Here is a 56,692-nt window from a genome sequence, read left to right as displayed (position 1 = left end):
GACCGCGGCTCGGTGTTCGAGATCCAGCCGACCTACGGCAAGGCGGTGATCACCAGCCTGACGCGCCTGAACGGCAAGGTGGTTGGTGTGGTGGCGAGCAACCCGATGGCCTACGGGGGCGCCATTGATGCTAAGGCGGCGCGCAAGCAGACGCACTTCATCGAACTGTGCGATACCTTCCACATCCCGCTGGTGTTCCTGGTGGATGTGCCGGGCTTCATGGTCGGGCGCGACGCAGAGGCACAGGGCACTTTGCGCGAAGGCATGCGCAGCGTGTTCGTCAGCCTGCAGGCCACCGTGCCCATTGCAACGGTGGTGATCCGCAAGTGCTACGGCATGGCGGGCATGGCGGCCACCGACAAAAACGGCCTGGGGCTCAAGCTCGCATGGCCGACCGCCGAGTGGGGCTCACTGCCGATCGAGGGTGGCGTGGCGGCGGCATTCCGGCGTGAGATCGCCACTGCGCCCGACCCTGTAGCGAAGGAGCGCGAGATCGAGCAGCGCCTGCGCCAGCTTGCATCGCCCTTCCGCACCGCCGAGGCCTTCGGCGTGGAAGACATCATCGACCCGCGCGAGACCCGGCAGACGCTGAGTCGCTTCATCGACGCCGCGCAGATCTCGCTGAAGACCACGCTCGGCCCGAAGCTAAGAGCCGGCGTGCGCCCGTAGCGGCTTCGCTGCATCCCCCCTCTTCCTTCCGGGAGCGGGCGCCGGCCGACGCCATCCGTGACGTACCCACACGCAGCAAGGAGACAAGCATGGGAGCGCCGGCCCTCGGCATGCCCCTGCCCCGGCTCGACAAGGGGCGGATTACCGCCAGCCATGTCGTGCGCTGGTGCGCGGCGCAGGAAAACTGGGACAGGATCCACTATGACCGCGCCTATGCGCGCGAGGTGGCAGGACTGCCCGACGCGGTCATCAACGGCGCGCTTAAGCAGCAGTTCCTCGCCCAACTTGCCACCGCGGCCTTCGGCGAACGATGCTGGCTGTGGCGGCTGGCCTGCCGCTTCCGCAGCCCGGACCTGGTCGGCCAGCACCTGCGCGCCGAAGGCTGCGTGCGCGCCGTGGAGCGCCAGGCGCAGGCAACGGCGGTGCACCTCGACCAGCACCTTTTCAATGTCGACACCGCCCGCGTGACCACCGACGGCACGGCCGTGGTGCTGCTGCCGGTGAACGGAGCCGACGCCCCCGATGCGCTACCTGGGGCGTACCACGATGCCGGGGACGCGGAGGACGCTCCGCCGTCCGCGGCCGCCCCCCTCGACACCTCTGTGCCCGCGCCGATCCGCCGCCGCATCGGCAGCGAGATTGAGCGCATCGTCTCCTTCAGTCCGGTCGAAGCCGGCCGTCTGCGCCTGTTCGCCGAGGCCGTCATGGACCTGCCTCACTGGCATCACGACCCGCAGGCCGCCCGCACGAGCGTGCATCGCGGCCTCGTCGCGCCACCGCTGTTCCCCATACATGCGATGTCATGGCCGGCCGGCGCACACCCACTCGGCACGGCGCCCGACGCACTGGGCCGCGAAGCGGTCTGCGAGGTCGGACGCGACTTCTCCCGACGCTTCGGCCTGCCGCCGCAGGGCCTGCTCAACGGCGGCACGCGCGTGCGCATCCATGCGTTGGCGCGTCCCGACGACACCGTGCAGGCGAGTTGCCGCCTGCGCGATGTGCGTTACCGCGTGGGCACGAGCGGCGCACCCATGCTGATCTTCGAGACGGAAAACCGCTATGACACCACTGACGGCCGGCTACTGCTGCACGAGCGGCAGACCACGCTACAGCGCCTGGCATAGCGCACCCTTCCTTTGCCATGGGCCAGCGCACGGCAAGGGGAAAAACTCCGCGCTGGCCCAGCACACCAGAACACATCAGGAGACAACCGATGAAGAGAAGATCATGGTGTATTACGGCCCTGCTGCTAGCCTGCCTGCCGGCCGGCCAGGCCGTCGCGCACGACTGGCCGGCAAAGCCCATTCGCCTTGTGGTGCCGTACGCTCCGGGCGGCACCAACGACCGGCTCGCGCGAGAGTACGCTGAATTCCTGCGCAAGAAGCTATCGCAGGCCGTATTGGTGGAGAACCGCCCCGGCGCCTCCACCAATATCGGCAGCGAGCTCGTTGCGAAGGCCGAACCCGATGGCTACACCTTCCTGATCGGCATCGACGGCCTCGCCACCAACCCTTACACCGGACCGGTCCCGCCGTTCAATGCGCAGAAGGATCTCCTCCCGATCAGCCTGCTTACGCGCGTGCCCTGCCTGATCGCCGCCAACAACCAGTTCGCGGCTGCGAACGTGGCCGACATGATCTCGCTGGCCCGCACCCACCCCGACCGCTACTCCATCTCCAGCGCGGCGCTGGTGCTGCAGGTGGGCTTGCTCAACTCGGGGTCGAAGATCCGCCTGACCCATGTGCCGTACAAGGGCGGCGCACAGGCGGCCGGCGATGCGATGGGCGGCCAGGTAGACATGGTGATCGCCAACGTGCCGGTGCTGGCGCCGTTCGTGCGCGGCGGCAAGCTGCGGCCATTGGCGGTGACGTCCGCCACGCGCAGTGCGGCCTTCCCCGAAGTGCCGACACTGAAGGAGAGCGGCATGTCCGACGCGGTGTTCTCCAACTGGTACGGCGTGTTCGCGCCGGCCGGCACGCCTGAGCCGGTCATCTCGCGCATGGCAGCTCTGTCGCGCCAGTTTGTGACGGACCCGGCCGTAAGCAAGCAACTCTCCAGCGAGGGCTACCAGCTCGAGGCGTCCACCCCCGCCGAACTCGCGACGCTAATCCATACCGACGCCGCGGCCGCCAGCCGCTTCGTCGCGGCAAACCCCGCACTCTTCAGGAAATGAATCCGGAGGCATGAGAATGGCATTCGAAACACTGATCTCTGAACTGGCCGAGCGCGAGTCGCGTGCGCGGCAGATGGGCGGGCCGGAGAAGCTCGCAAAGCGCAAGGCGGACGGCGTGCTTAACGCACGGGAGCGCATTGACTACCTGGCCGACCCCGGCTCCTTCCTGGAGTCAGGCCTGCTAGCCACCTCCTATCGTCCCGATGACCGCGACCGCTCCCCCGCAGACGGCAAGATCGCCGGCTACGCCCGCATCGATGGGCGCGACGTGGCGCTGGTGTCGAACGACTTCACGGTGCTGGGCGCGTCGAGCAGCACCGTCAACGGCAACAAGATCGGCCACATGAAGACGGTGGCCACCCGGCGCGGCTTGCCCATGGTCTTCCTCGGCGAGTCCACCGGCGCGCGCATGCCAGACACGATGGGTGCGCGCGGCATCGGCTCCGGTGACCGGCCCACGCAATACATGCGCACCCGCGAGACGCCGTGGACGTCGGCTGTGCTCGGGCACTGCTACGGCTCGTCGAGCTGGTACGCCGCGCTCGCCGACTTCGCCGTGATGCGCAAGGGCGCCGTGATGGCAGTGTCGAGCGTTAAGCTGACCTCCATAGCGATCGGCGAAGAGGTCGATCCAGAGGCGCTGGGCGGGTGGGAGACCCTCACCGGCGTCTCGGGCCTGGTAGACATGGCGGTCGATTCTGACGAGGAAGCCCTCGACGCCGTGAAGCGGTTCCTCTCCTACCTGCCCAGCCACCACAACGAGGCGCCGCCGGTGTACCCCGTCCCCCCCGGCTCGGGTGCGCAGGCACACCGCATCCTCGACATCGTGCCCGAATCGCGCACCCGGGTCTACGACGTGCGCAAGGTCATCCCGCTGATCGTCGACCTGGACAGCATGTTCGAGGTCAAGGCGCGCTACGGTAAGTCGGTGGTGACGGCGCTGGCACGCATCGACGGCCGCAGCGTGGGCATCATCGCCAACAACCCTATCGCCAAGGGTGGCGCCATCGACGTGGACGCCTGCAACAAGGCCACCAGCTTCATGGTGATGTGCGACTCGTTCAACATCCCGCTGGTGTTCCTGACCGACCAGCCAGGCTTTCTGATCGGCATCGAAGGCGAGCGGCGTGGCGCGGTGGGCCGGGTGATGAACTGGATGAACGCGCTGTCGCTTGTCACCGTACCCAAGATCGCCATCATCATGCGCAAGACCTACGGGCAGGCGGTGCTGAACATGGGTGGAGCGGGCAACGCCGACGAACTGATCGCGTGGGTGTCGGCGGAAGTCAACTTCATGGATCCGCGCTCGGGCGTCACCATCGTGCACGGCGTGCGGCAGCAGGACGACCCCGAACGCTATGCCACGCTACTGCAAGGCATGGAACGCGACACCTCCGCCTGGGACATGGGCGCCGCCTACGCGGCGCACATGGTCATCAACCCTGTCGACACCCGTGCCACGCTGACGCGCCTGCTGGAGGTGCACCGGATGCGCCTGACCGGCGGTGTTGGGCAGCACCTGATGCGCGCCTGGCCCACCAGCTATTAAGACTTAGGAGATCGTCGTCATGCAAACCGTACTGATTGCGAACCGCGGCGCGGTGGCCGCTCGGGTGCAGCGCACCTTGCGCAGGATGGGCCTGCGCTCGGTAGTGGTCTATTCCGAGGCCGACCGCGATCTGCCCTACGTGGCGGAGGCCGACGCGGCGTACTGCATTGGCCCTTCGCCAGCCGCGCAGAGCTACCTGAACGAAGGCGCGCTGTTCGACGCCATGCGCCGCTCGGGCGCCGACGCGGTGCATCCGGGCTATGGCTTCCTGTCGGAGAACGCCGGCTTCGCCAGCCGCGTGGAAGCGGCCGGCCTGACCTTCATCGGCCCCAGCCCCCGGTGGATCGACGCGATGGGACACAAGACCCGCGCGCGCGATCTGATGGCGAAACACGGTATGCCGATGTGTCGCTCCTCCGGCATCGTCGACGACGATCCGGCCGCCATCCGCGCGGCGGGAGCGGCGGTAGGCTATCCGGTGCTGGTCAAGCCGGCCGGCGGCGGTGGCGGCATCGGGATGATCGCCGCGCACGACGACGCGGAACTGGTGGATGCCGTCGGCCGCGCGCGGGCGCTGGCGCAGCGCAGCTTTGGCAATGGCGACGTGTACCTCGAGCAGTTGTTCCAGCGGCCCCGGCATATCGAGTTCCAGATCGTTGGTGACCGGCACGGCAACGTGCAGCACCTGTTGGAGCGGGACTGCTCGGTGCAGCGGCGCCACCAGAAGGTGATTGAGGAAGCGTGCGCGCCCGGCTTGCCGCCCGGCGAAGCCGACGAGATCGCCGCCCGAGTGGCGCGCCTGCTCGGCAAACTGGGCTACGACGTGATCGGCACCGTCGAGATGCTGCGCAGCGCCGATGGCAGCTATAGCTTTCTGGAAATGAATACGCGCCTGCAGGTCGAGCACGCGGTGACCGAGGCCATCACCGGGCTGGACCTGGTTGAGGCGCAGATTCGCCTGGCCGCGGGCGAAACCCTGCGCGACGTGCTTCCCTCCCCAGTGCGTGCTTCCGGCCACGCCATCGAGCTCCGAATCTATGCCGAAGACCCGGTGCGCTTCTTCCCCTCGCCCGGCACGCTGCAGACCTTCCGTCTGCCGTCGGGTACGGGCATCCGCGTGGAGACCGGCTATGCCGAAGGCAATACGGTGAGCCCCTACTACGATCCGATGATCGCCAAGCTGATCATCAACGCCGCCGACCGGCAGGCCGCCATCGAGATTGCAGAGCGGGCGCTGGCGGTCACTGAGATCATCGGTGTCAAGACTAACATCCCGCTGCTACAGCGCATGCTGGCCTTCCCCGCGTGGCGCGTCGGGGAACTGCATACTGGACTAGTGCAGGACCTGCTCGCCTGCGGCGAGGCGCGCATGTAGTCAGACGCGCAGCGCCGTACGAAGTCTTTTCAACAACGGCGCTGCGCGGCACTACTCTATTAGGCCCGGAATTACTCCCTCCGCCAAAACACCGCAATCGAAACGAATCTGAATTGCAGATATAGGCGCAATCTAATTGGCCTCAGATTGCGCGTTTCCCGGCCGCCCGGCTCGCCGCGACCGACGACCTGGCCACCGTCACCGCCCGGCCCGTGCGCTATGCCGAAAACGCGGCAACGCTACCGACGTACCGCCACGCGGTCGAGCGCCTGATCATATGGGCAGTGCTGCAATTGGGTAAGCCTCGGTCCTCGCTCACCCATGAGGACCTGCTCGCGTACGAGCGCTTCCTGGCCGATCCGCAACCGGCCGCACGTTGGGTTCTGGCCGGCAGCAAAAAGCTCGCGCGCAACCATCCGGACTGGCGCCCCTTTGCCGGGCCGCTGTCGCCCGGCAGCGTGCGCCAGGCGATGGTCATCCTCAACGCCCTCTTCGCCTGGCTCACCGAAGCCGGCTACCTGGCTGGCAACCCGCTCGCGCTGGCCCGCCGCCGGCGCGCGCCCACGAGGCCGCGCATCACGCGCTACCTGAGCCATGACTTGTGGGCGGCCGTGAAAAGCACCGTCGCGGCGATGCCACCCGTGACCGAGCGCGAGCGCCTGCATGCGGCGCGCTGCCGTCGGCTACGTACGGTGCTCATCTGGGTGGGCTGCGGCCGTCGCGGGTCACCGGCACAGCCATGGGGGCATTCTTCTGCCGGCGCGATGCCCAGGGCACTGAGCGCTGGTGGCTGGAGGTGACCGGTAAGGGCAACAAGACCCGGCTGGTGCCGGCCACGGCCGAGCTGGCGCGCTACCGCCGCGCCAACGGGCTGCCGCCCAGCCCAATGCCCGGCGAGACGCGTCCGCTGGTGTTGCCGGTCATCGGCCGTGACAAGGGCAGCGACAAGGCCCTGTCACGCGGGGCGCTGCACTTGATTCTGAAGGAGGTTTTCGGCATGGCGGCCGACCGCCTGCGGGCGCGCGGGCCCGAATGGGAGAAGCCCAGGCCGATGTCCTGGCCAGTGCCTCGGCGCACTGGCTGCGCCACACCGCCGGCTCGCACATGACCGACCAGCAGGTCGACCTGCGTTTTGTGCGCGACAACTTTGGCCATGCCTCGATTGCGACCACCAGCGCTTACCTGCACAGCGAAGAGGATGCGCGGCACGAGGCGACACAGGAGCGGCATCGGATCGGCTGGAGCAGCAAGACCTAGGCGCGCGAGCATGCCAAGCCATGGCCTTTGCACACCTATATGAGCCGCACCTGCGGCTCAGCGCAGGATACGCGGCTGCTAAAATCGCTCCACGCGATTTACCACTAAATACGATGGGCTTCGAACAACTGGCGGCACTCAAAGCACAACTGGCAGCACAGGCAAAGGCTGAAAAGGCCGCAAAGGCTGCCGAGGTTCCGAAGCGGGCCACGCCGCCCCGCGCACGGGACGCTGCGCCGGCCAATTCGGCAAAGCCGGTCGATCCGGTGGTCCACACCATCGCCAGACTGCAACGGCGTTTTCCGCAAGCCTTTCCGAAGAACCCGGCGCCCAAGGTGCCGCTCAAGATCGGCCTCTTCGAGGATCTCCTCCCGCATGCCCAAAAGCTTGCCCTCACGGAGGCCGAATTGCGCGAGGCGATCAAGACCTGGTGCCGCGGCGCCCGCTACTGGGCCTGCCTCATCGAAGGCGCATCACGGATGGATCTGGCCGGCCAGGAGGCGGGGCAGGTTCGCCCGGAGGATGCAAAACGGGCGCAGCAACTGCAAGCGAGGCGTTCGCCGGGGGCACCATCCAAATCGGCGAAGGCGTCGCACCCCGTTGATGCGGCTCGATAGTTTCAAGTTATGGCATGGACAGCCGGCTCAGCGAAGGCGCACAGCAAGCCATCTCCGCGCCACGGCACCTGGGGGCGCGCTTATCCCACGCTGCCAGCTCGCCGGTCTTGGACGCATGGGCCGCAGCCTCTTCGAGCCAAGGTGCATGCGCCTTGGGCACGACCAGCATCGCCAAACCCAGTTCGTCCAGCACACGCAGGGCGTGCTCGAGATTGACGCCCTTGCGGTTCTCTAGCTTGGACAGCATGCCGATGGAGACACCGCAATGCCTCGCCGCCTGGTCTATGGGTATCCCTTCCCCTGCGCGGGTCGCTCCGCCCAGTTGGTGAATGGTCCGAATTGTCGCGCGCATAGGTGGCGTCGGATCAGAAGGCAAGCCAGCGTGGGGGCTGCTGGCCAGATTATTTCATGAAAGTGAAATTATAATCCGAAACGGGGTTGGCTGCCCCGCGGGGGACTACCCATGTCAGCCAGCGATTGATTGTTTCAGGCGAAGCTTGGCGATTAATTGCGTTTTAATCTCTGCTATTGGCGCTAGGTCACAGATGGGCCGGGAAGCTTAGCTCTGCCTCCCGCACCGGTCCGCCCAAGGCACTGGCACGTCGATGGTCGCCTTGTCTGACTCGACCACGATGACCAGTTGGTCGGCCGACACCTTGTCCCTGGCCGCACCGTCTCCTCCACCCTGCCACCATCCCCGATGCCACCATATTTTCCATGCTGAGCGCGCACTCATGGCAAGCACAGATCAGATAGAAGAAGGGGCCTTCTTGGAGACATCGATGTCGTAGCGCGCCAGCGCCTCGGCCACGAGCGAGGTGGGCACCGTGCCCTGTGCCGCAAGCGCCCGCAGCGCCGCCACGCAGACATAGACGCGATCGACCTCGAAGAAGCGGCGCAGCGTTGGCCGGTTGTCGCTACGGCCATAGCCGTCGGTGCCCAGCACCGAATAGGGCGCCTGCACCTAGGGCGCGATCAGCTGCGGATAGGCGCGTACGTAGTCGGTAGGGGCCACCACTGGCGCATTGCCGGCCAGCAGCGTCTCGACGTGAGCTGGCGACACCTCCGCCTGTGGATGATGCAGCCGCTGGCGGACCACCTCGCGCGCGTCACGCTCCAGCTCGGAGAAGCTCGTCACGCTGAATACTTCGCTGTCGACCTGCCAGTGTTCGGCCAGCATCTGCGCCGCAGCCTCCACCTCGCGCAGGATCGCGCCGCTGCCGAGCAGCCGCACTTTGCCCCGCCCGCCGCCTTCCACTTGTGCGAGCCGGTACATGCCGCGCACGATATCTCGCTCCACGCCGGCTGGCATCGACGGCTGGGCATAGTTCTCGTTCATCACGGTCAGGTAATAGAACACGTCCTCCTGCCGCTCCATCATTGCACGCATGCCTTCATCGACGATCACCGCCAACTCGTAGGCGTATGCGGGATCATAGGCACGGCAATTGGGGATGGTGGCGGCAATGACGTGGCCGGTGCCGTCCTGATGCTGCAGGCCCTCGCCGGAAAGCGTGGTGCGTCCCGCCGTGGCGCCGACCAGAAAGCCCCGCGCGCGCTGATCGCCGGCGGCCCAGATCAGGTCGCCAATACGTTGGAAGCCGAACATCGAGTAGTAAATGTAGAGCGGCAGCATGGCCGTGCCGTGCGTGCTGTAGGCGGTGCCCGCCGCAATCCACGACGACATCGCACCGGCCTCGGTAATGCCCTCCTCCAGGATTTGGCCCCTGACGTCCTCGCGGTAATACAGCATCGAGCCGGCGTCTTCGGGCTCGTACAGTTGTCCTTGCGACGAATAGATGCCGACCTGCCGGAACAGGCTGGCCATGCCGAAGGTGCGGGCCTCATCCGCCACGATGGGCACCACGCGTGGGCCAGCGTCTTGTCCTTAAGCAGGCCCGTCAGCATGCGCACCATGGCCATGCGTCGGCAAGATCAGCCGCCAGATAGCCGGTGACATGCATCAGCGCCGCGTTGTTCAGGCCATAGGTCAGCGCAGGCATCCAGGCCATGCTGCCAGACGCGCCCGCGATATTGATGATGCGGCCCGTGCCATCGTGCGGCATCAGCGGCAGGAACTCGCGGATCATGCGCAGTGCACCGACCGACTTGATCTGCACCTGGTTGATCCAGTCGCTGTCGTCCCAGGTGATCTCCCGGTCCTGCCGCTTGATGGCCGCGCCGGCATTGTTGACCAGGATGTGCGCCGCGCCGAAATGCTCGCGCACAGTCTCCGCGGCCGCCCGCACCGATGCCGTATCGGTGACATCGGCCTCAACCGGCAGCGCGTGCACGCTGAACGTCTCCTCGATGTCTTCAGCTGCCTGCACAAGCGCTTCCCGCCCACGGGCAACGAGAACGATGTTCACCCCTTCTGCCGCCAACGCGCGCGCCACGCCCTTGCCAACACCTTTGCTCGCGCCGGTGATCACCGCTACGCGCCCTTTAAGACCAAGTTCCATGACTCATGCTCCAAACGCCGAAAGATCCGGCCATCCAAAACAAAACTATCTTTAGCGTAAATATATACAAAACATGATTATGTATGTTGCATGGAAAACCCGCAGGCTGTCACGAGGGCAGTTCTTCGATGCGGATATCCGGCTGATGCGGGTATGGACGGATTCGACTGCTCTGCGTCGCACGCAGGCATGCGCTGACAGCCATCTGCTGCGCGATGGTCAGCATGTGACCGGCTTCGCGGATCGATACGCGCGCGGCGCGCGGATGGGTTGGGTCGGCTCGGCCTCACGCTCCGCCATCGCGAAAGGGAATGGCTGCAGCACTTGACCAATACCGAACTTTGCGGCATCGGCCATCTTTCAGTGCCGGGCAGCAGCATGAGCGGCTACGGCACGATGGGGCCAACGCACGCGTCAGCCATGCACGGCCAGGTTGCGCCAGCGGCCAGTGGCGCCCTGCCCGTGATTGGAGACGCTGCTCTTGCCGGCTTCGAGGGGCTTGAGCGTCATCAGGCCCACGCCAGGCGTGACACTATGGACCTCTACCGGGATATCAGCCACGGCATACATGCGCTTGCCGTCCAGCCACCATTCGCAAGCGCGCGCGCGCCGGTCGAAGCGGATCTCGTACCGGTGAAACTCGCCTGGACGGGACTGCGCCATCAGCGGGGACTGCACCACATGAATCCAGTCCTCTCCCGTGGGCACGATGCCCGGCAGGGCGAGACGCTCATAGACCACGCCGATGCATTTGCCCGACATGATGAAATCGAACACCATGCCGGTTTTGAAGTCCCCCAGGCTCAATACGGCGAAGCCGTCGAGCAGGTCGTCGGAATTGCCATTGTGGTTCTCGCAGGCCATCTCCCATGAAATCGTCGTGACGTCCGTCTCTGAGAGCGGCACCGGCTTTTGCATCACCATGAGCAACTTCGGGTTGTCGAACATCTGCACCTGGTCGTGCCGGATCCGGAACGTCTGGATGCTCGCCTGCAGCACACCGTCAGAGGCCTTCATCCGCAAGCCGGGATCGCGGAACGTCCAGGTGGCGCCATCGCCGGTCGGCAACTCGAGCGTGCGCCAGGTTTCCGGCGCCGGCTTCCCTGAATGGAATGGATCGAGAATGGTCGTTGGCATGTCATGGTCTCCGTAGCGCTGTATTCAAGAAAAGGTGCGGCCTTCAAAGGCCGCGATCTGCGATTGGCCGACCGGCCAGCCCGAGGCCGTTTCCGCCACAAAATCCTCATAGCAGCGCGGGGAATGCCCGAGCAAACTGGCAAGACGGCCGAGCTCTTCATCGGTGGCGACCAGACCATCGGTCTGCCAGGCAGTGAACATCATCTTCAGGTCCAGTGCGAACCACTGGGGAGCCCCATGGGTGAGCTGTTGCTGCTCCCACCGCTCCATGTCGTGGCCACCATACGCAATCGCCTTGCCCAGGACGGCCGACCATAGCGCCGCGGCGCGCTTGCCCGTAAATGGCTCCGGTCCGGCAATGGTGTAGGCCTGTCCGTCATGGCCATCGGTGGTCAGCACGATGGCCGCGGCCTCGGCAATGTCCCGCACATCGCACAGCGACGCGCCCAGGTCACCGAGCGGCTGCGGATAAATGGCATGCCCGAGCAAGGCGTCCCGGTACCAGTAGTCGTTCTGCATGAACACATTGGGACGGAGAAAGGTGTAGGGCACACCGCAGTCCCGTATCACCGACTCGATCAGCAGTTTCGAGCCAATATGCGGCACATGGCGCGGTGGCCTGGCGGTCTGGTGCACCGACAGGTAGACGATGCGCTTCACGCCTGCCGCGCGTGCCAGCGCCACGGCCGTCAGCCCTTCGTGCGCCTCGCTCGGGACGCCCGCCAGCAGCAGGAAGAGCGCATCGATATCCTCGAACGCCGGGCGGAGATCGGAGGGGCTAAGAAGGTCGCCCACCACGGCCTCCACGCGTGGCGAAATGGCCTTGGCGCGTTCCGCGCTGCGCGTCAGGATCTTGACCTGCACGCCCCGCGCGAGCAGCTCGCGCACCACCTGGCTGCCGGTGGTTCCGGTACCGCCTGTCACCATGACTTTCATTACCGCTCCTCTTCTCTTTGTGTTGGTGTTGGATTTCAGTGCCGGGCGCCGGATGCGCCGTCGGCGATTGCATCAACGGGCACCGGCGATCTTCCGGCCCTGCCTTCCGGCAGCAGCACCCATGCCAGCGCCGGCAACAGGATCAGGGCGCCGAGCATGTTCCACAGGAACATGAAGGCGAGCAGGACGCCCATATCGGCCTGGAACTTGATTGGCGACAGCGTCCAGGTGGCCACCGCAATTGCCAGCGTCACGCCGGTCAGCATCACCACCTTGCCGGTGAAGCGCAGCGCGCGCCGATAAGCCTGCGGCAGGCTGGCGCCGGCGCGCAGCTCGGCCAGCACGATCGTCATGATGTAGAGCGCGTAGTCCACGCCTATGCCAACCCCCAGCGCAATGACCGGCAGCGTTGCCACCTTGACGCCAAGACCCAACGCCACCATGAGTGCCTCGGCCAGCACCGAGGTAAGCACCAGCGGCACCACTGCACACACTGCCGCGCGCCATGAGCGGAATGTCAGCATGCAAAGGACGATCACCGCGCCGTAGACCCAGAACAGCATCTCGCGGCTGGCTTGCCGCACAACAATATTGGTAGCCGCCTCGATCCCCGCGCTGCCGGCCGCCAGCATGAAGCGTGCGTGCTGGCTATCGTGCGTCGTAGCGAAGGCCTCCACCGCGCTCACCACCCGGGCCAGCGTCTCGGCGCGGTGGTCCTGCAGATAGACATAGAGCGACAGCAGGTTGCACGCCTGGTTGAAGCTCTCGCGTGGCGATCGGTTGGCGGCCGTATTGAGCGTGGCCTGGTTCTGCACCAGCTCGTACCACTTCGGGCTGCCCTCCGCCATGCCCGCGACGACACGGCGCGCCAGCAGTGCCAGCGAGTTGGTGCCCTCCACGCCCGGCAGCTGCCTGAGCTGCCACTCAAGCGCATCCACCTGCCTGAGCGTGGCGTAGTCCGCGCAGTGCCCGTCCGGCGTGCGCACCATCACCACCAGCAGGTCGCTGCTGGCTGCGTAGTTGGCGGTCATGAAGCGATCATCGCGGTTGTAGCGCGAGTCGGCGCGCAGTTCCGGCGCGCCTTCGTCGAGATCGCCGACCTGAAGGTGCTGGCTGACCAGGTAGCCACCTAGGCCGAGCACGGCTGCCGGCAGCAACGCAGCCAGGGCCCATCGCGCGGTGGTGAAACGCTCCAGGAAACGCCATGGGCCGCCAGCTTGTGCCGGGGTGTCTTGCGAGCGCAGCGCCCTGGTCGCCGCCTTCGCGTCCACGCCGGTGTAGGAAAGCAGCACCGGCAGCAACACCAGGTTGGTGAAGATCAGAATGGCAACGCCCAGGCTTGCCACCACCGCCAGTTCCTGGATCACCGGGATGCGGATCACGAGCAGCACCGCGAAGCCGACTGCATCGCACAGCAAGGCGGACAACCCCGCCATGAACAAGCGCCGGAAGGTATAGCGCGCCGCAACGAGCCGGTGCATGCCACGCCCGATGTCCTGCATGATGCCGTTCATCTTCTGCGCGCCATGGCTCATGCCGATGGCAAACACCAGGAAGGGCACCAGCACCGAGTAGGGATCGAGCGCATACCCCAGCAGCGGCAGCAGCCCGAGCTGCCAGAACACCGCCAGCAGCGATGTCAGCACCACCAGTAGCATGCTGCGCAGGCAGCGCGTGTACCAGAGCACCGCCGCGGCGGCAATCACCACGGCCAGGGCGAAGAACACCATGACCTCGCCGATGCCGGTGATCAGGTCGCCCATCACCTTGGCAAAGCCGGTGACGTGAATGCGGATGTCCCTGGTCTCGTACTTCTGCCGCACGGCTTCGAGCGCATCCGAGAAGCGCTTGTAGTCGAGCGCCTGCCCGTCCCCGGGGTCTCGCTCCAGCAGCGGCAGGAAGATGATCGACGATCGATAGTTGCCGGCGACCAGCTGGCCGATTTCGCCCGACCGCTCCACATTGCGCCGCACCTGCTCCACGGTCCGCGTCGAGCCGTCATAGTCGTCGGGAATCACCGTGCCACCTTCCAGGCCCTCCTCGGTTACGCCAAGCCAGCGCGTGTTCGCGGTCCAGAGCGACTTCTGGTAGGCGCGATCGACACCGGGAATGAGGAAGAGCTCGTCGTTGATTGTCTTGAGCCGGTCCAGGTATCCGGCATCGAATATCGTCCCTTCACGCGTCTCCACCGCGACGCGCACCGAATTACCCTGACCACTCAGATCCGCCTTGCTCTGCAGGTAGTTCTGGATATACGGATGCGCGGCGGGAATCATCTTCTCGAAGTCGGCGTTCAACCGCACCCGCATCGCCTGCCAGCCGAGCAGCATGGTGACGATGACGCACAGCGCCACAATCCAGGCGCGGTGATTGAAGATGAGACGTTCGACCACCGAGCCCGAGCCGGCGTCGAAATCCTGGATATGCGGCACCACCTGCCAGTCGGCCTGGCCTGCCTTGCTTTGCTTCTGATGCATGAGAGGAAACTCCGGTTTGCATCACTGCCTGCCGGCTGTTGCTGGCGCCGCCGAACTGCCGCGTGCGCCCACCAGCACGATCCTGTCGCCCTGCTGCGCCGCGCCGGCGAAGGGTTGCGTGTGATCCGGCACCACGCGCACGAAGGCCTCCGGGCGCACCGGCTCGCTCACGAACAGTTCACCGGCCTGGGTCGCCAGCGCTGTCCTGCCGTCGGCCAGGGCCACGCCGCCGGTGATTGCGGCGGTGGTGCCGAGGGCCAGCCTCGACCAGTTCGCGCCCTGGTCGGTCGAGCGGAAGGCATTGCCGCGCAGGCCGTACACGATGACGCCGCCATCGGTCTGCACCAGTACGCCGAAGAACGTGCCCCGATATGGCGAGGCCAGCGGCCGGAAGGTTTCGCCGGCATCGGCCGAGCGCAGCAACAACCCTTGCTCCCCCGCGATGTACAGGTCGCGCCCCGCTCCCGCAATGCCATAGAGATGCAACGATTTGGGGTTGGGAATCCGGTCCTGCCACGGGACCCAGCGCCTGCCGCCATCGGTGGTGCGAAACGCAAGGTTGAAGGCGCCCACCACCAGTGCAGTGCTGGCGTCGGCCGTGTACAAGTCGAGGAATGGCTTGTCCGGCCCGTCCTCCACCAGTTGCTGCGCTTCGGCTCGCCGGGCGGGATCTTTTCCCGCGGCTGCCAGCATCAGACGGGCGGCGGCTTCACCATCAAGCTGCCGCGACCAGGTGAGGCCGCCATCGGCTGTGTGCAGCACCGTGCCGGCGTGGCCGGTTGCCCAGCCTTCCCGCGGCGTGGCGAAGTGGACCGAAGTGAGCGTGACGTCGGTTGGCGCACTGGCGTGGCGCCAGTTCCGGCTGCCATCGTCGGATAGCACCACCGTGCCGCGCTCGCCTACCGCCACCAGGCGCGTGCCGGCGCTCGCCACGCCAACCAGCGCCGCATCGTGGCGGAAAGCGCGCACCGGCTCCGCCGCCGCGGCGCCCTGCACCAGCGCGGCCGCCGTGGCGGCGCCGGCCAGCAGCAGGGCCAGACGGCCCGCGCCGCGCCGCCGCGGCGTTTTCATGCATGCAAACATGGCATTCGTCTCAACGTGGACCATCGCCGGCGTGCTAGCGCACGCCCTCGCCGGCCAGGGCCTCTGGCGAGAAGTAGCTGGAAGGAATGCGGTCGAGCAGCTTGTAGTGATAGCGGAAGCCGGGGCTGCCATAGTCCGGGAATGCTGCGGCCAGGTATGCACCGGAAAGCAGGTTGTAGATGCACCAGGAACTGGTGGCGTTGACGAAAGGGCCCTCGGGCACCACATACGGCATGGCGACCTGTACGCGCCACAACTGGCCCTGTGCATCCCAGCCCTCGCCCAGCACGGCGGCCCAGGTGTCCTCGTCGAGATACAGGCGGCGCTTGGGCACGACATGGCGCTTGCCCGGCGCCAGCTCGGCCTCCACCACCCAGACGCGATGCAGTTCCCAACGCATCGAATCGGGGTTGGCATGATGCGGCAGCAGCAGCTGTTCAAGCGAAAGGCCCTTCTGGTAAACCTTGTTGTTGTTGTAGGGGATGTAGATCTCTTTCTTGCCGACCAGCTTCCAGTTGTAGCGGTCCAGCTCGCCCAGGAAGACAAAGGCCTCGTCGAAGTAGCTCTGGCCGGAATTGATGTCGTCCGGCGTGTCGTAGCCAAGCGTGGGCGCCTTGCGCACGCGGCGCTGCCCGGTGAGGTATTCCCAGGCCTGGCGCGGCCGGTTGACCGCATCGACCAGCAGGAACTGCGAGCCGGCCTTGAGCGGCGGCTCGGTGGTGAAGATGCGCAGTTGCTGCGACTCGCCGGTGAACTTGTCCATGGCACCGCCCTTCTCGTAGTACGGGTACTGCGACTTGTTGTAGCCCTTGGTAGCCATGATCAGCTTGCCGTCCGGCGTGCCGACGTAGTTCACGAAGTAGCTGGAAACGGTCTCGCCCGTCCATTGCAGCTTGTGATTCCACATGGCCTCGTTGCCGTTCTTCGGAATCGGAAACGGAATGCCGCCATAGGCACCTTCCACCCACAGGCCGTTGTCGGTAGTGCGGGCGCGGGTGGCGTTCTGGAAGGTGTTGTCGTAGACCCATTGCGGCGCGGCGGCCGTGCGCCGGGTCGGGTAGACGTCAAGCCTGAATGTGTCGGGATACTTCTTCAGCAGTCCCTTGACGCCCTCGCTGAGCTTGTCGGCGTACTGCGCGGCGTTCTTCGCGTCGATCTTCAGTAGCGGCTTGTCGGCAGCGAACAGGTCGGGCGGCGGATCGCCGCTCTTGTAGTTCGGCGGCATCTGGGTATGCCCGCCCGTCCATGCGGGAATGCTGCCGTCCTTGTTGCCGGCGCGCTCGGCGCCGAAGGGCGTGAGCGTGGATTTGAGCGCGGCAGCTTCCTGCGCGCTGACCATGGCCTGCGCGGGCTGCGCCGCCAGCATGGCTGCGGCGAGCCAGGGCGTCACGATGGTCACGATGGAAAAGGGCTTCATCAATTGTCTCCTCTGTTTCAGAACGCGCGCTGGATCGTCAGCGACACGAAATCCCGGTCCTTGAAAGTCTGGCCGTAGGAATACGCCTGGCTGGCGGCGTTCGGCGGGGTCAGCACGGTCGCGGCCGGGCCGAAGTAATGGGTGTAGTTGAGGCCGATGTTCCAGACCTGCTCGTAGACGCCATTGACACCCACGCTCAGATCGCCGCCGCGATGCACGCCGAAGCCCGGGTTCAGCACCGACGACTTGCCGAACAGGCCGTAGCCAATGCCAATCGGCACGTTGATGTCGAGGCCGTTGATCACCTGGTAGTAGGCGGGCTGGAACACCATGCGGATGGCCCCGGCATCGCGCGTCGCGTTGGGATCCAGCGCGCCGCCATTGCGGCTTACGCCCAGGCGCCGGTTCCACGCAATCTCGCCGACGATGCTGCCGCCCTCCCACAGCGCCGTGGGCGACAGCAGGTTGATCCACGAAATCTGCCCATGCAAGGTATCGCCCACCGGGTACAACGGATTGCCGGCGTTGTTGGCGCTCATGCCGGGCGGCACGAACACCGAGCCACCGCGTGCAACCAGTGGCATGTTGTGCCGGTAAGACAGCTCGCCAGCCACGTTGGCAGTGCCCAGCGTGGTGGAGAAGCTGGTGCCGATCACTTTGATGTCTTCCGGGAACACCAGCTGGTACTGGCCCAGCTTGCCGGCAGCCAGGTCCTGCCCGGCAAAGCTGGTGTACACGACCGGATCCTTGGCGTGGAAATTCGCCGCGTACAGCCCGAATTCCGCATCGAGCCCGCGCGGGCGGTAGCGCAGCTGCACGCCGCCCTGGCCGGACGATTTCGCCTTGATGTCGCCGGTGCGGCTGAAGTACGCGCCGGGGCCGGCAAGAATGCGCTCGCCACCGGCGTCGAGGATATCCACCGCGGAAAAATAGCTGCCCACGCCCGGCAGGCGGTTGCGCTCCCAGTCGAACTGGTAGTAGCCGCCCACGGCCAGGTTCGGGGTGACCTGGACTTGCCCCGAGACCTGTGGCACCGGCCGGATCAGTTCCTTGAACTGTGTGTTCGGCACCGACAGCAGCTTGACCAGGTCGATCGGCGACTGCGCCGCCGCAATGCCGTTGTTGCCGAAGAAGAGACTCTCGCCATAGAGCACCGAATGCTGCCCCAGCCGCACGCTGACCGGCATCCCGCTCACTTCGACCTTGCCGAAGGCAAAGGCATCCAGCAGTTCCACATTGCGGCCGTTGATGGTACGCGTGCCGCCGGGGAAACGGTCGTGCGGCACCGATGCGGCGTTTGCCGTGGCGACAGAGTCGTTGTCGTTGCCGCGGTTGTAGACATCGTCGTACCATGCCGCGCCGCTCACGCGCACGCCGAAGTTGCGGTAGCTGACGTCGAACTCCGAGAGCAGGTCGACCCGGTTCGAGATCAGCCCCCAGCGCCGGAAGTTGCGGTCGCCATCGTCGGCATTGGCGTCGGCCGTCAGGGTGGGAGAGCGATCCTTGAGGCGCTGGGCCACGCTGTACTTGATGGTGTTGTCCCAGCGGATTGTCAGGTCTTCGTTATCGGTCGGAATCTGGAAAGCATGTGCGGGCGGCGCGGGCTGCGCGCACAAGGCCAGTGCCAGCGCGCCGGCGGCGCGGGCCTGGAAGGTGTTGGCGTTCAAGATGGTCTCCTCGCTACTTTATTCTTGTGTGTGCCGCATCGGCGGCCGCTCTCCTCTTTGGGGGCGCTTACCGCTGCATGGCCAGCTCGCTCGGATGGATGCCGTACTCGCGCGTATCGAGCAATGCGGATGCCTCCAGCGCTACCGGCGTAAGACGGAGCGTCGGCCGCGTCTCCAGCAGCCATGCCTGGTAGCCTTGCGGCACATCCTCGCTGGGCCCCTGGTGGATGACTCCCTTCGGGACCCAGCTCACCGTGCCGGGCTCGCTCACGTCACCCCATGCGCCCGGACCGGCGTGGTAGAGAATCACTTCGTCGAAATCGGCATTGACATGGATCGGCGGGCGCTGCGTGGTGCGCGCGCAGAGCGTGTAGATCATGATCTCGCCGTCGTCGGAGGTAATGAACTGGAACGGCGGGCCGCCATGCGGCAGGTAGGTGCCAACCTGCACGTTGGCCAGGTTCACCTTCCACACTGGCACGTTTCCGTACACGTGCGCCACCGCGCGCAGCGGATCCTGCGCCAGCCGGAACACCGTGGGACCGTCCTCGGCCTTCAGCACCAGCGTCACCTCGGTCGGCGCGTGGTCGTCTTGTTGCGGTTCAACCCTGGCGTAGTGCACGTCGCGCGCGAAGTTGATCATGCCGGACGGGGTCTGGGGGTTCAGGCGCAGCGGCGAGGGGCTTTCGACGATGAACCGCCACGCCGGACCGCCCTGCGGCGTGGTGCGGTAGGCCACCGAGCGCGGAATGCAGACAAAATCCCCAGCCTGCGCGTCCAGCACGCCGCAATCGGTCTCGAAGCGCACCTCCCCCCGGTGCACGAAATGCAGTTCGTCGGCCTCCACGTTGCGTACCACAATGGGGGCCTCCTGATCCTGGAGCGCGGCACTCAGTTGCACCCCTTTGCGCGAGCTGGCAACCGGCACCGGCATGGCAAGCGCGTCATCGCCGTGAGACATCGCCAGCTTGTCTAGCTGGAAGTGGCGCGGCGCATGCGGCCCGTGTGCCGAGAGATAGGCCGGCGCGTAGTGCGGGCGCAATACCATCGAGCAGGTGCCATTGAAGCCGTCACGCGTCCAGAGCTCGCCCTGTCCCGCCACGGCACCATCGCCGGGCGCCGGCCCGAATCGGTTGTCTTTCACGCTACCCCCTCCTTCTTACGTTTTGCTTCGGACAATACGGAGTCGAATCGATTTGGTTCGACAACGGATGATTTGCTTCCCAGACCTTGCCGGCTGGCGGTGGTAAACTCGCCTCGCCTGACAAAGCGGAGAATGTAAGCGTGGCCACCAGCCGTACCAAGCCCACCACGAAAGCCAGCAAGCCGGAGCCTGCCGGAGCCCACCCTCCGGTATTCGATGTCGGCGGCCGCAGTATCGCCTGGCATGTGCGCGACCTGCACCGCCTGTTCACCAGCCACCTGCAAGCCCTGATGACCGACGAAGGCGCTTCGGTGGGGCATTGGTACTACCTGCGCGTGCTGTCGGAGCAGACCGGGCTGACGCAGCTGGAACTCAGCCGGCGCGTCGGACTGGCCGCGACCACCTCCGTGCCCGCGCTCGACAGCATGGAAAAGCAGGGCCTGGTCAAGCGCGTGCGCGACACCGAGGACCGGCGGCGCAGCTTTGTGTTCATCACCGAGCAGGGCCGTGCCCTGGTCGAGCGGCTGATGCCCGCGATCACGGCGCTGCTGGAGCACGCCGTCGACGGTGTCTCCGAACGCGAGCTCAAGAGCTTCCTGAAGGTCATGGTGCGCATCCAGGAGAACCTGCTCACGGCAGCGCCAAGCCTCAGCGAAGTGAACGACTGAAACGCCCGGCGCGCGCGTCATACCCGATGCACCTCCAGGGTCGAAGGGTGCAGCAGTTCCTCGACCCGCACCCGGCGCGGCGACAGCCCCTGCGCATGGTGGTACTGCAGGAATGCATCGAGCGTATGCAGGTTCTGCGCCGCGCCATAGCTCCAGTAGTCCTGCCCCATCAGGCCCTGCATTGACTGCATGGTCTCCTGCGCGAGCGGCAGGGTGATGGCCGATGCGGCGATCTCGGCCAGCGACGACATCGCCACCGCCTTGGCGCGCTCGAAGGCCTTGAGCAGCGCGCCCGGCAGCCAGGGATGTGCGTGCACCAGTTCGCGCCGCACGCCCAGCAGATGCATGATGGGAAAGATGCCGGTGCGCCGGAAGTAGTCGCTGGCGGCCTGCACCGGGTCCGAGAACAGCCTGCCCACGCCGGGATGGCCCTGCACCCAGCACGAAGGCGGGCGCGGCGCGATCAGGGCATCAATCTCGCCCGCCGCCAGCATCGCGTTGAGCGTCGCGCCGTCTGGCGCGCTCTCCAGCCGCACATCGGCGGGCAGCGCAAGCTCGATCTTCTCGACCCGGCCCGGCTGCTCCTGCCCGCCGCGTATCCACTGCAGTTCCGACGGCCGCACGCCATAGTCCTCTTCGAGCATCGCGCGCACCCAGACGCAGGCGGTCAGCTGGTACTCCGGCACGCCCACGCGCTTGCCCCGCAGGTCGGCCGGCTCGCGGATACCGCGGTCGGTACGGATGTAGATGGCGGTGTGCCGGAAGGCGCGCGACAGGAACACGGGCACGCCGACATAAGGACAGGATTCGCGCGCCGTCTTGACGGTGAAGCTGCTCAATGACAGCTCGCAGATATCGAACTCGGCATGCCGGAACGCGCGAAAGAAGATCTCTTCCGGATCCAGCGCGAGGAAGACCGGGTCGACACCATCGATCGGTACGCGCCCGTCCAGCAGTGCGCGCGTGCGGTCGTAGTCGCCAATTGCCAGCGACAGGTTCAGCTTGCTCATATCAGATTTCGCCTTTGCGTAAGTCTGTTCCGCCTGCTGCTCACGCAGCGCGGACCCAGAGGTTGCGCCAGCGCCCGCTGGCGCCTTGCCCGTGGTTCGACACGCTGCCCACGCCCGCCACGGCCGGCTTCAGCGTGAACAGGCCAAGCGCCACCACCACGCTGCCGATATCCACCGCGATATTGCGCACGGCATACATGCGCCTGTCATCTACATGCCACGTGCAGGTGCGTGCCGACCGGTCGATGGTGATCTCGTAGCGGTGGAACTCGCCCGGGTGGTTCTGTGCCAGCAGGGGCGACTGCACCACGTGCAGCCAGTCGCCGCCGGCAGGCGTCACACCCGGGATTGGCAGCCGCTCATGCACCACGCCGATCTGCGTGCCGGAGATGATGAAGTCGAACACCATGCCGTTGGCCAGGTCGCACACATTGAAGCCCGCAAAGCCATCGAACAGGTCATCCGGGTTGCCGTTGTGGTTCTCGCACGCCATCTCGCAGCCGATGGTGAGCACACCGCCTTCGGCGATCGTCAGCGCCTCGCGCATGACCAGGAAATGCTTGGGATTGTCGAACATCGGTATGCGCGCGTGCTGCCGCGTGAACCGGTCCACCTGCATTTCCAGAACGCCGCCTTCGGCCTGCACGCGCGCGCCGGGCTCCTCGTAGCGCCACATGCCGCCGTCCGGCATGGGCATCTCCAGCACCTGCCACACTGCCGGATCGGGCGCGCCGCTCCGGAAGCCATCCAGCGGGCGGGACGTCATGCCGGCACCTGCGCGGCGGTTGCCATGCCTGCACGGGCGGGCTTGCCGATCATGCGGCGATAGGCGTCCGCGCTGGCCGGGCGGCGGCCATGCAGCTCGGCAATGTCGCGGGCCATGCGGAACATCTCCAGGTTGTCGCGCAGGCGGACATCGCTGTTGGGGTATTTCCACGGCGTGTCTTCGGTGCCGACACGGATGTTCAGGCCCATCATGGTGGCCAGCGTGGTCATGTAGAGCGTGGAGCGTCCCGCGGCGCAGACGGTGATGACCGAGGCGGGATCGATCTGGCGGATCTGGTCGACCATCATGAACATGTGGCGCGCCATGTCCTGCGCATTGCTGGCCCAGGTGCCCGAGATCAGCGTACGGCCGACATTGAACGGCAGCCCGTACAGGATGATCCAGTTGTAAGGGCCCTTCAGGATGCCGGTATCGATCAGCTTGCGCTTGGCCAGTTCGATCTCGCCGGAACTGTGGATCACGATCTCCGGCTTGACGCCGTGCTCTTCGAGCGTGCGCACCGCCGGCACCATGAAGGCATCCGGGTGCCCCGCGGCGCACGGGGCGACTTCCGCCAGCCCGGCCCGGGCGGGGCTCATGCAGATATCGAACGTGCTGCCGTTGAGCACGTTCAGGTTGGCGACGAACTCATGGCCAAAGCGGTCGCGCAGCGGGCGCAGCACGGCGCCGTACGCTTCCACCGGCGGTACGTCGCGGTCCAGGCGGCGTCCCTGGCGGTCGGTGACCATCGAGAAATCGATATGCACGCCGCAAGCGCCGGCCTCGATGACTTCGGAGGCCGCATCGACATAGGCTTCGATGGAAGTCGGATGGCCCTCTTCCTGGCTGTCGCTGAAGCGGCCTGACACGGCGACGTTGATGGCGATCTCGGACGGCACCTCCCACTTCGGCTGGAGCTCCGCCCCGGCAACGAACTGGTAGTCGTCCATTTCGCGCTTCGCGGCTTCCCACAACGAAATTCCTTCCTGCATAGCTCACCTCGTTTTGTTGGCTGATGGGTTGGTTCTCCGGCCCGTGCCGACAGAACCAAAAAACTTCTAATTCCGATAATTCGATTTCGACTCATTTGGATACAGCAGCTGCCGGGAGTCGGTCGGCTCAGGCCGTACTGCGCTCCTTCGCCAGGGCCAGCGTGAAGAGCACGGCCGCGGCCAGCAGCGGAGTTGCCAGCACGATCGAAAACTGCGTGCGCGACCAGCCCGCCTGGATCAGCACCCCCGCCAGCCAGGGGCCGGCCGTGCCGCCCAGGCGGCCAAAGCCCAGCGCCAGCCCGGTGCCCGTGGCGCGCACTGCCGGCGGGAAGACCCGGGGCGAAAGCGCGTTCAGGCTCGCCACGGCGCCGGTGATGAGGAACCCGATCACCGCGCTCACGGCCAGCACGTGACCGGGTGCCGCCGACAGCGAGCCAAACCAGGCAACCGACAGGAAGCACAGGCAGAGGTAGATCACTGACATCGCCCTGAGCCCATAGCGCCCGGCCGACCAACCCAGGGCAATGCCGCCGGCAACTCCCGACAGGTTCATGATCACGGCCCCGGAAATGCCCTGCTCCATGCTCATGCCCATGTCCACCAGCAGCTTCGGCATCCAGCTCAGCAGGAAGTAGTTCGTGAGCATGACCAGCAGGTAGCAGGCGCAGGCCAGCAATGTCAGCCGCCGGAAGTCCGGGTGAAACAGCGAGCGCCACGCCGAGCCCTGCCGGGCCTGCTCGCCCTGCGGCGGCAGCGTCTGCAGCGGCGCCACGCCGGCCTTGTGCAATACCTGGTTCAGCCGCGCCAGTGCATTGCCCGGCTGCTTTCCGGCAAGGAAGTCGAGCGATTCGGGCAGCCAGGCGAACGCCACCGGCACCATCAGCACCGACAGCAGGCCGCCCACCAGGAACACGGAGCGCCAGCCGTAGCTGCCGACCAGCAGCCCGGAAGCCGCGCCGCCGCAGATCGCGCCCACGGCATAGCCAACGGTCGTCATGCTCAGCGCCAGGTCCCGGCGCCGGTCCGATGCATACTCCGCCACCAGTGTATTGATGCCGGCGATGATGCCGCCCACCCCCAGACCCGTCACCAGGCGCAGGCCGGCAAGCTGCCAGACGTTGGCCGCAAATGCCGAGGCAAGCATGGCGGTACCGATCATGGCAAGGCAGCCAAGCACGATGGGGCGGCGGCCCAGCTTGTCGCCCAATGGCGCAATCAGGACCGAGCCGAGCGCCATGCCCGCCACGCTCGCGCTCAGCAGCATGCCCAGCAAGGCCGCCGGCAGCTGCCACTGCGCCGCGACCGCAGGCGCGGTAAAGGCGGATGCGAGGGCGTCGAAGCCGTCCAGCACGTTGATGGCAATGCAGATGCCGATTACTATCCGCTGATAGCGTGACATCGGCCTGCCGCGCAGCATCGCGCCGACTGCGGGCTGCGGTGCGGCAAGCGTATCGTTCATCGCGCTCATGGGCTCAGACCCTCCCCGTCATGGCGGCGTCGGTGGCGATCGCGCGGGGCGCATACAGCCAGTCCACCGGGGCGAAGCTGTCGTCTTCCCGCGCCGACAGCAGCGCATTGCGCACCTCGGCGCCCATATGGCCGAGGTGGATGAAATCGCCGAACCAGCGCGCCGTGAGTTGCACGCGCGCGGTACGCAGCCGCCTGGCCTCCTGGTAGGCCAGCAGTCCGCCCGGCACGTCGCTGGCGTGACGGGTCAGCGCATCGGCCAGCGTGCCCGCATCTTCGATAGCCTGGGCCGCACCCTGTGCGAGATATTGCAGCATCGGGTGAGCGGCATCGCCCAGCAGGGCAATGCGGTTTCGCGTCCAGTCGGCGATGGGATCGCGGTCGTACATGGGCCAGCGCCGGTTGGTGTGGATCAGGCTGATCGCGTCACGCACGGGTGCGCAGGCATTGGCGAAGCGCGCCTCCAACTCGTCCACCGTGCCCCAGTCGTCCGTGGACGGATCGAAGCGGTCGCTGCGGAACACTGCCACCTGGTTATAGAGCTCGCCGCGGCGCACCGGATACTGGACCAGGTGCATAGCATGGCCGGTCCACATCACCACGTTGTCCAGCCCGGCATGCTCGGGCATATTCTCGATCGGCAGGGTGCCACGGTAGGCCACGTATTCCGAGCACACCGGTGCGCCGTCGTCCGCAATCATGCGGCGCACGGTGGAGTGCAGCCCGTCCGCACCGATCAGCGCCTGGCAGCGATAGACCGAGCCGTCGGCGCAGCGGACCTCGGCGCCGTCGCCCATATCCTGCACCGCCACCACGTCGCGGCTGGTTTCCAGCGTGATGCGGGCGTCGCGCTGGCACGCGGCCAGCAGCGCGGCGAGCAGGTCGCTGCGGTGCATCACCAGGTAGGGATAGCCGTAGGCGTGCCGGAAGCTGGCACCTAGGTCCAGCGCGGTCAGCCGGCGGCCGCTCATCGCATCCATCCACACCAGCTGGCGCGGGAACACCGCGCTTTGCCAGACGGCATCGAGCACACCCAGGCGGTCGAGCATGCGCGACGCGTTGGGCGCCAGCTGCAGGCCGGCGCCAACCTCACTGAACTGCGCCGCGCGCTCGAGCACGTGCGCCGTGCGGCCGGACTGGGCCAGGGCGAGCGCCGTGGCAAGGCCACCGATGCCGCCCCCCACGATCAAGGTCTGGATCTTGTTGCTGTCGTTCATAAGATATCCGTGTGCGGTGAACTCAGGCGGCGCGTACCGGGACACGCATGGCGCCGATGCCTTCGATGCTGGCCTCGATCAGGTCCCCAGGCACTACCGGCCCCACGCCGTCCGGGGTGCCGGTGTAGATGACGTCGCCGGGATGCAGGGTGTAGTAGGACGATGCCCAGGCAATCAGCTGCGGAATACCGACCACCAGATCACGTGTGTTGGCCCGCTGGCGCAACTCGCCGTTGACGCGCAACTCCAGCTCCAGGTTCGCCGGGTCTGCGATCTCGTCGGCGGTGACCAGCCACGGGCCAAGCACCGAATAACTGTCGATCGATTTGCGCAACGAGCGCTCCTGCGGGCCGCGCACTGTCATGTCCAGCCCGATGGCATAGCCGGCTACGTAGTCCATTGCACGCTCCACCGAAACACGGTCCGCGGTGCGGCCGATGACCACCGCCAACTCCAGTTCGTGGTCGTTGCGGCGGTCGGTGTGGCGCAGCGCCACGCCCTCGCCGGGCCCGGCGAGCGAACTCGATGCCTTGAGGAACAGGCCCACCTCCTGGATGCGCTGCAACTGGTGTGCATGGAAGGTTGCGGGATCCGCCTGTGCCTCGGCCAGGTGGCTGAGATAGTTGACCGGCGCTGCGGCCAGCTTGGACGGATTGGCCACCGGGCTGAGCAGGCGCACGGCGGACAAGGCGCGGCGCGGCGCCGCGTCCAGCAGGCGCGGCGCGTGCTCGCGAATGAGCTGCAGGTGCGCAACGAGCGGGTCCCCCGGCGGAAAGGGCCAGCGGTGTGAGGGCAGCATCTCCACGACGGGCGAGATATCCGCCACGAAGTGGTCCTCAACGATGCCGAGGCGCTCGCCCCGGTCATCCTGGAATCGGCAAAATCGCATGGTGCAGGCAGGTTGAAGGATTGATCGGTGCTGCTCAGGCGAGCTGGCGCTCCTGGAAGAAGCCCAGCTTCTTCTGCAGGGGCGCGTCGTCAACGCGAATCAGGAAGGCCGGCTGCCCGGGTGTGGCGCGGTGCGAGACGCTGGCAAACGTAGTGGCGCTGAAGGTATCGCCCGCGCTCCAGTCGAACACGTGGTCATCGACCCGGCTCTCGCCGCTGCCCTCGACAACGTGGAACACCGTGCTGGCTGACGTGGGCACCGCCTGCCAGTGCTGGTCCGGGCCGATCATCATCGCCGTGAAGCCGAGAACGGGCAGGCAGTCCTGCCCGTTCTCCGGATTGACATAGGCCAGCTCCGCGCAGGCCTGGCCCGTCGCCGCAGCCAGCCGCTCCAGTGCAGCCCTGGCGGTCTGCCACGGATAGCGCAGCATCGGGTAGGGATTCTCGCAGCGCCAGGCCCGCGGTGGCCGCAAGCCCTGGCGCAGCAGTTCGGACGTCAGCGTCATCAGCGGCTCTTCGGCATTGCAGCCGTCATGGCCACCTTCGGCATAGGCGGATTCCGCAGCAGTGAACACTGGCAGGTCCAGCACATCGAGCCAGGTGACCGGACCCTCGCCGTCGTGGCCGTGATCGTGCCACTGCCCGCCCGGCGTGAGGATGATGTCGCCCCGCTCCATCTCGCATCGCTGCCCGTTGACGACGGTGAAGCCGCCGCGGCCTTCGATGACGATGCGCGCCGCGCTCGGCGAATGGCGGTGCGTGGGGGCGGTCTCGCCGGGCAGCAGCAGCTGGATGCCTGCGTAGAGCGTGCCCGTCGCCGACATCGCGTTGGGGCCGCGGCCAGGATCGCTCAGCACGATCACGCGGCGCTCCGCCTGCGCCACCGGCACCAGGCGCCCGGCTTCAAGCAGCAGCGGGCGCACATCGGCATAGCGCCAGCGGTGCGGACGCGTGACGCCCGCGGGGCGGCCGTGCGGCAGCGCGGCCTTGAGGAAGTCCCACAGCGGCGCAAGTGCGTGATCGCGCAGCGCTGCACGGAATTCCTCGGGCAACGAGGCAGTCTCGCCGGCGTGCCGGTCCTCCGTGTTTGAGGGGATAGTCTGATTTATCATTTGCATCGAATCGTTCTATATCGAATCAATGTGTGTATGATAATCAGCGTGCTTCACATATCCACTGGGGTAAACGTCAGGGTAGGGTCGATCCCAACGGTCGGACCAATCCGCGAAAAAGCAAGATGGACGAATTCAATCTCGACGAACTGATCTACAACAAGCCGGGCCATCTCATCCGGCGGCTGCACCAGATTGCCACCTCGGTCTTCCACGAAGAGACCGATGGCTTCGATACGACGCCCGTGCAATACGCGGCGCTGGCGGCAGTGCGCGCCTATCCGGGCATCGACCAGCTCAGGCTGGCCAATGCCATCGGCTTTGACCGCACCACAATTGCCGGTGTGGTGGAAAGGCTTGAGGGAAAGGGACTGATCTCGCGCTCACCGGGCATCGCCGATCGGCGTACCAAGCTGCTCTCGCTGACGGCAACGGGTGCGGCGCTGCTGCAGGGCATCTACCCGGGCACGGAGCGCGCCCAGGCCCGCACGCTGGCCGGTTTGGACCAGGCGGAGCGTGCACTGTTCGTTGCCATGCTGCAACGCGTGGTGGCGGCCAATAACGAGACCAGCCGGGTGCCGGTGTCACCGCCGCCCGCGCGCGTTGCCTGAGTACGCTCAGACTGCGCGCGCACCTTCCACGAACGCAACGAAGCCGGCAAGGAACTCCTTTAGCCGCGCACGCATGCCGACATCGGTGAGTTCGCCCTGCGCGTCGAACACCTGGCCCGCGCGCGCAACCAGCAGCCGGCTGCCGCTATAGTGCCGCGTGCCCAGTGTCTTGAGCACCGGCAGCCAGTCGTTCTGTGCCAGCACGGTTCCGAAGCCCCCGGCAGACGCCCCGAGAACTGCTACCGGGCGATTGCCGAAGACCGCAGGAATATCGCTGGCCGGCCGCGAGAGCCAGTCGATGGCGTTCTTGAAGACACCGGGGATGCCGTTGTTGTATTCAGGCGTGGCGAGTATCAGACCATCGCTCGCCATGACCTGTTCGCGCAACGCCACCACGGCGGCGGGCAAGCCTTCACGCGCCTCCAGGTCTGCGTCGTAAAGCGGAATGCCATGCAGGGTGCCGATATCAAGGCGGACATGCGCGTCAGCCTCCGCCCGCGCAGCCCGCAGCAGTGCGGTGTTGTATGACTGCGCACGCAGGCTACCGGAAATTCCCAGGATCTTGATCATTTTTTACGCCTCGTTTCATGGAGATGAAGGGGTACGGCTTCGTTCAATATCCAGCATGACAGAGCGTTGGCGTCGCGGATGCGCGGTGAGCAGCTCAATGCGGGTCGCAGTCATGGGCCGTTGTCTCCTTGCCCGGTTGGGTCCGTCTTGCGGCGCAGCTGAAGCCCCACTTATTACGGCCGGCCGCTTCAGACATCAACGAGAACCGACGCTGGTTGACTACGGGTCACACCACCCCTGAACGGCAAAAGGCCCGGGACTCGACGAGTACCGGGCTCTCTATCCGACAGACCGCAGACGCCGCCTTGTCAGAATGCCTGCGGAAGCCCCGCGCAACTTTCGTGGTCAACCCTCACCGCTTCTTCGCTCCATCCGTGAACGGATCCGCCTTTCCACTCTTGGCGCCGTCGGTATACGGACTACGCGGATCGCCAACCTTGGCTGCGCTTTCACTCGGCTTCAGGTTGCTTTTTGTCGATTTCCTGGCGCCATCTGTATAGGGATCGAACTTGCCTGACTTTGTGCCGTCGGTGTATGGATCCGCCTTGCCGACCTTGGCACCGTCGGTGTAGGGATCTGCTGCGCCTGAGCGACCGCCATTGGTATGAACGCTGTTGCTGTCCGACTTGTTCGACTGGGCGAAGGCTGGCGAAACTGCACCGGCAGTGGCAACCGTAGCTACCAGGACTGTCTTCAGTACTTTTTTCAACATCATGGTCCTCGTGAAATCGAGACGCATCGCGTCACAGGAATTTGCAGATGCCGGCAGCCGGCATGAGATCTGCGCGAGCCTTTATGCCTGCCACCCACTGGATGACGTTGGTGCTCGCGCCGAGTGTAGAGGAAACGTTCCCAATGAAGTAGCCCGGATACCAAGAACTCCATGTTTCACAAAAACGAACAAGGCTCTTCGCATCGAGGCTCAACAATGCTGGCACTCCAGACCGGGCACGTGACACGCACAGCCATTGACGATGACTCCACGCCGCCTACACTTGAACTCTCACTCAAACGCTGCAAGAAACGTAATGAAGAAACGAGCGGCTGTTGCCGGGCGGAAATCCGGCCCCTTTGCTTGTCGCGAACTGGAACTCGACGATCCACGCCCGGATGAAGTCCTGGTTCGAGCGGAGCTCCGACACCAGCTGCATCCCTCGAGACGCCCGTGCAAGCCACTTTGGCAATCCCTTGCCGCAGCCTGGCTCGCCGTAGGCGGTCTACTCGGGACCGCGTCACACCGAGCGTACGCCGGACAGATATGCGACGCGCCCTATATTCATGACGGCGGCCGAATCCGCTTTGAAGCGGACGGATTGACGCCGATGACAACGCTTGCCTTCTTCCGCAACGTCAACGACCTTGAGCGCGACCTTTGCTCGCTCGATCTGGATATCTACTCCAAGTCCGCCCTCCGGCGCTTGATGGGGCCACCCGTCGAGACAGTGCAGCGTCACCGCCTCGTGATTGACGAACGCTCGGGACAGCCGGTCGTGCGCAGTCTGAATGCACGCGTTCAGGCCCACGGCCAGTACACTGAGCTGGTTGGGGAAATGAGTACCAACTCAAACGGACTGCTGCTGTACCCGCCGGCGCTGGTCGAGGGCCAGGTACTTCCCGCGGAAACGTTTCTGTCCCGCTACGACTTTCGCATTGTGGATCGCCACACCGGCACCAAGGTCTCTGATTTCGTTGGTTCAAATGTGCGCCTGACCTTGTCAGAGCGGACGGTGGGTCCGCTCCAGCGTCTGAAGATTGCCACCGGCACGCTGCTCTGCTGGCCGATCCGATATACCAAGTTCGTCGATCCCGGCAGATTTCGGCTGGTCGATACGGATATCGAACTGGAGCCGACGGTGCTCGACATGATCGACTGGTATTGTCCGGCCCGGCGATTCGTCATGCGCCAGGAAGTTCGCTATGGGAATCAGCATCAAGTTGTCGATGTCGTGGAAATTGAATAGCACAGCAGCCAGCGAACTCCGCCATTGCAAACTGCATCGCATCAGGCTGGCGCTTCAGCGGCCAAACCGGATGGCCGGAGGCACGATCGTGGTCGGTACGGGCAGGCTGGGACTCCCCTGTTTGACTTCGGCTGGCGTTTCCTCCGCAGGCTTGCCGCTTTCGGCCGGCGCTGCAGCCGGGGCGGCTTCCGCTTCCGCTTCGTCCTGCCTGCTCGGCGGGTTGCCGTCGTAGATCTGGTACTCGCGCCGCTGCAGGTAGGCATCGCGCATGAAGGCGTACTTGTCCAGCGCCGCCTGTTCGATCAGGCTGGTCGCGCCGAGCAACTGGGCGCGGCCGGCGACGATGCGAACACCCACCAGCGAATTGCGCAGCGAGACCGGATAGATATAGGCCGACGGATCGAACTGGCGATCGACCAGCATGCCGCCGGTGTCGCGCACGGTACTCGGCCCGAACAGCGGAAGCACCAGGTACGGACCGGCAGGCACCCCCCACAGGCCCAGCGTTTGGCCGAAGTCTTCCTTGTACTTGGGCAGGCCGGCAGGCGTGGCGATGTCGATCAGGCCGCCGAGGCCGAGCACGCTGTTGACCGCCACGCGCATGGTGTCTTCGGCGGCCCGGCTGGGCTTGCCCTGCAGCAGGTTGTTCCCCGCGGAATAGACATCGCTGACATTGGAGAAGAAATTCTCCACCGCGCGCTGTGCGGGCGTCGGGATGTAGTCGGCATAGAGCTGGGCAACCGGGCGCAGCACGCCCTTGTCGAAGTCCTCGTTAATGCGCGAGACTTCGCGGTTGAACGGCTCAAGCGGATCCCTCGGATTGGCGGTGGGGCCGGTGGCACAGCCGGCAAGCAGGGCAGCGGCTGCGGCGGCCGTCAGCAGTCGGGTTGTCTGCACTACGGAACCAGAAGTGTATCGATCCGGACCTCGCCGGTCAGCAGCTTGTGCATCGGACACGCATCGGCAACCTGGAGCAGCCGCTCTTGCTGCTCCGCGTTCAGCGCCCCGGTCAGGGAGATGTTCCGTCGGATGACAGTCCCTCCCGCGGCGGGCTTGCCATCCGGATTGAGCTCGAGCTCCACGGCGACACCCATGAGCGGCCACTCCTTGCGGGCCGCAAACATCTGCAGGGTAATGAGCGTGCAGGCACCCAGGCTGGAGAGCGTCAGGTGGCCTGGCGAAGGACCGGCATCCGCGCCGCCGACTTCGGCTGGCTCGTCAGCCAGCCACTGATGGCCCTGGCCGTCTGAAATTGTGACTGTGTAGGGCGTGGACGTGGTGTTGGCGTTGATAGTGACTCTGGCAGTCATACTGGATTCTTCAGGTCTTAGTCAGCGGGCTCGCCCGACATCCGCCCGCGGAAAGACAGGCATGCTGGCGGGCGTTTGCCGGGACAGAGTCACAAGCCTAGCAGCGCACGGCCCTCCCAGACAGCCAACCACTGGCGAAAAGGCTGTTCGAGCAGGCGAAACAATCAACGCACCGGGCATGAAGATCAAGCCAGCCCAGCGCCAACCGGTAACGGTAAAAAAAGACGCCCGATCAACGGGCGCAAACGGAGAGCACGGAGGCAAATGCAGGCCCCTCCCCAGCTCAATCCACCTGTGCTCCCGAGTCCTTGACGACTTTCGCCCATTTCACCAGATCTTCCTTAATTAAAGCGCGGAACTGCTCTGGCGTATTGGACGCTGCCTCCGCTCCTTGGGCGGCCAACTTGTCCTGCACATCCTTACTGTTCAGAACCTTGGTGGCGTCCGCATGAAGCTGGGCAAGAATCTCCTTTGGCGTACCGGCTGGCGCAAGCAACCCATACCAGGAGATGGCGCTGTACCCAGGAATCGCCTCCCCAATCGTTGGAACCTCGGGAATCAGTCTGGACCGCTTCTCTGTTGCCACACCAAGTACACGGAGTTGCCCTGTTTTCACGAACGGCATCACACCCGGCAAGCTACCGAACGTTATGGGAACTTGGCCGGCAACCACGTCAGTGGCCGCTGCAGCAGCGCTCTTGTACGGAACGTGAGTAATATCGATGCCAGCCTTTGCCTTCAGCATTTCCCCGAGCAAATGATTCAGCGTGCCATTGCCCGCGGAGGCATAGTCCAGTTTTCCTGGTTTGGATCTGGCCAGACCAATCAGATCCTGGACCGACCTGGCCTGAATCGCCGGGTTCGTGACCAGCAGGTAGGGTGCCGTCGCCATAAGCGTAATCGGCTCGAAGTCCTTGACAGGATCAAACGGAATCTTCCGGTATAGCGACGGGTTGATGGTGAACGAACTGCCGACTGTCAGCAGTAGCGTATAGCCGTCGTGCGGTGCCTTCGCGGCAACCTGGATGCCTATGTTCCCACCGGCGCCCGGGCGGTTGTCGACGACAATGGGTTGGCCCAGAACCGCACCGAGTCGTTGCGCCACAATTCTCGCCACAGCATCGTTGGCGCCACCTGGCGCTTGTGGAACGATTAGTGTAACCGGCTTCACCGGATACCCGCTTGCCCACACTGCGCTGCTTATCAGTAGCGCGGGCGCGAGGCCTCCTGCACACAGAAGGCGGAATGTCGTCTCTTTAATGCCTTTCAATTCTTGTCTCCTTAAAGTGGCATGCCGCTACCTGTTGCATTCGCTGCATAGGCACCGGGCGGCAACCGCATGAGCATGAAAGAGACGAGGAGAGCCGTAAAGCAATCAATGGTGAGCATGCCGTCGCGTTTTGTGATGACTGACCGGCGGTCACAGCCAGCGATCGGAGACTCTCTTGGCTGCCGGCAGCGCAATGTCGACCGCCTCGGAGTAGGCCCCGGCCCGATCCCTAGCGACGATCTCGATCGATGGGCGCGCACGCATCCACGCGGTCACCGCAGTTGCTTCCCTGCCGGCAAACACTGCGATCGGCTCACGTCACTCCAAGTCAACGATGATCGTTCCGTACTGGTGACCGCGCGCGATCGCCCAGTCATCGATGCCGACGACCCGCGGTCGTGGTTTGCGCTTGCGCCCAGGAGCTCTTCGCAACTCCCGCAGCGCGGTGTCGGCACTGGTGCGCAAGCCCAAGGGCCGCCGCCTCACCACCGAGGGGCGTGGCCCAGCGCGTGCAACGCCCGAGCCTGCGATTGCGTACGACGTTGGTGCCGACCGGCCAAGGCGTGGATGTTCTCGGCAAACGTACGACGGGGGCAGCCGGCGTTCGCACCGAAATCAAGCCCACGACGCGGCCGTCACACAAATTGCGGAAGACCCAGTTTTACTACACTTCACGCCAAGGATCTTCAGGTCGATTTGATCAAGGTCGATCATGGGTCCAATTTGCTTTGCTTCACAATGAAGTCAGCAGGGTATCAATTCTTATCTCGCCTCCGAGGCGCTCGCAGCACGGCTGACATGCCTTGATCCTGCACGCGCAGCGCCACAGTTCTCCAAGAGAGTGGGAGACAAATTCGTCGAAATGCGTTTTCTCCATGGCCGACGATGCATTTGGTTGTAGCGCAGTAAGGACTATGGCGTCGGCGTGACGCGGCCCAATGCCACCGCCAGCAGGAATTGCTCTTTGGACGGTTCGAGCCCAAGAACCTCGTTGACAAGCCGGTCGAAGACTCCCCCGAACGGGCGCGCGCTCAGGCCCAGCGCGGTGGCGGCGAGGATCAGATTCTGCGAGAGATGGCCGGACTCTGCGACCAGCATGCGATAGCCCCCTTCGCCATACTTGCATTCATGCCGGGGAAAGTACCCGGTCAGGCAGATCAGCGCGGCACAGCCCGAGATCATTTCCCGTTCCGCCGGCAACATGGCTTCGATCAGGCGCTCGCGGAGCAGTGGCCGCACGCATTCCAGTTCCCCCTCATCCGGGCAGAGGTGATAGATGGCTGCGGGAAGCCCTTCCACATTGAGTATGACCGGATAGATTTCGACCGCGTAGAGCCCTCCGCTTGACGGATAGGCGCGTAACGTGGCGTCGCGCGAGGCTCCGGTCAGGATGCCTGTCGCGCCGCAAGCGATTTGGAGCAGCGCGTCGAACGGCTGGCGGGCAACGGGCAGGCCGGTATAGGCGCGCTGCGAACGCCGGGCCCGCGTGATGGCGTGGAAGGCCTCGAGCTCTGCGGGGATGGATCGCCCGAGCGTCGTTCTTGGCGCGCCAGGATAGGCGCGATGTCCACCGTCAGTTGCCAGATGCAGGACGGCGTCGCGGTCCAGGCCGCCGCCGGGAAGCACACCTTTTTTCGTGAGGGTATGCAGCAGCCGGCCTGCGGCCCTGCCCGAGAGGTCGATCACGCCGGCGTCGGCCAGCGCGCGCAGCAGGGCATCCCCAACGCAGCGGTCGGGAGGGGGGAGCCGGTTCAGCAGTTGTGCGACAGTATGCTCGCCGTCCATGGCGCGCAACAGGCCAGCCAGCACCGCGACCGCACCAGCCACGGCGACTTCGCGCCATGTGGCGCGCATCAACACGCAGCCGGGCTGTGGCTCAAATGCCGGCTCCTCGCAACGCAGGGCGAAGCGCGTGGTGCTGTCTCCGTCGGCCCAGCTGCGTGCAAAGGGAACCAGCGTCGGGCATAGGGCGCCATCGCTTGCTCCGCCGGCTGGCGTCCAGGTGGCCTGCCGGCTTTCGGGCACCCCGTCTATCAGCAGGCCGGAATCGAAGACATAGGAGACCGCCGTCTCATCGATCATGGTCAGCCTGAAGCCGGCAGATTCAGGCATTGGACCAGGCGCCGGCACGGCGGCCTCTGCTGTCGCTGCAGGCGCGCCGGCGCCCCGTGCCGCGTCGGCGAGCCGGTCACGCAACGCCGACTGGCCGGCGACGTCCTGCGTCGCCTTGCATGCGGCCAGGCCGGCCTCGTAAGCGTGGCAGGCTGCCGCCGGCCGATCGAGCGCCAGCAGCGCGTCGCCCAGGTCGCGTTGCAACATGGCCGCCAGCCCCATGCGGCTGGCGCCCTCCGGCGCCTGTGCAAGCGTCGCTAGGGCCTGCTCAAGGAAACGGACCGACTGCTCGAGCCGATGCGCCAGCCACAGGGAGTGCCCGAGCCGGCCGAGCACAACGGCGGCGCCGAAGGACTTACCCTCGCCCAGCGAGGCCAGCGTGGCGAACAGTTGTGGAACGCGCAGGTGCAGTCCTTGGAAGAGCAGATACTCCGCCCGCAGCGCGGATGCCGTCGCAGCGTCGCTCGCGGCGTCGGCCTGTATGCCGGCCATGTCTGCCAGGACACCAAAGGCATGCCAGATCTCGGGCGCATCCGGATCAAGAACACTGGTAGCGTCCAGGGCATGCTGCACCAGGCCGCGGATATCCGCGGCCGGCGCCGACCCGACCAGAAGCCGCGCCAGCGCACATGTGTGCTGCAGCTGGCGCCGCGACGGGACGGCCCGCGCGTCGAGGTCGAGTGCCTCTCGATAGCATGTGATCGCCTCGGCTGGCCTGGCGGCGCGCGCGAGGCATGCGCCTTTCTCACCAAGGACCTGCGCGGCCCGCGCGAGATCGCCGAGCGCACGGAACGCGCTTGCCGCCTGCGCATACGACAGGCTCGCCTCGGCGTCACGCTGCAGGGATGCGTCGAACTTGCCGAGCCGATGCCAGGCCTGGGCCACAAATCCCGCATCGCCCGCGTTCCTCGCGGCGGCCAGCGCGGCTTCATAGGACTGCCGTGCCTGCTCAACGTCGCCCAAGGCGCGGAACCCGTCCCCGAGCGCGGCATGCAGCAAGTAAACAAGCCGGCCAACGGCCCGCGCGGGTGCGAGCCGTTGCGCCAGCGTGAGCGCGGCATGCAGCTTCGGCATCGCCGCGTCGAAGCGTGACGCCGCGAGCAGGCACTGTCCGATCCGCTCGAGGACGACAGCGCGCTCGAAAGCGCGCGCCGGCGGCAGCCGGGCGTCGATGGCCTCGAACAATTGCCGGGCATGGTCCCAGTTCTGCGCCTGCAGCATTTGCTGCGCCCGCTGGCACGCGGCGGGATACCACGCGCGGATGTCCTGGTCCTTCGATACGCTCCGTCTGCCGGCGCTAGCGCCCTGTGTCCCTGAACTGGCCATTGGTCTCATCCGAAATACCTCCGCCGACAACTGACAGGGCAAGCACGCCCGGAGCCCGAGCGGCCGTCCGGACGTATCTTGCGACAGCGGGACTTTATATTACGGCGCTACGCGGATGAAATCCGAACGCTCCCGCACGTCGAGCATCGGCGGCCCCACGGTGTACCAAGTCTTGTGATGCGCTGTCTGCGCATGCGCCTCGATGGCGGCTTGGTCCCGATAGACCTCGTAGTACATGATTCGGGTGGGGTCTTCCGGGTCGACCAGCACGTCGAACTGCAGGCAACCCGGCTCGGTCGTTCTTGCCGCTTCGGCATTCGCGTTCAGTGCAGCCATCAGCTCCTCCACCTTGCCCGGCTTGATGCGGCAATTGACCACCAATACGACGTTTCCTTTACTCATGAATCTCGCTCCTTAGTCACCGCCGCTGAACCGCGCTTCGGCTCGAACGGCGTTTGTTGTGGGTCATGGCAGCATCCCGGACCGCACATGGCGTCTCGATCCTAATGCTATTATCATTATACTTATATTAACCAACACAGCAAGCGGACTTCATCACAATTGGCATCATTTGCAGTGCACGAACCGACAAGGAGAGGCGATCCAGTCCCCTGCGCCACCCCCATGATCGTTATGTTGTATAATATTTTCATTATGTTCAATTCAACGGCCGTTCGCCGCCGGCAGGAATCTGACCCATGGAAACCACTCATTTCAGCCGTAAGCTGCCGCTCTGGTACCAGGCTTGCGAGTCGATCCGCGCGGAGATCTACAACCGGCTGCGCACCAGCGAACTCCGCCTCCCGCCCGAGAGCCAGCTTGCAGAGGAGCATGGCGTCAGCCTGATCACCGTCCGGCAGGCATTGACGGTACTGGAGAGCGAGGGCTTGATCACGCGGACTCGCCGCCGGGGCACTGTCATCAATCCACTCGAAGCACAGCCAAGGAAGGAGATGAAGGTCCTGGGAACCCTGGCGACAGTGTTCAACCACGACTCGGCTGCGGAACTCGACCTGCTGGAGAAGCTTCTGGTCGTCACCCCCGAGGACCTGAAGGCAACCTTCCGCGACGCGACGCACCTGACCTATATGCGCCGCCTGCGCCATGACAAGAACGGCCCGATCAACTACGCGGTCAATTACATGCTTCCCGAGTTCGGTGAGAACATCACCGAGGCCGATATGCAGAAGATGCCGATTCCGCGGATCCTGCGGGACAAATTCAATGTCAATGTCATGCGCATCGACTACAGCGCCAGCGCAATGGAAGCCTCCGCCGATATTGCGAGCCACCTCCGGGTGCCGCCGAAAAGTGCAATCCTGAATCTGGTAGCGACGGTCTTCGATCATACGGAACGCGTGGTCGATGTCGGGCGGATCTATTGTCCCGCGGGCAAGTTCTCCTTCGATATCTCGATCGACATGTCATAGCGGCCGCGCATGCGCGGCCGGCGCGCCCGCTCTCAGAATCTGTGCTTGATGCCGATCTCGCCGCCGAAGTGTTTCGGCCTGGCATTGCTGTCGTGCACGATATCGGCATACAGCGAGGTCCGTTTCGACAGCGAGTAGTAGTAGGCGATACCGGTCTTTTCCATCAGCGTCCGATCGGAAGTGGTGTCCCTGAGCTTGCCGTGGGAAATGTGGAGCTGGCTGTTCCGGATCGGAATCGTGGCGCCCAAGATCAAGGACACGCGCCGGTTCCCCGTATCCGTCATGCCGCCGCCCATCGAGGCGCGCAGCGTAAATGCCTGCGTTTCATAGACGCCGGTGACCATGTGCCAGATGGCCCTGTCGCCGCCAGGCCGGTCGTATCCATAGGCCGCGAGGACGGAACCGGCCCGGTAGGAAACGGAGAAGGAGACCGGCCGATGCGGCACCTTGTTGCCCTCGTCCTCCGCAACCTGGCCAGAGAACGTCAAGCCGTCCACATCAAACTCATAATTGACGGATTTGTCGTTGTACACCCTGCCGATCCCGCCCGTGCTGATCAGGAACATCGACATCAGCGTGCTGTTGTAGAGCGGGTCCGCGGGAATCTGCACGTTCCAGCTCGCGGGCGTGTATTCCCGCCCGACCCAGAACCGCCCGAACCGGCCGAGGATGCCCACCATCGAGCGGTCGTTGAACAGCCGGGTCGGATCCCGCATGGCACCCGTGTCCCCGGCAAAGCGGTTCTCCACATTGAAGAAGGCCTGCATGCCGCCGCCCAGGTCCTCAGTGCCCCGCAGGCCAAAGCGGTTGCCCGATCCGTTCTGCATTGCCCAGGCGCCCTTGCCCGGGTTCCTTGCGATCGCAATATCGATCACGCCATACAACGTCAGCGACTGTCCCCACGCGGTACTGCAGAGGACGAAAAGCAGGAAAGAGACAAACCATTTCATCGGACCACGCTCCCCCATCTGTTGCCTTTGGTACATCAGGCATATTTAATAAAAATATTTATAAATCTATTGGGCGGCAAAGCCTCCTCGCTACACCGCCGGGTGGTCCCTCACATCATGTCTTCAAAGCAATTGATGGACATTTGCGTGGCGCGCAGAACACCGCCGGCATCGAACTGGAAATGAAATATCGCGACCTGCGTCACATACTGGAAGCGGTAGGACCAGACTTCACGCTTCTGCAACGCGTAGTACTGGATCGGCAAGCGGGGCTTGCCGAATCGCGCCACCACATCCTGCTTGGCCCACGCGCCTGGCCTGGCCTGCTGCAGCTCCTCCATCGTCAACATCTGGCGATAGTCGACCAGGGCGCCATCCGTGTCGAAATCCGCGGCATAGACGAAGAGTCCGAGCGGCTGGCCTGAGTACAGCCAGCGGCTGCGCCCGTCATGCAGCCGAACCTTGTCGGTTGGCTCTCCCAGCCTGGCCTGCAGCGTCTGCGCGGAAATGCCGCGCACCTCCTGCAGTTCAACCATGGTCGGCGCAGCGGCGCAACCGGCCAATGCAAGCGCGGCACCGGCGCTTGCCAGCAAACGGCCGAGCGCACTCAGTCCGTCTTCTTCCTTTTTCATCAGCGATTCCCTGAGGGCAGGTGAGGAATCCCCGGGATGAATCCACGGGGCAAATGGGGAACAGGAATTCCCGCAGACAGAGGCTGACGGCGCAGGCCCTGCCTGCGCCGCGGATGCCGTCAGGCGCCCAACCTACGGCCTGAGCACATAAGCCGGCGCGGTGGCGTTCTGCCCGATATAGGAGGTCGATCCCAGGAAATTGGGCCGATACGGTTCGGCATGGCTGTTCAGGCCCGCCGGCAAGGCACCTGCCAGCGCCGGGCCGTTGATGCGCGCCAGAACGCGATCCCTCGCCCGAGTCACGTCCCTGAGCAGCTTCTGCACGTCCCAGCCAACCAGCTTTCCATCGCGGTACACGATCTTTCCGGCAATGACCACATCGCGCACGTTGCGCGACTCCATCAGCGTGACCACGGTGCCGGGAACGTTGTTCATGGGCGCGGTGTTGAGCGTATTGGCGTCGAGCACGACGATATCGGCCTCCTTGCCCGGCGTCAGCGTGCCGACCTTGTGAAGCAGTCCTGAGCCCGCAGCGCCGGCAATGGTCATCATCTCGATCACTTGCCGGCTGGTCACCAGCTGCGGCACCTTCAGCCCTTGCGGGTCGCTCAACGGGAACACCAGCTCGTTCGCCAGCGCCCGTTGCAGCGTGAATGCGGAACGCATCATCGAGAACGGGTTGGTCGTCATGTTGGTTTCCGTGTCCGGGCTCAGGCTGGGCAGGATGCCGTAGTTCAGGGCCAGCTGAAACGGCGGCATGCCGTGGCGCATCTGCATTTCCACCAGCGGCGAGATCGAAACATGTGCACCCCGGTCGGCAACCAATTGCCAGGCGCGCGACCTGACGTTATCCACGCCGATCTGGGCGACCGGCTCGTCCTGCCACAGCGTGCAGTGGACCAGCGTGACATCGGACCAGTCAGTGCCGTTGCGCGGATCCTCCGCAATGCCTTCGACGACCGCGCCGTGCGCCGCGTGGTTGTTGATCCACGCGCCGAACTCCCGCGCGAGTTGCCACCCCGTGTAGTTCTGCTTCTCGCGCGTGCGCGGATCGACCACCGGGTGCCAGTCCAGCATCGCGCCCAGCGTCACCAGCTGGTCCTTCGAGCTGAAGTACGTCTTGGCCAGCCGACCCAACCCGAATGACGTATCGCCGCTGCGGCCGGGGTATTCGTAGGACTGCTCCGGGAACTGCGCCGAGCGGTCATTACCCCATCCGTAAGCGTAGACCGCGCGTTGGCCCGAATCGAAGAGCGCCTGGATCATCGCGTCGGTATGGTCCGGCGTGTGCGATGACTGCGAGGTATCCGTGATCGTGGTGACGCCCTGGGTGATCTGGCTGAGGGACGACACCAACTCGGCGATGTAGCAGTCCTCGGGGTCCATGGGCGGTCGCCCGAGATCCCAGATGGGCGGCTGGCCCGGAACGGGCGGATTCGGCATGAATCCCGGCGTCCAGACCTCCTGGATGGTGGTCGTATAGAATTCGCCCGGCCATTTGGCGACCGGCTGCTGGCTATTGGCCGGTATGGCGCGGATATGGATGCCATCGGACAACGCACTGCGCATCAGCGTCTGGTACTGATGCTGGTGCGTGCTGATGAATCCGGGCATCACGATCGTTCCGCTGCAATCGATGACCTGCGCGCCGGCCGCTTCCAGATGCGGGGCAATGGCCACGATCTTCTTGCCCTCGACCAGGACATCCGCCTGCTCGAAGTCTCCTACCTTCTCGTCAAGCGTGAGAACCGTGCCGCCTTTCAGCAGCAGGCGCGCACCGCGGTTCCCGCCGACTTCGGGGCTTCGATACGCCTGGCTGTATGCGCTGCGAGCCGATGCCTCGCTGGCCGCGTTGCCGGCTCGATTCTCCTGCCCTGCTGCATCCCCCGGCGGCCATTTACCGACTCGCCCGGATTCGCCTTGCTCGTTCATGCTCCGACTCCAGATATGAAGGAAATATTTCCCTGTGGCTGGCGCCTGGACCTGGCGCCATGCTTGCACACGACTGACGCTTGGCTAGGCCGCAGGCCCGATGCGCAGGTCAATGCTGGCGACGCCTGCGACGACGCCGTGCAGGCTGTCGCCGGCACGCACCGGCCCGACGCCGTGGGGCGTTCCCGTATAGATCAGGTCGCCCGGCCCGAGGCGATAGTATTTGGAGAGATCGGATACCAGCTCCGCCACGTTCCAGATAAACATCGAGATATCGCTGTCCTGCTTCGTCTCGCCATTCACCGAGACGGCGATCCTGCCGCTTTGCGGGTGACCGATTGCCGAAACCGGCACGATCTCCGAGACGATCGCGGACTCCTCGAAATCCTTTCCCACTTCCCACGGCCGGCCCTTGTCGCGCGCGGCGAGCTGCAGGTCGCGCCGCGTCATGTCGAGCCCGCATGCGTATCCGAACACGCAGTCCCAGGCCTCGGCGGGTGACACCCTGAACGCAGGCTTTCCGATCGCGGCAACCAGTTCGATCTCGTGGTGATAGTTGGCAGTGGCCGGCGGATACGGAACGACCGAGTCCGTGTGTGTGATGGCGAAGGGACTCTTGGTGAAATAGAAGGGCGGCTCCGGCGAGACTTCCCTGCCCATCTCTCTGGCATGGTCGGCATAGTTCAGCGCGACGCAGAAGATGCGGCGCACATGGTAATGCTGGGTGCTGCCACGGATGGGCACACGCGGCAGCACCAGGCTTTGCGGGTCGAATTCAAGTGAGGTGTTCATGTTCGGTTTGATAGTGGCGTTAAGCGGCGGCTCAGGGGACGACGCGATTCAGCAGCGCCTCGGAAGGCTCCCCACCCCACGGCGAGACAAAGCCCTGGGCGATGTCAACGCGCTTGCGTCCCGAGCTTGCGTTCAGCAGGTCACCATGCGCGTAGTGTTCGTGAACCATCCCCCAGGGACCGCCCCAGTAGTCGAACACCTGGTTTCCAAGCAGGTGGCGGCCAACGCCATAGAGCGGCTCGTACCCTCCCCTGGCTTGCAGGTGCTCGTGGCCGGTGAAGACGTCGTCCAGATCAACCACCTCGAAGGCGAGATGGTTCAGGCCCGCGGTGGCATTGCTGAAGAACATCGCCACGTGGTGGTCGACGAACTCGTCGCCGCAGTCGCAGCGATTGAACGATCCCAGCACGTTGTCCGGGCTGCCCTCGTACACTTCCTCCGACGGCAGCAGGCCCAGCACATGCCAGTACCATTCCAGGGTCTCCTGCAACCGGGGGGTGAAGATGACGGCATGGCCGAAGCTCCTGACCCGCGCGGGCCCCATGTGGATCCGGTCCAGTACGCCGACCGTCCGGCCTTGTTCCGGATGGCGATGCGTGATCGGAAGCTCAGGCAGCGGCGCGATGCCGTGGACGACTTCGATCAGGTAGCCGTCGGGGTCGCGCAGGCGCACGCGCTTGCCGCCACCGGGCGCGTCGATCGGCTCCACCGCGGAGGCGCCAGGCACCCGCGTCAGCTTCTCCAGGTCTGCCTCGCTGCCCGCGCGGTAGGCCATGCCCAGGAAGGCAGGGCTGCCCTTCTCCGTCACATGGATGTATTGCGCGGGCCCGGTGCCGCGCATGTACAGCGTATTCTCGTTGCGCGCGACGCGCACCATGCCGAAATCGAGCAGGAATGCCTCCATCCTGTCCAGATCCGGTGCGCGCAGCCGCCCGTATGCAACGCCGGTTGCCTTGATGATGCTCATCATGTCTCCAGGTATTGGCTGGCCGCTCGTGGGCGGCCGAGCCTTGTGCTGATTGTTGCTAAGCCGCCTCGGTCTCGGATTCGAGCGTGCTGAAATTGCCCGGCGAAATGACCTCGAGGCATTCGAAATCGGCCGACCAGTCCAGCGCGCCGTGCGTCAGGCCGCCAGGCTGGTACATGCAGTCGCCCGCCTTGAGCGTGACCTCGCCGTGGCCCTCGTGCCAGAGCTTCATCCATCCCTTGAGCATGTAGACGACCTGCAGGTCTACGATGTGCCGGTGACCGCCGATGGGCGACTCCATCGACGCGGTGGCACGAATCAGGTGCACCAGGTAGCGGCCGCTGGTCGCCTTGCGCATGCCGAGGTCGCAATACTCGAAGAAGCCCCGTCGTCCATCGCTTTCCCAGTTCAGATCCTCGCCTCTGAGGATCGTCAGTTTCTCCACGTCTTCCATCATGTCTCCTTGTCCAGTTTCCAGAAGATTTGCGCCCGTGCGGGTTGCCGTGCCGGACCCGCAGCCTGCCCGGGGCTATGCCACCGGATTGGCCAGCGTGCCAAGTCCGGCGATCTCGATTTCGATGCGGTCCCCTCGCTTGAGATAGACCGGCGGCGTGCGGCCGGCGCCAACGCCTTCCGGGGTGCCGGTGCTGAAAATGTCGCCCGGCTGGAACCGGTACCATTTCGAGAAATACGAGATAAGCCTGGGAATCCGGCAGATGAGATCGCTGGTGCCGCTGTCCTGCATGACCTTGCCGTTGACGCGCGTGGTGATCGCCAGGTCGTGGGGATCCGCGATCTCGTCAGCGGTAGTCAGGATCGGTCCGCATGGCGAGAAACTGGGCAGGTTCTTGCCGAGGATGTTCCGGTCCCATGCGCGGATGGACTGGAAGCGCTCGGTCGAGGAGAACACCTCGGCTACCCAGTTGCGCGCCGACACGTCGTTGACGATGGTGTAACCGGCGACATACTGCATCGCCGACGCTTCGTCGACGTTATGGCAGGTCCGTCCGAACACGAAAGCGAACTCGCCTTCGAAGTCGACCTGATCCGGAAACTGCGGCGGAATCAGGATTGGCTTCTCGTGGCCCGTCAGCGTGTCGGCAGGCTTGATGAAGGCGGTAGGATTTTCCGGCAGTGGCACGTCCGGATACTCGCGCATGTGGCGACCGTAGTTGCCGGACGCCGCCAACAACAGGCGCGGCTCGGGGATCGGGGCCAGCAGCGGCGTGCCGTGGAACGACACCAGTGCGCCTGTTTCGCTGAGCTGGGCGCTCGCGTGGTCGCTCATTTCCTCGACGGCGCGCCGGCACTGATCGGCCAGCGCCAGTGCGGGCGCGCCGCCTTCGAGAATGCCGCGAACATCCGCAGGCATAAGCTTCGCCACGCCAAGATGCCGACGCAGCAAGATCAGGTCGAGGATATTCCCGTCGCTCATCAGCAGGCCGGGATGGCCCTTTTCCCCACAGTCGATAGTCACGAATTTCATCTTGCTGTCTCCTTATGCCTGCGCCTTGCCAGTCGGGATGGACGCCCACCCGACCATCTGCCAGCCAAAAGAAGCCAACACCCACACGCTCTGGAAGAGGCTGTCGATCAGCCGCTTCTCGCCACTGGACATGCCCTGGATCGCAATGTGGCCGTGAACCACCGCGGTATCCCCATACACCTGGACCGCTGCCGCCGTGCGCTTGATGTCGAGGTACTTCACCGCGCCGCTCGCGATGGAGGCGAGATATTGCTGCTTGTCGTCCTGCCTCGCGCTGCCGTGGATGTAGACCAGGTCGCCGCCCAGCAGCCGGTCCAGGCCTGCCATATCGCCGCCGATCATCGCGGCATGCCGCTGGTCGTCAGCAATGAGGACCGAGGTGATCTTTCTTTTGGTTTCGTCTTTCATATCGCTTCTTCCAGGCCATCGGACGAAGGCTGACATCCGATGGCTATTTTTTGCTTATATCAATAGATCTAATGTGCGGATCATGGCCGCCGGTTGTCGTGTTATTGCGCCATGGAATCCGCCACCGATCCGCCTGTCTTGGCGTCCTTCAACGCGCGGCTGCCGGCGCCTGACTGGTCGGGGGCATGGGCCGGAATCAGCCAGATGGCCAGCGCAGAGACCGAACAGATGGCAGCCAGCACCATCAGCGGCGCCGTCAGTCCGCCCGTCCTTTCTTGGCCAATCCCCATCAGGTAAGGCCCGATAAAGGAACCGAACGACGCAACCGTGTTGACCAGGGCCAACCCGCACGCGGCGCTCTGCCCGACCAGCAGCGTGGACGCCAGCGCCCAGGCGGGCGGAAAGCACGCGAACAGGAAGGCGCAGGCAACGCTGAGGCCGGCAATGGTTACGTAGATGTTGGTGCTTGACTGGACGCTGATCACGAAGCCCAGCGCTCCCAGGAGGACGGCGAAACAGAAATGCCCGCGACGCTCCTGGAAATAGTCGGACGAGTAGCCGAGCACCAGCGTCACCAGCACGGTGCCAATCCAGGGAATGGAGGCGATCAGGCCAATGTTGCGGAAGCCGCTGACGCCGGCCGACTGCACCATCGTGGGCAGCCAGAAGACGATGCCGTACAGGCCGAGATAGCCGCCCGCCATGATTGCGCCGAGCGCCCACACGCGCCAGTCTTTGAACGCCAGGAACCAGCCGCCCGACTCATGCCTGGATGCACGATCCCTGGCGATTGCGTCGAGGACGATGCGCTTCTCATGTGCACTGAGCCACTTTGCGTCCTGGGGCTTGTCCGCGACCAGCAGGAAGAACACGAAGCCCATCAGGATCGCCGGGATGCCCATGACGACAAACAGCCATTGCCACCCGGCCAGCCCGGCGGTGCCGGACATCGACTCCAGGATCCAGCCGGACAACGGGCCAATGAACAGGTTGCTGATCGGGAACACCAGCAACAGCAATGCCATGACCCGGCCAAAGCGCGCCCGCGGGAACCAGCCGGACAGGTAATAGACGATGCCGGGGTAGAAGCCCGCCTCCATGAGGCCCAGCAGGAACCGGGCCATATAGAACTGCTCCGGCGTGCGCACCAGGATCGTCCCGACCGTGACGATGCCCCAGCTCACCATGATCCTGGCAATCCATTTCTTCGCACCCACGCGCGCCAGGATGACGTTGCTCGGCACTTCGAACAGCAGGTAGCCGAGCGAGAAGATCCCGGCGCCAAAACCGTAGGCCGCGGCGGACAGGCCGAAGGCCTCGGTGATCTGCAGCTTGGCAAAGCCGACGATGAAACGGTCGAACAGCGCAATCATAGAGCAGATGAACAGCAGCGGCAGGATGCCTCGCGTCACGCGCCGGAATACCTTGTCCTCTTCTTCCTTGCCGATCTGCGCCGGCAAGCTTGTGCTGATAGTCGAATCAGAATTGATCATGGTGAACCTTTCTCTTTCTGGATGAGCCGTCCCTTGCCGGGACGCCAGCAAGGGACGGTGAATCGCGCGGCAATATCCAAAGACCGGCATGCCAGCCCGGGACAGCTTCCGCCTCAGGGTGCGACGCGCTCGTAGATCGCCAGGTCGTGCTCGGCGAACAACGGGATGCCCTCCTGCAAGAATCTCTTGAAATGCGGCGTCTGCTGATGCGCCTCCAGCGCCGCCAGATCCCGGTAGACTTCGTAGACGACAATCCGCTCGTCGCTGTCCTCGGCGGTCGTCACATCGAACTGCAGGCAACCGGCTTCGATCTGCAGTGCCGCCATGCGGTTCTTCTCCAGCTCATCCAGCAGTTGCTGCCGCTTGCCGGCCTTCGGCTGGCAGGCCACCACCACCACTTGCTTTCTCTCGCTCATCAGTCTCCCCTCTTGCTTGTTGTGTATTGCTTCGCTTCGCCGGGCGGGCGACCTGTCGCGCGCCGCGCGCCCGAACCGCGTCAGCCGCGCCGGGTCACGGCGCCGTGCGTGACAGCCGCACCGGCTGCCGCACTTCGAGAAGCGGCGCGCCTTCGGTCACCCATCGCTTGTGGTGAGCGGTCTGCGCGTGTGAATCGATCGCCGCCTGGTCCCGGTAGACCTCGTAGTACATGATCTTGGTCGGATCGTCCTTGTCGACGCTGACGTCGAAATGCAGGCAGCCCGGCTCCGCGCGGGAGGCTTCCGCATTCGCCAGCAACTCCGCCATCAGCTCCTTCACCTTGTCGCTCCGGATCCGGCAGTTCACTGCCAGGACCACGTTCTTTTCGCTCATCGCTTCTTCTCCTTCAGTAAATTGGCCTGCTGACAGACCGTACTGCCTGGCCTAGGCGCGGCCAGGCACGAATAGCCATCACGCGGATGTGAACGCTTGCGGCACAGACGCCCAGGCCGCCATTTGCCATTGGTTGTCCGACCTGACCCAGACGCTCTGGAACAGGCCGTTCATGCCCTTGCGGCTACCCTCGCGCAACACACTGAGCGAAAGCTGTCCGTGCATGACGGCGGTCGGCCCATAGACCTGCACGACAGCCTCTGACCGCTTCAGCTCGACGTATTTGACGAGACCGCTCGATACCGCCTTGAGATAGGCAGCCTTGTCTTCCGTACGCGCAGTCGCATGCGTGTAGACCAGGGAATCCGCAAGCAACGCATCCAGCGCGGCCACGTCGCCGGCCAGCATGGCCGCATATCTCGCGTCATCCGCCGTCATCACCGCCGCAATGTCGGCGCTCGTCTTCTCGTTCATCTTCCACCACCTTTTCGAGGTTTTCAGGGTTACCCCGGACGTTCCTCCGGGTCGCTAAATTAATGATATTATTTATATACTCTTATGAGGCAAGATCAATCAGGGATTCCCCGCGCGGCCCGGCATCGGGTGACGCGAGCCTCACATATTTCGCCTCGCCAGGCAGTTGAAACTCGACGCCAGCGCCCGCGAATCAACGACTTCGATACAGCCACCTCATCCCTTCTCATGGATATCAAGCAACTCCGTGCATTACTGGCCGTCGCAGAGACCGGCAGCACGACCAAGGCGGCGGAACGCCTGCACATCGTCCAGCCCGCCGTCTCCCGCCACATCCGGCTTCTCGAGGAGGATCTGGGTGTCGAACTGTTCGAGCGCGAACGGCACGGCATGCTGCTCACCGATGCCGGCAAGACCCTCGCGGAGTACGGCCGGCGTGCGCTGCGCGAACTGGATCGCGCCAGGGCGGAGATCCAGCCCGCCGCGGGTCTGGTCTCAGGCACGGCGGACATTGGCCTCCTTCCCAGTTGCGGCGAACTCCTGGCGCCGGAGCTGGTTGCCACGCTAAGGGACCGGCATCCGCAACTGGGCGTCCGCCTGACGGTAGGCTATGCCGGGCATTTGCGGCAGTGGCTCGAGTCGGGCGACGTGGATGCCGCGCTGATGTACGACGACAAGTCGGTCACGGGGCTGCAGGTGCAGGCCTTGCTCGACGAGCAGCTGTACCTGGTGGGGCGGCCAAGCACGGTGCCACAGGCCGGGCCGCTTTCCATCATGGACCTGGAGGGACTGGCGCTGGTGCTGCCGAATCCGCCGCATGGCCTTCGCAATGTGGTGGAGCATGCTTTTGCCGTTTCCGGTATTGACCTCGTTATTGCCGCCGAAACCAATTCGCTCAGCGTGCAGAAGTCGCTGGTCGCGAAGGGCTTCGCCCATACCATCCTGCCTAGTTCCGCCATCTCCGACGACCTGGCGCGTGGCACCCTGGCCGCCGCACCCATTGCCTCGCCGGCCCTGTCTCGCCGCATCCTTCTTGCGCGGCTTGCGACGCGCACCCAGTCCACCGCCGCCTCCTGTGCGACCGCCGCGCTCGTGTCGCTGATGAAGCGCCTGGTGCAGGACGGCGTCTGGCGCGGTGCGACATGGATCGGCGCGTAAAAAAATCGCCATGGCATCGCGGTTGCTCACGGGGTGCTAGCGGATCGCGAAAGGATTGGCCGGCGGCGCCTCAGTATTGATCCAGACACTCTTGGTCTGCCTGGCAAGGGGTTCGGACCTGGATTTGTCATCGGAAATACAAGGCATTCGCTTCGGTCGATCAGTGGTCATGATCTTAGAACTGATATTCATGAAAGGTGAAATTCAACTTGCTGATCTGAAGGATCAGTTAACGTGATACCGGGCGCCGCGACGCAATCCGGCATTTCGGAGGCGAGCTGGCAAGAAGGCCGGATGGCTGCACCAGGACAGCGCGGTTCAACGCTTGGATGTCGTCGTCGGACCAGTCCGCGACCAATGTCTTCAGCTCGTGGTGTTGAAGAAGTGCTCGCGCACGCAGACGCCGTCCCTCGACATGAAGGTCTGGTAGTCGGCATCGACGCATTCCATTCGACAGGCGCCGCGGCCAGGTAGGCACGGTGCGCGTCATGGCTTGCCAGCCGGCGCGGCAGCGCGTCGGCGTGGTCCAGGCAATGGATAATGAAGTACGTGTCGTCCGGGTCCCATCGGTGGTGCCCCACATGCGATCTCTTCGCTGTTCAGCCCCGAGGACGGTTCATCCAGCAACAGCAGTCCTGGATTGCCGATGCAGGCACGCGCCAGTTCGACGATGCGCCGCTGGCCGGCCGGGAGGGTGCCGGCCCGGTGCTGCAGCAAGCGCTCCAGACCGAATTTCCCGGCACATGCCAGCGCGGCATCGTGCATGGCCGCCAGTTCGCGGCGCGATGCCGGCGTGCGCAGCATCGCCCGCAGCACGCCAGCGTGGGTGGCCTTGTGGCAGCCTGCCATCAGGTTCTCGAGCACGGTCATGTGCTCGAACACCTGCGGCGTCTGGAAGGTGCGCACCAGGCCGGCGCGGCTGCGCTGCTGGACGGTGACGGCGGTGATGTCCCGCCCCGCCAGCGACACCTGCCGCCCATGTCGGGCGCGGCGAAGTCGTAGCCGCTGGTGACACCCTGGTAAGGCCGGCGCAACGCGCTGCACAGCTTGTCGCCCGGCGCATCGGCACCGGCCGCCTTCAGGCCCGCGGCCAGGGCCATGACCGCATCCCAGCCTACCGCCGAGAAATGCTTGGGCAGCTTGCCGTACTCCTTGCGGAAGGTCTCGACGAATTCCTTCTGCCCCGGCAGCGGGTCTTCGGATACGATGAACTCGGGATGGATGATGTTGTCCGCGGCCTCGCCCATGGCCTTGACGGTCTCGTAGGTAGCCGTGCCATGCACGGAGATGATGGGCACGCCCACCTTCAGCTGCGCACGTTGCGGAACGGCGCGGGCGAGGTCGAGATGACGATGATGGCATCCGGCGTGGCCGCCTTGATCTTGGCCGCCTGCGTGGTGACATCGGTGGCGGCGATCTCGAACTTCTCCACCTGTATGAAGCTGACGCCGTACTCGCGGTCCAGCGTCTTCAGGCTGGTCCAGACCACCTGGCCGTAGCCCGAGTCATTCAGCACGCCGACGCGCTTCAGGCCGTTGTCGCGCGCATAGGCCAGCACGGCACGCGCGTTGAGCTCCTGCGACGGCGTCAGGTGGAACACGCAATGGCGTTCACGCACTACCGCGGGCCCCAGTCCCGAGAACGAAAACAGGGGCACCTTCTGCGCCTGTGTGATGCCGCCGATGGCAACCGTCTGTGCAATACCCGATGGCCCGACGATGGCGCGAACCTTGTGCGTATGGAGCAGCGCGTTCGCCTTGGCGACGGCGGAATCCGGGCTGGAGCCGTCGTCTTCGACAATCATTTCCAGCGGCCGCCCGCCAATGCCCCCACGGGCATTGACGACCTTCTGCGCCAGCAGCGCGCCTTCGCGCTCGGCCTGGCCCACGGCGGCAAGGCCGCCGGTGTTCGAGAACAGGCCGCCGATGCGGACCGGTTCGGCGCCGGGCTTGCCCTGGGCCAGCACCGGCGGCATCGCCAGGGCCAGGGCAAGCCCGGCGGCGGCGAACAGGGCGCGTGGCGCCCGGGTGATCGGGTTGTGGTTCATGTCTCCATCCTTGTTGTAGGTATCGGGTTGGCCCGATTACACTGCGCCGGGCACGCCTGCCCACTCGAGCACATCGGCCAGCGCGGCGATGTCGAGATGGTCTTGCCGGCGCTGCTGCATCAGCGCCAGGTATTGCCGCACCAGCGACGACATCGGCAGCGCGACCGCGTTGTCGCGGGCCACCGCCAATGCCAGGTCGAGGTCCTTCACCACCAGCGAGATCGGGCCGACGGCGGCGTAGTCGCGCTGCTTGAGCTGCTCTGCCTTGGTGCGGTAGTGGGCGCTGCCGACGATGCTGTCGTTGATCGCATCGACCATCAGCGCGCGGTCCAGCCCGGCGCGCGCGCCGAAGACCAGCCCTTCGCCGATCACCGCGGTGCTCATGAACACCATCATGTTGATCATCAGCTTGATGACGCGGGCCTCGTCCGCGCCGCCCACGTAGGACTGGCGCGCGGTCAGGCACGCCAGGGCGGGCTGCACCGCGTCGAAGGCCGGCCGCGGCCCGGACACGAAGCAGCTCAGCTGCGCGCTGGTGGCCAGCGATACCGTGCCCGACACCGGCGCGCGCAGAAAAGCGGCGCCGCGCTGCGCGAGCGCGGCGGACACCTCGGCCGAGGCGTCGGGCGAGACCGTGCTCATGTCGACAAAGACCTTGTCTGCCGTCGCGGCCCCGGCAACGCCGCCAGGGGCCAGGAACAGGTCGCGCAGCCCGCCATCGTCGAAGATCGTCGAGAACACCACATCGGAGTCCGCCACCAGTGCCTGCGCTGCCGGCGCCACCGTGGCGCCTGCAGCGGCCACCGCCTCGCACTGCGCCGGCACGCGGTCAAAGACCGTGAGCCGGTAGCCGGCCTTCAGCAGGTTCAGGCACATCGGCCGGCCCATGGCGCCAACGCCGATCCATCCAAGCCGCGGTGCATGCACCGCGCGTGCATTGTTCGTGCTGGTCATGGCCCCTCCTACTCGACCCTGACGCCGGACAGCTCGACCAGCTTGCGGGTCTGGCGGGTCTGCGTCTCGATGTACTGCGAAAACTGCGCCGGGCTCAGCTTCATCGGCACCATGCCCTGCGCGGCGAAGTGCTTCTCGACGAAGTCCTTGTCATCCAGGATCTCGCGGATGGTGGCGTTTAGCTTGTCGACCACCGCGCGCGGCACCTTGGCCGGGGCCAGCACGCCGTAGACGGCCGAGATATCCATGTCCTTGTAGCCGGCCTCAGCAAAGGTGGGCACCTGCGGCAGCGCGCGCGTGCGCTTGTCGCCGCTGACGGCGAGCACCTTGAGTTTCTTTGCCGCAACAAAGCTCCGGATCGTCGGCAGCGCCGGGAAGGTCATCAGGATCTGGCCGCCGACGACGTCTGCCACCGCCGGCGCCGAGCCCTTGTACGGCACGTGGACCAGGTCGGTGCCGGCCAGCTTGTTGAACAGCGCGCCCATCAGGTGCGGCTGGCTGCCGCTGCCGAACGAGCCGTAGCTGAGGGCTTGCGGGCGGCCCTTGGCATACGCGGCCAGGTCCTTGACGCTGTCCACCGGCAGGCTGCCCGATACGGCCATGACCAGCGGCACGTAGCCGATCGTCGCCACCGGGGCAAAGTCGCGCGCGACGTTGTACGACACCGACGGCAGCACCACCGGGTTGAGCACGAAGGTGGCATCGTTGGTCAGCAGCAGCGTGTAGCCGTCGGGCTGAGCCTTGGCCACCGCGTCGGCGCCGATCACGGTATTGGCGCCGCTCTTGTTTTCCACCACCACCGGCTGCCCCAGCTTCTCGGACATACGCTGCGCCAGTTGCCTGGCGATGATGTCGGTGGTTCCGCCCGGTGCATAAGGCACCACCATGCGGATCGGCTGCGTGGGATAGGTCTGCGCCAGTGCGGCGTCCGTGCCTGCCAGGCAGGCCAGGCCGAAGGCTGCGGCACGTAGCGCGTGGGTCGTATGAAATTGCCAGGACATAGTGTCTCCATCCATTGTGTGTGTCGACGGTGCCGGCTCGGACGGCCGGCTGCCGTCAGGGGATCATTCAGTCAAAGAGCCAGGGCTCGCGTTGCCGCCTCGCCTGTTCGTAATCCTGGATCTGCCCGGCGTGGCGCAGCGCCAGCGCGATATCGTCCAGGCCGTTCAGCAGGCAGTGCTGCTTGAACGGATCCAGCGTGAAGGCAATGGCCTCGCCCGACGGCGTCACCACCTGCAGCGCGGCCAGGTCCACCTGAAGCCGGTAGCCCGGCGTGGCCGCGGTCTCGGCGAACAGGCGCTCGACCACGTCCGGCGCCGCCACGATCGGCAGCAGGCCGTTCTTCAGGCAGTTGTTGTAGAAGATGTCGGCAAAGCTGGGCGCGATCAGCGCGCGCAGGCCGAAGTCCTCCAGCGCCCACGGCGCATGCTCGCGCGATGAGCCGCAACCGAAGTTCTCGCGCGCCAGCAGGATCGAGACGCCGCGGTAGCGCGGCTGGTTCAGCACGAAATCCGGGTTGAGGGGCCGGCTGCTGCAGTCCTGCCCTGGCTCGCCGTGGTCGAGGTAGCGCCAGTCGTCGAACAGGTAGGGGCCGAAGCCGCTGCGCCGGATCGACTTCAGGAACTGCTTGGGCAGGATGGCGTCGGTATCGACATTGGCTCGGTCCAGCGGCGCCACCAGGCCGTCCAGCGTGGTAAAGGCTCTCATTGCTCGGTTTCCTCCGGTGGTCTACAGCGAGCGCACATCAATGAAGTGGCCCGCCACCGCGGCCGCGGCCGCCATTTGCGGGCTGACCAGGTGGGTGCGCCCGCCCGGCCCCTGCCTGCCTTCGAAGTTGCGGTTGGAGGTGGACGCGCAGCGCTCGCCGGCCGACAGGCGGTCATCGTTCATGCCCAGGCACATCGAGCAGCCCGGTTCGCGCCATTCGAAGCCGGCGGCGATGAACACCTGGTCCAGCCCCTCGGCCTCGGCCTGCGACTTGACCAGCCCCGATCCCGGCACCACCAGAGCCTGCCTGATGCGCGGCGAGACATGGCGCCCGCGCAGCACGGCCGCCGCCGCGCGCAGGTCTTCCAGGCGCGCATTGGTGCACGAGCCGATGAATACCTTGTCCAGCGCGACCGCCTCGATCGGCGTATTCGGCAGCAGGCCCATGTAGTCCAGCGCCTGCTCGATGCTCTTGCGCTGCACCGGGTCGCGCTCGTCGCGCGGATCGGGAATGCGCTCGCCGATGGCCACCACCATTTCCGGCGAGGTGCCCCAGGTTACGTGCGGGCGGATCGCGGTGGCGTCCAGCTCCACCACGGCATCGAAGGTGGCGCCAGGATCGCTGCGCAGCGTGCGCCAGTATCCGGTGGCGGCGTCCCACATCGCACCGGCCGGCGCCTGCGGACGGCCGTCCAGGTAGGCCAGCGTGGTTTCATCCACCGCCACCATGCCGGCGCGCGCACCCGCTTCGATCGCCATGTTGCACACCGTCATGCGCGCTTCCATGCTGAGGCCACGGATCGTGCTGCCGGCAAACTCGATCACATGTCCGGTGGCGCCGGCGGTGCCGATGCGGCCGATCAGCGCCAGCGCGATGTCCTTGGCGGCCACGCCACGGGGCAGTTCGCCCTCCACCCGCACCAGCATCGACTTGGGCTTCTTCATCCACAGGCATTGCGCGGCCAGCACCTGCTCCACTTCAGAGGTGCCGATGCCGAACGCAAACGCCGCGAACGCGCCGTGCGTGGACGTGTGCGAGTCACCGCAGGCGATGCTCATGCCGGGCAAGGTGGCGCCGCGTTCCGGACCGACCACGTGCAGGATGCCCTGGCGCGGATCATCCATGCCGAAGTTGACGATGCCGGTGTCTGCGCAGTTCTGGTCCAGGGCCTCGACCTGCGCCCGGCTGACGGGATCGGCAATGCCCAGCTTGCGCGCGGTGGTCGGCACGTTGTGATCGGCCGTTGCCAGCACGGAAGCGGCGCGCCACACCTTGCGCGCGTTCAGGCGCAGGCCTTCGAAGGCCTGCGGGCTGGTCACCTCGTTGACCAGGTGCCGGTCGATATAGATCAGCGCGGGTCCGTCCGGCTCCTGGTGGATCACGTGGCTGGCCCAGAGCTTGTCGAGCAGGCTCGCCGGGCGGTCGGGTTCAGTCATGGTGGGGTCTCTCCTTGTATGTGTCGCGGGCTACCTTGCGCCCACCCACTCCGGCACCGGATGCAGGTCCGTGCTCTTGCCGGCCTTGACCACCTGCCCGGAGATATCGTGTCCGACCAGCCCAGGCAGGCCGCGCGCCGCGCCGAGCAAGCGGTCCAGGTCGACGCCGGTATCGATGCCGGCGGCTTCGAGCATATGCACCAGGTCTTCGGTGCTGATGTTCCCGGTCGCACCCGGCGCGAACGGACAGCCGCCCAGCCCGCCCAGCGACGCGTCGAAGCTGTCCACGCCCGCGGCCAGCCCGGCCATCACATTGGCCAGGCCCATGCCGCGCGTGTTGTGGAAATGCAGGGTCAGCGGCACGCCCGGGAACCAGCGCAGGAAGGACTCGGCCAGCGCGCTCACCTGGCGCGGGTCGGCCATGCCGGTGGTGTCGGCCAGCGTGATGCTGTCCATGCCCAGGTCCAGGTAGCGGCCCGCGGCCCATTTCACGCGCTCCGGCGCGATCGCGCCTTCAAACGGACAGCCGAATGCGGTCGCCACGCAGCCGCTGGCGCGCAGGCCGCCGGCGCGGGCCAGCTGCATTACCTCGGCGAACTGCGCCAGGGACTGCTCGCAGCGCATGCGCATGTTGGCCAGGTTGTGCGTTTCGCTGGCCGACATGACCAGGTTGATCTCATCCAGGGCACAGTCCAGCGCCCGCTCGCAGCCGCGCACGTTCGGCACCAGCGCGGTATAAACCACGGCCGGATTGCGGCGGATGCGCCTGGCC

General features: G+C 65.3%; 54 protein-coding genes and 3 pseudogenes (2 of these 57 only partly in view). 12 read left to right on the top strand and 45 right to left on the bottom strand.

Going from position 1 to position 56,692, the window contains the following annotated elements:
• From CNE_RS37225 to CNE_RS37190, 7 genes and pseudogenes are all read left to right on the top strand, one after another.
• On the top strand, positions 1-669 hold the 3' portion of the coding sequence (locus CNE_RS37225) for an acyl-CoA carboxylase subunit beta (protein WP_013954208.1). The gene continues 912 nt to the left of window position 1, outside the view; 669 of the gene's 1,581 nt are visible here — the last part of the coding sequence; its start codon lies off the left edge, out of view; its stop codon occupies positions 667-669.
• An 89-nt stretch (positions 670-758) separates the two neighbouring features.
• Entirely contained in the window at positions 759-1,793 is a 1,035-nt protein-coding gene (locus CNE_RS38875; protein ID WP_013954207.1) for an FAS1-like dehydratase domain-containing protein, read from the top strand.
• 89 nt (positions 1,794-1,882) lie between these two features.
• A complete protein-coding gene (locus CNE_RS37210; RefSeq protein ID WP_148271831.1) occupies positions 1,883-2,842 on the top strand; it encodes a Bug family tripartite tricarboxylate transporter substrate binding protein in 960 nt (319 codons plus the stop codon).
• Between the two features lie 16 nt (positions 2,843-2,858).
• On the top strand, positions 2,859-4,391 hold the full coding sequence (locus tag CNE_RS37205) for an acyl-CoA carboxylase subunit beta (protein WP_013954205.1): 1,533 nt from the start codon (positions 2,859-2,861) through the stop codon (positions 4,389-4,391).
• Between the two features lie 19 nt (positions 4,392-4,410).
• Entirely contained in the window at positions 4,411-5,766 is a 1,356-nt protein-coding gene (locus tag CNE_RS37200) for an acetyl-CoA carboxylase biotin carboxylase subunit (RefSeq protein WP_013954204.1), read from the top strand.
• A 161-nt stretch (positions 5,767-5,927) separates the two neighbouring features.
• A pseudogene (locus CNE_RS37195) lies at positions 5,928-7,023 on the top strand (tyrosine-type recombinase/integrase); the annotation flags it as partial.
• Positions 7,024-7,136: 113 nt separating this feature from the next.
• Positions 7,137-7,640 carry a ProQ/FinO family protein gene (locus CNE_RS37190; RefSeq protein WP_041229381.1) on the top strand — a complete coding sequence of 168 codons (504 nt, stop codon included), beginning with the start codon at positions 7,137-7,139 and terminating at the stop codon, positions 7,638-7,640.
• A gap of 7 nt (positions 7,641-7,647) precedes the next feature.
• On the opposite strand, the gene CNE_RS42640 is transcribed toward CNE_RS37190, so the two are convergent.
• From CNE_RS42640 to CNE_RS37140, 10 genes and pseudogenes are all read right to left on the bottom strand, one after another.
• Complete coding sequence (locus CNE_RS42640; RefSeq protein ID WP_238553260.1) at positions 7,648-7,887, bottom strand: XRE family transcriptional regulator; 240 nt, start codon at positions 7,885-7,887, stop codon at positions 7,648-7,650.
• Positions 7,888-8,388: 501 nt separating this feature from the next.
• Positions 8,389-9,563 (bottom strand): annotated as a pseudogene (locus CNE_RS37180) (transketolase-like TK C-terminal-containing protein); the annotation flags it as partial.
• Positions 9,542-10,072 carry an SDR family NAD(P)-dependent oxidoreductase gene (locus tag CNE_RS37175; RefSeq protein ID WP_049800768.1) on the bottom strand — a complete coding sequence of 177 codons (531 nt, stop codon included), beginning with the start codon at positions 10,070-10,072 and terminating at the stop codon, positions 9,542-9,544. The pseudogene CNE_RS37180 and the gene CNE_RS37175, both read right to left, overlap by 22 nt.
• Positions 10,073-10,516: 444 nt before the next feature.
• The gene (locus tag CNE_RS37170) at positions 10,517-11,239 is read right to left on the bottom strand and encodes a DUF6081 family protein (RefSeq protein ID WP_013954198.1); all 723 of its coding nucleotides are present in this window, start codon (positions 11,237-11,239) and stop codon (positions 10,517-10,519) included.
• A 24-nt stretch (positions 11,240-11,263) separates the two neighbouring features.
• The gene (locus CNE_RS37165) at positions 11,264-12,175 is read right to left on the bottom strand and encodes an SDR family oxidoreductase (protein ID WP_013954197.1); all 912 of its coding nucleotides are present in this window, start codon (positions 12,173-12,175) and stop codon (positions 11,264-11,266) included.
• Between the two features lie 35 nt (positions 12,176-12,210).
• Positions 12,211-14,652: an efflux RND transporter permease subunit gene (locus CNE_RS37160; RefSeq protein ID WP_013954196.1), complete on the bottom strand. Its 2,442-nt coding sequence runs from the start codon at positions 14,650-14,652 to the stop codon at positions 12,211-12,213.
• Between the two features lie 21 nt (positions 14,653-14,673).
• Complete coding sequence (locus CNE_RS37155) at positions 14,674-15,723, bottom strand: WD40/YVTN/BNR-like repeat-containing protein (protein WP_238553259.1); 1,050 nt, start codon at positions 15,721-15,723, stop codon at positions 14,674-14,676.
• Between the two features lie 46 nt (positions 15,724-15,769).
• The gene (locus CNE_RS37150) at positions 15,770-17,152 is read right to left on the bottom strand and encodes a DUF1329 domain-containing protein (protein ID WP_013954194.1); all 1,383 of its coding nucleotides are present in this window, start codon (positions 17,150-17,152) and stop codon (positions 15,770-15,772) included.
• A 17-nt stretch (positions 17,153-17,169) separates the two neighbouring features.
• The gene (locus CNE_RS37145) at positions 17,170-18,819 is read right to left on the bottom strand and encodes a DUF1302 domain-containing protein (protein WP_013954193.1); all 1,650 of its coding nucleotides are present in this window, start codon (positions 18,817-18,819) and stop codon (positions 17,170-17,172) included.
• 67 nt (positions 18,820-18,886) lie between these two features.
• Positions 18,887-19,963, bottom strand: a complete 1,077-nt coding sequence (locus CNE_RS37140; RefSeq protein WP_013954192.1) for a homogentisate 1,2-dioxygenase — start codon at positions 19,961-19,963, stop codon at positions 18,887-18,889.
• Between the two features lie 140 nt (positions 19,964-20,103).
• Between CNE_RS37140 and CNE_RS37135 the strand changes: the two genes are divergently transcribed.
• Positions 20,104-20,631, top strand: coding sequence for a MarR family winged helix-turn-helix transcriptional regulator (locus tag CNE_RS37135; protein ID WP_013954191.1), 528 nt, complete (start codon positions 20,104-20,106; stop codon positions 20,629-20,631).
• A gap of 17 nt (positions 20,632-20,648) precedes the next feature.
• Here CNE_RS37135 and CNE_RS37130 read toward each other — a convergent pair whose 3' ends face one another.
• From CNE_RS37130 to CNE_RS37100, 7 genes are all read right to left on the bottom strand, one after another.
• Entirely contained in the window at positions 20,649-21,641 is a 993-nt protein-coding gene (locus CNE_RS37130) for an ABC transporter substrate-binding protein (RefSeq protein WP_013954190.1), read from the bottom strand.
• A 40-nt stretch (positions 21,642-21,681) separates the two neighbouring features.
• Entirely contained in the window at positions 21,682-22,407 is a 726-nt protein-coding gene (locus CNE_RS37125; protein WP_013954189.1) for a DUF6081 family protein, read from the bottom strand.
• A complete protein-coding gene (locus CNE_RS37120; RefSeq protein WP_013954188.1) occupies positions 22,404-23,399 on the bottom strand; it encodes a 3-keto-5-aminohexanoate cleavage protein in 996 nt (331 codons plus the stop codon). The genes CNE_RS37125 and CNE_RS37120 overlap by 4 nt, the downstream gene beginning before the upstream one ends.
• A 127-nt stretch (positions 23,400-23,526) precedes the next feature.
• Positions 23,527-24,867 carry an MFS transporter gene (locus CNE_RS37115; RefSeq protein WP_013954187.1) on the bottom strand — a complete coding sequence of 447 codons (1,341 nt, stop codon included), beginning with the start codon at positions 24,865-24,867 and terminating at the stop codon, positions 23,527-23,529.
• A 4-nt stretch (positions 24,868-24,871) separates the two neighbouring features.
• On the bottom strand, positions 24,872-26,083 hold the full coding sequence (locus CNE_RS37110) for an FAD-dependent monooxygenase (protein ID WP_013954186.1): 1,212 nt from the start codon (positions 26,081-26,083) through the stop codon (positions 24,872-24,874).
• A 22-nt stretch (positions 26,084-26,105) separates the two neighbouring features.
• On the bottom strand, positions 26,106-26,972 hold the full coding sequence (locus tag CNE_RS37105; protein WP_013954185.1) for a fumarylacetoacetate hydrolase family protein: 867 nt from the start codon (positions 26,970-26,972) through the stop codon (positions 26,106-26,108).
• 34 nt (positions 26,973-27,006) lie between these two features.
• Positions 27,007-28,083 (bottom strand): cupin domain-containing protein, encoded by a 1,077-nt coding sequence (locus tag CNE_RS37100; protein ID WP_049800767.1) that lies wholly within the window; start codon positions 28,081-28,083, stop codon positions 27,007-27,009.
• Between the two features lie 125 nt (positions 28,084-28,208).
• Between CNE_RS37100 and CNE_RS37095 the strand changes: the two genes are divergently transcribed.
• Positions 28,209-28,694 carry a MarR family winged helix-turn-helix transcriptional regulator gene (locus tag CNE_RS37095; RefSeq protein WP_041229377.1) on the top strand — a complete coding sequence of 162 codons (486 nt, stop codon included), beginning with the start codon at positions 28,209-28,211 and terminating at the stop codon, positions 28,692-28,694.
• Positions 28,695-28,700: 6 nt separating this feature from the next.
• Here the strand turns inward: CNE_RS37095 and CNE_RS37090 are convergent, their stop codons facing one another.
• Both CNE_RS37090 and CNE_RS40455 read right to left on the bottom strand, forming a co-directional pair.
• Positions 28,701-29,264: an NADPH-dependent FMN reductase gene (locus CNE_RS37090; RefSeq protein WP_013954182.1), complete on the bottom strand. Its 564-nt coding sequence runs from the start codon at positions 29,262-29,264 to the stop codon at positions 28,701-28,703.
• A gap of 352 nt (positions 29,265-29,616) precedes the next feature.
• On the bottom strand, positions 29,617-29,979 hold the full coding sequence (locus CNE_RS40455; RefSeq protein ID WP_013954181.1) for a hypothetical protein: 363 nt from the start codon (positions 29,977-29,979) through the stop codon (positions 29,617-29,619).
• 607 nt (positions 29,980-30,586) lie between these two features.
• On the opposite strand from CNE_RS40455, the gene CNE_RS40450 reads away from it, so the two are divergent.
• The gene (locus CNE_RS40450; RefSeq protein WP_238553258.1) at positions 30,587-31,225 is read left to right on the top strand and encodes a hypothetical protein; all 639 of its coding nucleotides are present in this window, start codon (positions 30,587-30,589) and stop codon (positions 31,223-31,225) included.
• A gap of 54 nt (positions 31,226-31,279) precedes the next feature.
• Here the strand turns inward: CNE_RS40450 and CNE_RS37080 are convergent, their stop codons facing one another.
• From CNE_RS37080 to CNE_RS37060, 6 genes and pseudogenes are all read right to left on the bottom strand, one after another.
• Entirely contained in the window at positions 31,280-32,122 is an 843-nt protein-coding gene (locus tag CNE_RS37080) for an MlaA family lipoprotein (protein ID WP_013954179.1), read from the bottom strand.
• Positions 32,122-32,535 (bottom strand): OsmC family protein, encoded by a 414-nt coding sequence (locus CNE_RS37075; protein ID WP_013954178.1) that lies wholly within the window; start codon positions 32,533-32,535, stop codon positions 32,122-32,124. The genes CNE_RS37080 and CNE_RS37075 overlap by 1 nt, the downstream gene beginning before the upstream one ends.
• Before the next feature lie 283 nt (positions 32,536-32,818).
• Positions 32,819-33,805 (bottom strand): tripartite tricarboxylate transporter substrate binding protein, encoded by a 987-nt coding sequence (locus CNE_RS37070; protein ID WP_013954177.1) that lies wholly within the window; start codon positions 33,803-33,805, stop codon positions 32,819-32,821.
• A 156-nt stretch (positions 33,806-33,961) separates the two neighbouring features.
• A pseudogene (locus CNE_RS43375) lies at positions 33,962-34,413 on the bottom strand (transposase); the annotation flags it as partial.
• A 304-nt stretch (positions 34,414-34,717) separates the two neighbouring features.
• On the bottom strand, positions 34,718-37,138 hold the full coding sequence (locus tag CNE_RS38870; protein ID WP_049800766.1) for a SagB family peptide dehydrogenase: 2,421 nt from the start codon (positions 37,136-37,138) through the stop codon (positions 34,718-34,720).
• Positions 37,139-37,342: 204 nt separating this feature from the next.
• A complete protein-coding gene (locus CNE_RS37060) occupies positions 37,343-37,645 on the bottom strand; it encodes a putative quinol monooxygenase (protein WP_013954173.1) in 303 nt (100 codons plus the stop codon).
• Between the two features lie 296 nt (positions 37,646-37,941).
• On the opposite strand from CNE_RS37060, the gene CNE_RS37055 reads away from it, so the two are divergent.
• Positions 37,942-38,673 (top strand): GntR family transcriptional regulator, encoded by a 732-nt coding sequence (locus CNE_RS37055; protein ID WP_013954172.1) that lies wholly within the window; start codon positions 37,942-37,944, stop codon positions 38,671-38,673.
• 32 nt (positions 38,674-38,705) lie between these two features.
• Here CNE_RS37055 and CNE_RS37050 read toward each other — a convergent pair whose 3' ends face one another.
• The 12 genes from CNE_RS37050 to CNE_RS36995 all read right to left on the bottom strand — a co-directional run bounded on the left by CNE_RS37050 (position 38,706) and on the right by CNE_RS36995 (position 48,617).
• Positions 38,706-39,623 (bottom strand): porin, encoded by a 918-nt coding sequence (locus tag CNE_RS37050; protein WP_013954171.1) that lies wholly within the window; start codon positions 39,621-39,623, stop codon positions 38,706-38,708.
• Between the two features lie 110 nt (positions 39,624-39,733).
• Positions 39,734-40,255, bottom strand: a complete 522-nt coding sequence (locus CNE_RS37045; RefSeq protein WP_013954170.1) for a hypothetical protein — start codon at positions 40,253-40,255, stop codon at positions 39,734-39,736.
• A gap of 132 nt (positions 40,256-40,387) precedes the next feature.
• Positions 40,388-42,187, bottom strand: coding sequence for an amidohydrolase family protein (locus tag CNE_RS37040; protein WP_013954169.1), 1,800 nt, complete (start codon positions 42,185-42,187; stop codon positions 40,388-40,390).
• Between the two features lie 84 nt (positions 42,188-42,271).
• Complete coding sequence (locus tag CNE_RS37035; protein ID WP_013954168.1) at positions 42,272-42,979, bottom strand: fumarylacetoacetate hydrolase family protein; 708 nt, start codon at positions 42,977-42,979, stop codon at positions 42,272-42,274.
• Positions 42,980-43,010: 31 nt separating this feature from the next.
• Positions 43,011-43,949 (bottom strand): VOC family protein, encoded by a 939-nt coding sequence (locus CNE_RS37030; protein ID WP_148271827.1) that lies wholly within the window; start codon positions 43,947-43,949, stop codon positions 43,011-43,013.
• A 55-nt stretch (positions 43,950-44,004) separates the two neighbouring features.
• Positions 44,005-44,403, bottom strand: coding sequence for a cupin domain-containing protein (locus tag CNE_RS37025; protein ID WP_148271826.1), 399 nt, complete (start codon positions 44,401-44,403; stop codon positions 44,005-44,007).
• Positions 44,404-44,475: 72 nt separating this feature from the next.
• Entirely contained in the window at positions 44,476-45,432 is a 957-nt protein-coding gene (locus CNE_RS37020; protein ID WP_013954165.1) for a fumarylacetoacetate hydrolase family protein, read from the bottom strand.
• 12 nt (positions 45,433-45,444) lie between these two features.
• The gene (locus CNE_RS37015) at positions 45,445-45,840 is read right to left on the bottom strand and encodes a nuclear transport factor 2 family protein (protein ID WP_041229376.1); all 396 of its coding nucleotides are present in this window, start codon (positions 45,838-45,840) and stop codon (positions 45,445-45,447) included.
• A gap of 101 nt (positions 45,841-45,941) precedes the next feature.
• The gene (locus CNE_RS37010; protein ID WP_013954163.1) at positions 45,942-47,333 is read right to left on the bottom strand and encodes an MFS transporter; all 1,392 of its coding nucleotides are present in this window, start codon (positions 47,331-47,333) and stop codon (positions 45,942-45,944) included.
• Positions 47,334-47,446: 113 nt separating this feature from the next.
• The gene (locus CNE_RS37005; protein WP_013954162.1) at positions 47,447-47,749 is read right to left on the bottom strand and encodes a putative quinol monooxygenase; all 303 of its coding nucleotides are present in this window, start codon (positions 47,747-47,749) and stop codon (positions 47,447-47,449) included.
• Between the two features lie 94 nt (positions 47,750-47,843).
• The gene (locus CNE_RS37000) at positions 47,844-48,143 is read right to left on the bottom strand and encodes a putative quinol monooxygenase (RefSeq protein ID WP_013954161.1); all 300 of its coding nucleotides are present in this window, start codon (positions 48,141-48,143) and stop codon (positions 47,844-47,846) included.
• Between the two features lie 78 nt (positions 48,144-48,221).
• Positions 48,222-48,617, bottom strand: a complete 396-nt coding sequence (locus CNE_RS36995; protein ID WP_013954160.1) for a nuclear transport factor 2 family protein — start codon at positions 48,615-48,617, stop codon at positions 48,222-48,224.
• A 228-nt stretch (positions 48,618-48,845) separates the two neighbouring features.
• Between CNE_RS36995 and CNE_RS36990 the strand changes: the two genes are divergently transcribed.
• A complete protein-coding gene (locus CNE_RS36990) occupies positions 48,846-49,775 on the top strand; it encodes a LysR family transcriptional regulator (RefSeq protein WP_041229375.1) in 930 nt (309 codons plus the stop codon).
• Between the two features lie 486 nt (positions 49,776-50,261).
• On the opposite strand, the gene CNE_RS36985 is transcribed toward CNE_RS36990, so the two are convergent.
• The 8 genes from CNE_RS36985 to CNE_RS36955 form a co-directional block, all read right to left on the bottom strand.
• The gene (locus tag CNE_RS36985) at positions 50,262-50,744 is read right to left on the bottom strand and encodes an ATP-binding cassette domain-containing protein (protein ID WP_238553257.1); all 483 of its coding nucleotides are present in this window, start codon (positions 50,742-50,744) and stop codon (positions 50,262-50,264) included.
• Entirely contained in the window at positions 50,642-51,073 is a 432-nt protein-coding gene (locus tag CNE_RS43280) for an ABC transporter substrate-binding protein (RefSeq protein ID WP_269148766.1), read from the bottom strand. The genes CNE_RS36985 and CNE_RS43280 overlap by 103 nt, the downstream gene beginning before the upstream one ends.
• Before the next feature lie 8 nt (positions 51,074-51,081).
• Complete coding sequence (locus CNE_RS43275) at positions 51,082-51,822, bottom strand: ABC transporter substrate-binding protein (RefSeq protein WP_269148765.1); 741 nt, start codon at positions 51,820-51,822, stop codon at positions 51,082-51,084.
• A 36-nt stretch (positions 51,823-51,858) separates the two neighbouring features.
• A complete protein-coding gene (locus CNE_RS36975) occupies positions 51,859-52,776 on the bottom strand; it encodes an NAD(P)-dependent oxidoreductase (RefSeq protein ID WP_013954155.1) in 918 nt (305 codons plus the stop codon).
• A gap of 8 nt (positions 52,777-52,784) precedes the next feature.
• Positions 52,785-53,777, bottom strand: a complete 993-nt coding sequence (locus CNE_RS36970; RefSeq protein WP_013954154.1) for a Bug family tripartite tricarboxylate transporter substrate binding protein — start codon at positions 53,775-53,777, stop codon at positions 52,785-52,787.
• Positions 53,778-53,844: 67 nt separating this feature from the next.
• Positions 53,845-54,483: a 3-isopropylmalate dehydratase small subunit gene (gene leuD / locus CNE_RS36965; protein WP_013954153.1), complete on the bottom strand. Its 639-nt coding sequence runs from the start codon at positions 54,481-54,483 to the stop codon at positions 53,845-53,847.
• Between the two features lie 21 nt (positions 54,484-54,504).
• Positions 54,505-55,920 (bottom strand): 3-isopropylmalate dehydratase large subunit, encoded by a 1,416-nt coding sequence (gene leuC, locus CNE_RS36960; RefSeq protein WP_013954152.1) that lies wholly within the window; start codon positions 55,918-55,920, stop codon positions 54,505-54,507.
• 30 nt (positions 55,921-55,950) lie between these two features.
• Positions 55,951-56,692, bottom strand: the 3' portion of a protein-coding gene (locus CNE_RS36955; RefSeq protein WP_013954151.1) for a hydroxymethylglutaryl-CoA lyase. 203 nt of this gene lie beyond the right edge of the window; only the last 742 of its 945 coding nucleotides appear in the window; its start codon lies off the right edge, out of view; it ends in the stop codon at positions 55,951-55,953.

The sequence above is a fragment of the Cupriavidus necator N-1 genome (genome assembly GCF_000219215.1).
Lineage (GTDB): Bacteria > Pseudomonadota > Gammaproteobacteria > Burkholderiales > Burkholderiaceae > Cupriavidus > Cupriavidus necator.
This window is presented reverse-complemented; position numbering and strand designations above follow the sequence as displayed.

Bases quoted from the DNA above. Each gene is read 5' to 3' on its own strand.
- CNE_RS38875 (WP_013954207.1), top strand. From the start codon at position 759: ATGGGAGCGCCGGCCCTCGGCATGCCCCTGCCCCGGCTCGACAAGGGG.
- CNE_RS37210 (WP_148271831.1), top strand. From the start codon at position 1,883: ATGAAGAGAAGATCATGGTGTATTACGGCCCTGCTGCTAGCCTGCCTG.
- CNE_RS37205 (WP_013954205.1), top strand. From the start codon at position 2,859: ATGGCATTCGAAACACTGATCTCTGAACTGGCCGAGCGCGAGTCGCGT.
- CNE_RS37200 (WP_013954204.1), top strand. From the start codon at position 4,411: ATGCAAACCGTACTGATTGCGAACCGCGGCGCGGTGGCCGCTCGGGTG.
- CNE_RS37190 (WP_041229381.1), top strand. From the start codon at position 7,137: ATGGGCTTCGAACAACTGGCGGCACTCAAAGCACAACTGGCAGCACAG.
- CNE_RS42640 (WP_238553260.1), bottom strand. From the start codon at position 7,887: ATGCTGTCCAAGCTAGAGAACCGCAAGGGCGTCAATCTCGAGCACGCC.
- CNE_RS37170 (WP_013954198.1), bottom strand. From the start codon at position 11,239: ATGCCAACGACCATTCTCGATCCATTCCATTCAGGGAAGCCGGCGCCG.
- CNE_RS37165 (WP_013954197.1), bottom strand. From the start codon at position 12,175: ATGAAAGTCATGGTGACAGGCGGTACCGGAACCACCGGCAGCCAGGTG.
- CNE_RS37160 (WP_013954196.1), bottom strand. From the start codon at position 14,652: ATGCATCAGAAGCAAAGCAAGGCAGGCCAGGCCGACTGGCAGGTGGTG.
- CNE_RS37155 (WP_238553259.1), bottom strand. From the start codon at position 15,723: ATGAAAACGCCGCGGCGGCGCGGCGCGGGCCGTCTGGCCCTGCTGCTG.
- CNE_RS37150 (WP_013954194.1), bottom strand. From the start codon at position 17,152: ATGAAGCCCTTTTCCATCGTGACCATCGTGACGCCCTGGCTCGCCGCA.
- CNE_RS37130 (WP_013954190.1), bottom strand. From the start codon at position 21,641: ATGAGCAAGCTGAACCTGTCGCTGGCAATTGGCGACTACGACCGCACG.
- CNE_RS37125 (WP_013954189.1), bottom strand. From the start codon at position 22,407: ATGACGTCCCGCCCGCTGGATGGCTTCCGGAGCGGCGCGCCCGATCCG.
- CNE_RS37120 (WP_013954188.1), bottom strand. From the start codon at position 23,399: ATGCAGGAAGGAATTTCGTTGTGGGAAGCCGCGAAGCGCGAAATGGAC.
- CNE_RS37115 (WP_013954187.1), bottom strand. From the start codon at position 24,867: ATGAGCGCGATGAACGATACGCTTGCCGCACCGCAGCCCGCAGTCGGC.
- CNE_RS37110 (WP_013954186.1), bottom strand. From the start codon at position 26,083: ATGAACGACAGCAACAAGATCCAGACCTTGATCGTGGGGGGCGGCATC.
- CNE_RS37105 (WP_013954185.1), bottom strand. From the start codon at position 26,972: ATGCGATTTTGCCGATTCCAGGATGACCGGGGCGAGCGCCTCGGCATC.
- CNE_RS37100 (WP_049800767.1), bottom strand. From the start codon at position 28,083: ATGATAAATCAGACTATCCCCTCAAACACGGAGGACCGGCACGCCGGC.
- CNE_RS37095 (WP_041229377.1), top strand. From the start codon at position 28,209: ATGGACGAATTCAATCTCGACGAACTGATCTACAACAAGCCGGGCCAT.
- CNE_RS37090 (WP_013954182.1), bottom strand. From the start codon at position 29,264: ATGATCAAGATCCTGGGAATTTCCGGTAGCCTGCGTGCGCAGTCATAC.
- CNE_RS40455 (WP_013954181.1), bottom strand. From the start codon at position 29,979: ATGATGTTGAAAAAAGTACTGAAGACAGTCCTGGTAGCTACGGTTGCC.
- CNE_RS40450 (WP_238553258.1), top strand. From the start codon at position 30,587: ATGACAACGCTTGCCTTCTTCCGCAACGTCAACGACCTTGAGCGCGAC.
- CNE_RS37075 (WP_013954178.1), bottom strand. From the start codon at position 32,535: ATGACTGCCAGAGTCACTATCAACGCCAACACCACGTCCACGCCCTAC.
- CNE_RS38870 (WP_049800766.1), bottom strand. From the start codon at position 37,138: ATGCTGCAGGCGCAGAACTGGGACCATGCCCGGCAATTGTTCGAGGCC.
- CNE_RS37060 (WP_013954173.1), bottom strand. From the start codon at position 37,645: ATGAGTAAAGGAAACGTCGTATTGGTGGTCAATTGCCGCATCAAGCCG.
- CNE_RS37055 (WP_013954172.1), top strand. From the start codon at position 37,942: ATGGAAACCACTCATTTCAGCCGTAAGCTGCCGCTCTGGTACCAGGCT.
- CNE_RS37050 (WP_013954171.1), bottom strand. From the start codon at position 39,623: ATGAAATGGTTTGTCTCTTTCCTGCTTTTCGTCCTCTGCAGTACCGCG.
- CNE_RS37045 (WP_013954170.1), bottom strand. From the start codon at position 40,255: ATGAAAAAGGAAGAAGACGGACTGAGTGCGCTCGGCCGTTTGCTGGCA.
- CNE_RS37040 (WP_013954169.1), bottom strand. From the start codon at position 42,187: ATGAACGAGCAAGGCGAATCCGGGCGAGTCGGTAAATGGCCGCCGGGG.
- CNE_RS37035 (WP_013954168.1), bottom strand. From the start codon at position 42,979: ATGAACACCTCACTTGAATTCGACCCGCAAAGCCTGGTGCTGCCGCGT.
- CNE_RS37030 (WP_148271827.1), bottom strand. From the start codon at position 43,949: ATGATGAGCATCATCAAGGCAACCGGCGTTGCATACGGGCGGCTGCGC.
- CNE_RS37025 (WP_148271826.1), bottom strand. From the start codon at position 44,403: ATGATGGAAGACGTGGAGAAACTGACGATCCTCAGAGGCGAGGATCTG.
- CNE_RS37020 (WP_013954165.1), bottom strand. From the start codon at position 45,432: ATGAAATTCGTGACTATCGACTGTGGGGAAAAGGGCCATCCCGGCCTG.
- CNE_RS37015 (WP_041229376.1), bottom strand. From the start codon at position 45,840: ATGAAAGACGAAACCAAAAGAAAGATCACCTCGGTCCTCATTGCTGAC.
- CNE_RS37010 (WP_013954163.1), bottom strand. From the start codon at position 47,333: ATGATCAATTCTGATTCGACTATCAGCACAAGCTTGCCGGCGCAGATC.
- CNE_RS37005 (WP_013954162.1), bottom strand. From the start codon at position 47,749: ATGAGCGAGAGAAAGCAAGTGGTGGTGGTGGCCTGCCAGCCGAAGGCC.
- CNE_RS37000 (WP_013954161.1), bottom strand. From the start codon at position 48,143: ATGAGCGAAAAGAACGTGGTCCTGGCAGTGAACTGCCGGATCCGGAGC.
- CNE_RS36995 (WP_013954160.1), bottom strand. From the start codon at position 48,617: ATGAACGAGAAGACGAGCGCCGACATTGCGGCGGTGATGACGGCGGAT.
- CNE_RS36990 (WP_041229375.1), top strand. From the start codon at position 48,846: ATGGATATCAAGCAACTCCGTGCATTACTGGCCGTCGCAGAGACCGGC.
- CNE_RS43275 (WP_269148765.1), bottom strand. From the start codon at position 51,822: ATGAACCACAACCCGATCACCCGGGCGCCACGCGCCCTGTTCGCCGCC.
- CNE_RS36975 (WP_013954155.1), bottom strand. From the start codon at position 52,776: ATGACCAGCACGAACAATGCACGCGCGGTGCATGCACCGCGGCTTGGA.
- CNE_RS36970 (WP_013954154.1), bottom strand. From the start codon at position 53,777: ATGTCCTGGCAATTTCATACGACCCACGCGCTACGTGCCGCAGCCTTC.
- leuD (WP_013954153.1), bottom strand. From the start codon at position 54,483: ATGAGAGCCTTTACCACGCTGGACGGCCTGGTGGCGCCGCTGGACCGA.
- leuC (WP_013954152.1), bottom strand. From the start codon at position 55,920: ATGACTGAACCCGACCGCCCGGCGAGCCTGCTCGACAAGCTCTGGGCC.